The sequence below is a fragment of the Pedobacter sp. PLR genome (genome assembly GCF_026239675.1).
In the GTDB taxonomy this organism is placed as follows: Bacteria; Bacteroidota; Bacteroidia; order Sphingobacteriales; family Sphingobacteriaceae; genus Pedobacter.
Window position 1 is genome coordinate 115,343 of sequence record NZ_JAPIVQ010000011.1, and the last position, 57,671, is coordinate 173,013.

General features: G+C 41.6%; 48 protein-coding genes (2 of these 48 running past the window's edge). 33 read left to right on the top strand and 15 right to left on the bottom strand.

Annotation, left to right across the window (positions count from 1 at the left end; genetic code table 11):
• The 8 genes from OQX61_RS22815 to OQX61_RS22850 form a co-directional block, all read left to right on the top strand.
• Positions 1–425, top strand: partial view of an efflux RND transporter periplasmic adaptor subunit gene (locus tag OQX61_RS22815; protein ID WP_265844143.1) — the final stretch only. The gene continues 814 nt to the left of window position 1, outside the view; only the last 425 of its 1,239 coding nucleotides appear in the window; its start codon lies beyond the left edge, outside the window; it ends in the stop codon at positions 423–425.
• A gap of 2 nt (positions 426–427) precedes the next feature.
• Positions 428–1,654, top strand: coding sequence for an efflux RND transporter periplasmic adaptor subunit (locus tag OQX61_RS22820; protein ID WP_265844144.1), 1,227 nt, complete (start codon positions 428–430; stop codon positions 1,652–1,654).
• A gap of 21 nt (positions 1,655–1,675) precedes the next feature.
• Entirely contained in the window at positions 1,676–2,230 is a 555-nt protein-coding gene (locus OQX61_RS22825; protein ID WP_265844145.1) for a DUF3347 domain-containing protein, read from the top strand.
• A gap of 88 nt (positions 2,231–2,318) precedes the next feature.
• The gene (locus OQX61_RS22830) at positions 2,319–4,907 is read left to right on the top strand and encodes a phosphatidylglycerol lysyltransferase domain-containing protein (protein ID WP_265844146.1); all 2,589 of its coding nucleotides are present in this window, start codon (positions 2,319–2,321) and stop codon (positions 4,905–4,907) included.
• A 505-nt stretch (positions 4,908–5,412) separates the two neighbouring features.
• Complete coding sequence (locus OQX61_RS22835; RefSeq protein ID WP_265844147.1) at positions 5,413–5,700, top strand: hypothetical protein; 288 nt, start codon at positions 5,413–5,415, stop codon at positions 5,698–5,700.
• Positions 5,701–5,889: 189 nt separating this feature from the next.
• Positions 5,890–8,064, top strand: a complete 2,175-nt coding sequence (locus OQX61_RS22840; protein ID WP_265844149.1) for an alpha-galactosidase — start codon at positions 5,890–5,892, stop codon at positions 8,062–8,064.
• 118 nt (positions 8,065–8,182) lie between these two features.
• Entirely contained in the window at positions 8,183–11,326 is a 3,144-nt protein-coding gene (locus tag OQX61_RS22845) for a TonB-dependent receptor (protein ID WP_265844150.1), read from the top strand.
• An 11-nt stretch (positions 11,327–11,337) separates the two neighbouring features.
• Positions 11,338–13,041 (top strand): RagB/SusD family nutrient uptake outer membrane protein, encoded by a 1,704-nt coding sequence (locus OQX61_RS22850; protein ID WP_265844151.1) that lies wholly within the window; start codon positions 11,338–11,340, stop codon positions 13,039–13,041.
• Between the two features lie 77 nt (positions 13,042–13,118).
• Here the strand turns inward: OQX61_RS22850 and OQX61_RS22855 are convergent, their stop codons facing one another.
• Positions 13,119–13,619 carry a DinB family protein gene (locus OQX61_RS22855; RefSeq protein WP_265844152.1) on the bottom strand — a complete coding sequence of 167 codons (501 nt, stop codon included), beginning with the start codon at positions 13,617–13,619 and terminating at the stop codon, positions 13,119–13,121.
• A gap of 147 nt (positions 13,620–13,766) precedes the next feature.
• The gene (locus OQX61_RS22860; protein WP_265844153.1) at positions 13,767–14,447 is read right to left on the bottom strand and encodes a YdcF family protein; all 681 of its coding nucleotides are present in this window, start codon (positions 14,445–14,447) and stop codon (positions 13,767–13,769) included.
• Between the two features lie 268 nt (positions 14,448–14,715).
• Here OQX61_RS22860 and OQX61_RS22865 point away from each other — a divergent pair, with 268 nt between their 5' ends.
• Together OQX61_RS22865 and OQX61_RS22870 are read left to right on the top strand one after the other, a co-directional pair.
• Positions 14,716–17,247, top strand: a complete 2,532-nt coding sequence (locus OQX61_RS22865; RefSeq protein WP_265844154.1) for a BamA/TamA family outer membrane protein — start codon at positions 14,716–14,718, stop codon at positions 17,245–17,247.
• A gap of 79 nt (positions 17,248–17,326) precedes the next feature.
• Positions 17,327–17,518 carry a cold-shock protein gene (locus OQX61_RS22870; RefSeq protein ID WP_062549601.1) on the top strand — a complete coding sequence of 64 codons (192 nt, stop codon included), beginning with the start codon at positions 17,327–17,329 and terminating at the stop codon, positions 17,516–17,518.
• A 218-nt stretch (positions 17,519–17,736) separates the two neighbouring features.
• On the opposite strand, the gene OQX61_RS22875 is transcribed toward OQX61_RS22870, so the two are convergent.
• Entirely contained in the window at positions 17,737–19,338 is a 1,602-nt protein-coding gene (locus tag OQX61_RS22875) for a L,D-transpeptidase family protein (RefSeq protein ID WP_265844155.1), read from the bottom strand.
• Position 19,339: 1 nt separating this feature from the next.
• Complete coding sequence (locus OQX61_RS22880; protein WP_265844156.1) at positions 19,340–19,723, bottom strand: hypothetical protein; 384 nt, start codon at positions 19,721–19,723, stop codon at positions 19,340–19,342.
• Positions 19,724–19,895: 172 nt separating this feature from the next.
• Between OQX61_RS22880 and epsC the strand changes: the two genes are divergently transcribed.
• The 4 genes from epsC to OQX61_RS22900 all read left to right on the top strand — a co-directional run bounded on the left by epsC (position 19,896) and on the right by OQX61_RS22900 (position 24,911).
• Positions 19,896–20,708 carry a serine O-acetyltransferase EpsC gene (gene epsC / locus OQX61_RS22885; RefSeq protein ID WP_265844157.1) on the top strand — a complete coding sequence of 271 codons (813 nt, stop codon included), beginning with the start codon at positions 19,896–19,898 and terminating at the stop codon, positions 20,706–20,708.
• A gap of 5 nt (positions 20,709–20,713) precedes the next feature.
• Positions 20,714–21,586, top strand: coding sequence for a cysteine synthase CysM (cysM, locus tag OQX61_RS22890; RefSeq protein WP_265844158.1), 873 nt, complete (start codon positions 20,714–20,716; stop codon positions 21,584–21,586).
• 100 nt (positions 21,587–21,686) lie between these two features.
• Positions 21,687–22,544 carry an endonuclease/exonuclease/phosphatase family protein gene (locus OQX61_RS22895; RefSeq protein ID WP_265844159.1) on the top strand — a complete coding sequence of 286 codons (858 nt, stop codon included), beginning with the start codon at positions 21,687–21,689 and terminating at the stop codon, positions 22,542–22,544.
• Positions 22,545–22,688: 144 nt separating this feature from the next.
• Complete coding sequence (locus OQX61_RS22900; protein ID WP_265844160.1) at positions 22,689–24,911, top strand: GH92 family glycosyl hydrolase; 2,223 nt, start codon at positions 22,689–22,691, stop codon at positions 24,909–24,911.
• A gap of 169 nt (positions 24,912–25,080) precedes the next feature.
• Here the strand turns inward: OQX61_RS22900 and OQX61_RS22905 are convergent, their stop codons facing one another.
• Positions 25,081–28,170 carry an AsmA family protein gene (locus tag OQX61_RS22905; RefSeq protein ID WP_265844161.1) on the bottom strand — a complete coding sequence of 1,030 codons (3,090 nt, stop codon included), beginning with the start codon at positions 28,168–28,170 and terminating at the stop codon, positions 25,081–25,083.
• Positions 28,171–28,374: 204 nt separating this feature from the next.
• Between OQX61_RS22905 and OQX61_RS22910 the strand changes: the two genes are divergently transcribed.
• The 5 genes from OQX61_RS22910 (at position 28,375) to OQX61_RS22930 (ending at position 31,651) form a co-directional block, all read left to right on the top strand.
• Positions 28,375–28,845 (top strand): tetratricopeptide repeat protein, encoded by a 471-nt coding sequence (locus OQX61_RS22910; RefSeq protein WP_265844162.1) that lies wholly within the window; start codon positions 28,375–28,377, stop codon positions 28,843–28,845.
• A 378-nt stretch (positions 28,846–29,223) separates the two neighbouring features.
• A complete protein-coding gene (locus OQX61_RS22915; protein ID WP_265844163.1) occupies positions 29,224–29,415 on the top strand; it encodes a hypothetical protein in 192 nt (63 codons plus the stop codon).
• Positions 29,416–29,527: 112 nt separating this feature from the next.
• Positions 29,528–30,157, top strand: coding sequence for a TetR/AcrR family transcriptional regulator (locus OQX61_RS22920; RefSeq protein ID WP_265844164.1), 630 nt, complete (start codon positions 29,528–29,530; stop codon positions 30,155–30,157).
• Positions 30,158–30,166: 9 nt separating this feature from the next.
• Complete coding sequence (locus OQX61_RS22925; RefSeq protein WP_265844165.1) at positions 30,167–30,391, top strand: hypothetical protein; 225 nt, start codon at positions 30,167–30,169, stop codon at positions 30,389–30,391.
• Positions 30,392–30,406: 15 nt separating this feature from the next.
• The gene (locus tag OQX61_RS22930) at positions 30,407–31,651 is read left to right on the top strand and encodes an MFS transporter (protein WP_265844166.1); all 1,245 of its coding nucleotides are present in this window, start codon (positions 30,407–30,409) and stop codon (positions 31,649–31,651) included.
• Positions 31,652–31,682: 31 nt separating this feature from the next.
• Here the strand turns inward: OQX61_RS22930 and OQX61_RS22935 are convergent, their stop codons facing one another.
• Positions 31,683–33,599, bottom strand: a complete 1,917-nt coding sequence (locus OQX61_RS22935) for an AAA family ATPase (RefSeq protein WP_265844167.1) — start codon at positions 33,597–33,599, stop codon at positions 31,683–31,685.
• Positions 33,600–33,682: 83 nt separating this feature from the next.
• The gene (locus OQX61_RS22940) at positions 33,683–34,408 is read right to left on the bottom strand and encodes an AcvB/VirJ family lysyl-phosphatidylglycerol hydrolase (protein WP_265844168.1); all 726 of its coding nucleotides are present in this window, start codon (positions 34,406–34,408) and stop codon (positions 33,683–33,685) included.
• Between the two features lie 289 nt (positions 34,409–34,697).
• Here OQX61_RS22940 and dnaA point away from each other — a divergent pair, with 289 nt between their 5' ends.
• Positions 34,698–36,131, top strand: a complete 1,434-nt coding sequence (dnaA, locus tag OQX61_RS22945; RefSeq protein ID WP_062549583.1) for a chromosomal replication initiator protein DnaA — start codon at positions 34,698–34,700, stop codon at positions 36,129–36,131.
• Between the two features lie 93 nt (positions 36,132–36,224).
• Positions 36,225–36,917: a uracil-DNA glycosylase family protein gene (locus tag OQX61_RS22950; protein ID WP_265844169.1), complete on the top strand. Its 693-nt coding sequence runs from the start codon at positions 36,225–36,227 to the stop codon at positions 36,915–36,917.
• On the opposite strand, the gene OQX61_RS22955 is transcribed toward OQX61_RS22950, so the two are convergent.
• Positions 36,904–37,626, bottom strand: coding sequence for a Crp/Fnr family transcriptional regulator (locus OQX61_RS22955; protein ID WP_265844170.1), 723 nt, complete (start codon positions 37,624–37,626; stop codon positions 36,904–36,906). The genes OQX61_RS22950 and OQX61_RS22955 overlap by 14 nt on opposite strands.
• A 206-nt stretch (positions 37,627–37,832) precedes the next feature.
• On the opposite strand from OQX61_RS22955, the gene OQX61_RS22960 reads away from it, so the two are divergent.
• From OQX61_RS22960 to OQX61_RS22985, 6 genes are all read left to right on the top strand, one after another.
• On the top strand, positions 37,833–38,213 hold the full coding sequence (locus tag OQX61_RS22960; RefSeq protein ID WP_265844171.1) for a DUF1508 domain-containing protein: 381 nt from the start codon (positions 37,833–37,835) through the stop codon (positions 38,211–38,213).
• 201 nt (positions 38,214–38,414) lie between these two features.
• The gene (locus OQX61_RS22965; RefSeq protein WP_265844172.1) at positions 38,415–38,849 is read left to right on the top strand and encodes a hypothetical protein; all 435 of its coding nucleotides are present in this window, start codon (positions 38,415–38,417) and stop codon (positions 38,847–38,849) included.
• Positions 38,850–39,009: 160 nt separating this feature from the next.
• Positions 39,010–41,955 carry a tetratricopeptide repeat protein gene (locus OQX61_RS22970; protein ID WP_265844173.1) on the top strand — a complete coding sequence of 982 codons (2,946 nt, stop codon included), beginning with the start codon at positions 39,010–39,012 and terminating at the stop codon, positions 41,953–41,955.
• A 72-nt stretch (positions 41,956–42,027) separates the two neighbouring features.
• The gene (locus OQX61_RS22975; protein WP_265844174.1) at positions 42,028–43,143 is read left to right on the top strand and encodes an alpha/beta hydrolase; all 1,116 of its coding nucleotides are present in this window, start codon (positions 42,028–42,030) and stop codon (positions 43,141–43,143) included.
• A 117-nt stretch (positions 43,144–43,260) separates the two neighbouring features.
• Positions 43,261–43,599, top strand: coding sequence for a hypothetical protein (locus tag OQX61_RS22980; RefSeq protein WP_265844176.1), 339 nt, complete (start codon positions 43,261–43,263; stop codon positions 43,597–43,599).
• A gap of 6 nt (positions 43,600–43,605) precedes the next feature.
• Positions 43,606–44,268: an ATP-binding cassette domain-containing protein gene (locus OQX61_RS22985; protein WP_265844177.1), complete on the top strand. Its 663-nt coding sequence runs from the start codon at positions 43,606–43,608 to the stop codon at positions 44,266–44,268.
• Between the two features lie 45 nt (positions 44,269–44,313).
• On the opposite strand, the gene OQX61_RS22990 is transcribed toward OQX61_RS22985, so the two are convergent.
• Positions 44,314–45,075, bottom strand: a complete 762-nt coding sequence (locus OQX61_RS22990; RefSeq protein WP_265844178.1) for a DUF72 domain-containing protein — start codon at positions 45,073–45,075, stop codon at positions 44,314–44,316.
• 146 nt (positions 45,076–45,221) lie between these two features.
• Between OQX61_RS22990 and OQX61_RS22995 the strand changes: the two genes are divergently transcribed.
• Entirely contained in the window at positions 45,222–46,139 is a 918-nt protein-coding gene (locus OQX61_RS22995) for a bestrophin family ion channel (RefSeq protein WP_265844179.1), read from the top strand.
• 19 nt (positions 46,140–46,158) lie between these two features.
• On the opposite strand, the gene OQX61_RS23000 is transcribed toward OQX61_RS22995, so the two are convergent.
• Positions 46,159–47,058: a cation diffusion facilitator family transporter gene (locus OQX61_RS23000; RefSeq protein ID WP_265844180.1), complete on the bottom strand. Its 900-nt coding sequence runs from the start codon at positions 47,056–47,058 to the stop codon at positions 46,159–46,161.
• A gap of 108 nt (positions 47,059–47,166) precedes the next feature.
• Here OQX61_RS23000 and OQX61_RS23005 point away from each other — a divergent pair, with 108 nt between their 5' ends.
• Positions 47,167–48,048 (top strand): hypothetical protein, encoded by an 882-nt coding sequence (locus OQX61_RS23005; RefSeq protein WP_265844181.1) that lies wholly within the window; start codon positions 47,167–47,169, stop codon positions 48,046–48,048.
• A 121-nt stretch (positions 48,049–48,169) separates the two neighbouring features.
• Here the strand turns inward: OQX61_RS23005 and OQX61_RS23010 are convergent, their stop codons facing one another.
• A complete protein-coding gene (locus OQX61_RS23010; protein WP_265844182.1) occupies positions 48,170–48,838 on the bottom strand; it encodes a GIY-YIG nuclease family protein in 669 nt (222 codons plus the stop codon).
• Between the two features lie 456 nt (positions 48,839–49,294).
• On the opposite strand from OQX61_RS23010, the gene OQX61_RS23015 reads away from it, so the two are divergent.
• A complete protein-coding gene (locus tag OQX61_RS23015) occupies positions 49,295–49,843 on the top strand; it encodes a TerD family protein (protein ID WP_265844183.1) in 549 nt (182 codons plus the stop codon).
• 55 nt (positions 49,844–49,898) lie between these two features.
• Here the strand turns inward: OQX61_RS23015 and OQX61_RS23020 are convergent, their stop codons facing one another.
• From OQX61_RS23020 to OQX61_RS23035, 4 genes are all read right to left on the bottom strand, one after another.
• Positions 49,899–50,288, bottom strand: coding sequence for a DUF1634 domain-containing protein (locus tag OQX61_RS23020; protein WP_265844184.1), 390 nt, complete (start codon positions 50,286–50,288; stop codon positions 49,899–49,901).
• A 4-nt stretch (positions 50,289–50,292) separates the two neighbouring features.
• Positions 50,293–51,126 carry a sulfite exporter TauE/SafE family protein gene (locus OQX61_RS23025; protein ID WP_265844185.1) on the bottom strand — a complete coding sequence of 278 codons (834 nt, stop codon included), beginning with the start codon at positions 51,124–51,126 and terminating at the stop codon, positions 50,293–50,295.
• Between the two features lies 1 nt (position 51,127).
• The gene (locus OQX61_RS23030) at positions 51,128–51,781 is read right to left on the bottom strand and encodes a FadR/GntR family transcriptional regulator (RefSeq protein ID WP_265844186.1); all 654 of its coding nucleotides are present in this window, start codon (positions 51,779–51,781) and stop codon (positions 51,128–51,130) included.
• Positions 51,782–51,967: 186 nt separating this feature from the next.
• Positions 51,968–52,828 (bottom strand): DUF6266 family protein, encoded by an 861-nt coding sequence (locus tag OQX61_RS23035; RefSeq protein ID WP_265844188.1) that lies wholly within the window; start codon positions 52,826–52,828, stop codon positions 51,968–51,970.
• Between the two features lie 477 nt (positions 52,829–53,305).
• On the opposite strand from OQX61_RS23035, the gene OQX61_RS23040 reads away from it, so the two are divergent.
• The 3 genes from OQX61_RS23040 to OQX61_RS23050 form a co-directional block, all read left to right on the top strand.
• The gene (locus OQX61_RS23040) at positions 53,306–54,463 is read left to right on the top strand and encodes an ATP-binding protein (RefSeq protein WP_265844189.1); all 1,158 of its coding nucleotides are present in this window, start codon (positions 53,306–53,308) and stop codon (positions 54,461–54,463) included.
• Position 54,464: 1 nt separating this feature from the next.
• Positions 54,465–55,073 (top strand): hypothetical protein, encoded by a 609-nt coding sequence (locus OQX61_RS23045; protein WP_265844190.1) that lies wholly within the window; start codon positions 54,465–54,467, stop codon positions 55,071–55,073.
• Positions 55,074–55,329: 256 nt separating this feature from the next.
• Positions 55,330–57,671, top strand: the 5' portion of a protein-coding gene (locus OQX61_RS23050) for a hypothetical protein (protein ID WP_265844191.1). The gene runs 421 nt beyond the window's last position; the window shows 2,342 of its 2,763 coding nt (coding positions 1–2,342); its start codon is at positions 55,330–55,332; the stop codon falls past the right edge of the window.

Genomic DNA, 57,671 nt, shown 5'->3' on the forward strand with positions numbered 1-57,671 from the left:
CAGCCCATCTATCGGTAGGCAGCAAGTTTGTTTTTTATAAGACTGCTGATAAATCAGAAAGCCAGACGGCCAGGATTGGGCTGATACAGCCGACTTTCAAGAACGGCGAGAATTTCACCATTGCGAGAGCTTATCTGAACAACCCAAAGATTAAAGTTGGTCAGTTGGTGACGGCGAGAATTCCTTTGCAATTGCCGGCATCCTGGTGGTTGCCAGAAGAGGCAGTCATTTCCGTAGGAAATAAGAAAGTCGTCTTTAAAAAAGAAGGAAATGTATTTGTCCCTAAAGTGGTAGATGCAGGAATCAGCATTGCTGGAAAAGTCCAGATTAAATCGGATATCAGCAGCTGGAACATCAGCAAGAACGCCGCTTACCTGGTAGACAGCGAGAGTTTTATTAAAATGACAGAAAACAAGGAGCTTTAAATATGGAACGTAAATTATTTTTAAAACAGATGGCCATGATTGCCCTGGTTCCAACGGTATTTATAGCCGCTTGTAAAAGCGAGCTGAAGGAAGATAAGGCGGGGGTTGCTGTGAAAAAACAGACTTATACCTGTCCGATGCACCCTCAGGTGGTCAAAGAAGAAATGGGTACTTGTCCGATCTGTGGGATGGATTTAGTGCCTTTTGAAAAGAACAGCAATGAGAAGGCTTTGAAAGTGGATGAGAAAAGGCAGATTCTGGCAAACATTACTACGGTAATGATTGGCGCAAACTCCATTTCCGGAAGCAAACAACTGAATGGCAGGTTAACGGTTGATCCGCAACAAAGCAGCTATATTTCCAGCCGTATTGCGGGTAGAATTGAGCAGTTGTATGTGAGGGAAACGGGTGTTAGCGTGAAAAAAGGACAGCCTTTATATCAGTTGTATTCAGAGCAGCTTGCGGCTTTGCAACAGGAATATCTGATGGCAGTAGCGCAACAAAAGCAGTTCCCGGGAGATAAGATTGAACAGCAGCTGGTGGAATCTGGCAAGCAGAAACTCTTGCTTTATGGACAATCTGAAGGGCAGGTGAAAGCTTTGCTGGCCAGCCAGAAGAAGAATCCATATGTGACTTTCTTTGCACCGGAAGGCGGCGTAGTCGCCGAGCTTTCTGTGACACCAGGTCAGTATGTATCGGAAGGTGGTCCAATTATGAGGCTGGAAGGTTACGGCGAGCTATGGGTGGAAGCCGATGTCTATCCGAATGAAGCGGGGAGTGTTAAAGAAGGACAAAAGGTGAAAGTTGTGATCCCCGGCTGGGAAGATCAGCCGCAACAAATGACCATCAGTTTTATCACGCCTTCCTTACTTACAGGGACGCAGTTAACGCAAATCAGGGGAAGTATTCCTAACCCGAATCAGCAATGGCAACCCGGCGCTCAGGCCAATGTGTTTCTCCCTTCCGGGAATCAGAAAAGCAGCGTCCTGACTTTGCCTGTGGATGCCGTGATCAGAGATGGTAAAGGGATGCATGTCTGGGTGAAAAAAGGTAAGGATAACTTTGAGCCAAAACGGGTAACCACAGGTCAGGAGAACGACAATCAGGTGGAGATTACCGCAGGATTAGCTGCCGGCGAAGAGGTCGTAGTGACCGGTGCTTATCTGTTATACAGTGAATATATTTTGAAAAAAGGAAAAAACCCGATAGACGGTTTGAAATTAAAATAAGAACAATTAAATAAAAACAACATGAAAACAATCACAAGTTTAGCCATCACATTTGCTACAGTCACATTATTTGCGGCCTGTGGAAATTCTCAGAAACCTGCAGAAGAATCTCATGAAGGTCATGATCATGCTAAAGAAGAAAAAACAGCAGCAGTTGCTGAAACTGGTCAGGTGAGTTTAAAAGACGATAAATTAAATGCGGTATATCCTCATTATATTCATTTGACAACCGCCTTAACCAATGGTGATGTTGCAGAAGCAAAAGTTGCTGCTCAGGCGATTGAGCTGGGTGCAAAAGCATTGTCAAACCCTGCGGCAGTATTGGCATTAGCGACTAAAATCAGCAATGCCACAGATATTGAAGTACAAAGAGTTGCTTATGCAGCATTGAGTGATGATTTTATCCAAAGAGCAAAAGCTTCCGGAGTTACTGGTGGCGAGATCTATGTTGAATATTGCCCAATGGCGATGAATGATAAAGGCGCTTCCTGGTTGAGCAATCAAAAAGACATTAAAAATCCATATTACGGAGAATCAATGCTGACTTGCGGAGAAATTAAAGAAACGATAAAATAAGTTCTTTTAGTATGAAGATTTCTTCATCATGTTTTTTTAGATAAGCCGTATCTTTAGTTAAGACCGATACGGCTTATCTACGAAAACAATGAAGCGACTCAAATTCTTTGTGCCCTTTTTACGGGAGAACGGTAAAATTATATCCAGTTATGTATTTAGTCTGTTTTTTATCGGACTGGCAATCTGGTTTATAAAGCAGCAGCGAGGTGAAATACGAGAGGTAAAGCAGTTGCTGATTACCGCCAAATGGGTATGGATTGCTTTAGGAATTGCCTTGAGTGTCGCCTATGTTTTTATCCATGGCATGATGTACCGTTCTTCCTTCGCTGCAGTTTCCAGTAAGATTTCTATTGCCGATGGTACTTTACTTTATCTGAAACGTAATTTTATCAGTGTCTTTTTACCTGCCGGCGGCGTTTCTTCTCTTGCTTTTTTTAGCAGTCCGATTGAGCAGAAAGGAGTCAGCAAGTCTCAGATTAATTTTGCCTCTTCTATCTATGGGTTTGTAGGGATTTTATCCGTGCTGGTGATTGCCATTCCGGTGTTTATTTATGCCGTTCTGGAAGGAAGCATTGGTTCCGGGGAGTGGTTTGGCTTAATTGCCGCTATACTATTGATCACAGGGATTTACTATTTATATCGCTCTGTGATCAAAAGAGGGCGCTTATACCGGTTTATGATTAAATATATTCCTGTAATAGAAGTGTACGCCGCAGAATTCAGGAACAACCAGATTGAACGCAGGCATTTCATTGCTACTTTTTTATACAGCAGCTTGATTGAACTGGTGGGCATCGTCCATATTTATATCGCCATGCTGGCTTTAGACCTTCCTGCTTCCTGGGGCGCGGCGGTGATCAGCTATATTGTTGCCGTGGTTTTTCTGATCATTTCCCCCTTTCTAAGGGGCCTGGGTGCTGTAGAGGCTTCCATGACTTTTATCCTGATCCGCTTAGGTTATTCTGCAGCACAAGCCGTATCTGTTACTTTTCTTTACCGGTTTATGGAGTTCTGGATTCCGATGTTTATTGGTGCCATGAGTTTCCTTTTCCGGATCAATAAGCTGTTGATGCGTGTCGTTCCTGCCTTGTTTTTACTCTTGCTGGGGGTGATCAATATTGTATCCGTACTGACCCCTGCCATTCATTCCAGACTCAGGTTTGTCAAGGATTTTATCCCCATAGAAGCCATTACTGCTTCCAACTATTTTGTATTGGTAGCCGGCTTATTTTTACTGGTTACTGCGGCTTTCATGCTGAAAGGTTTGAGAATGGCCTGGTATTTTGCAATGGCCCTGTGTTTACTTTCCCTCGTGGGGAATTTAACGAAGGCGATTGATTATGAGGAAGCAGGTTTTTCCGTATTGGTCATGGTGATTTTAATGGCTTCCAGAAAAGAATACTATGTAAGAAACAATGCCAAACTCAGGTCTTTTGGTATTCAGACCACCTTGCTCAGTATTTTGGGTATTCTGATTTATGGCACTATCGGCTTTTATTTTCTCGATAAAAAGCATTTTAACCTGGATTTTAGCTGGTGGCAGTCGATCCGGTATACCCTGGAGAATTTTATCCTGATTGGCAATGATGACCTGCAACCTATGGATCATTTTGCCAGGGGCTTCTTATATTCCATCAATATCAGTGGCTTTTTATCTATTGGATTCCTGATTTATACCCTCATCAGGCCGTATATATTTAATGATGAAACGGAGGAAGCGGAATTTGTAAAGGCCAGTCAGCTATTGGAAAAGTATGGCAATTCCGGAATTGATTATTTTAAAACGTATCAAGACAAGTTGATTTATTTTTCAGATTCAATAGCAGGATTTGTCGCTTACCGGATGGCCGGGAATTTTGCCGTCGTATTGGAATGTCCGGTTACTTCTCCTGAAAACAGGAAGGCTTTTATCCGGGATTTCGATAAGTATTGCTTTGAAAACGGGATGAAAAGTCTGTACTACAGGGTACCGGAAGAAAGCCTGGAAGATTTCTTATCCCAGGGGAAAAAGCGGTTATTTTTAGGTCAGGAGGGGATATTAGACCTTGCCGGATTTTCTTTGGAAGGAGGGAGTAAAAAATCCATTCGTAATGCCCTGAAAAAAGTGGCCGATCAGGGCTACCAGACAAAGGTCTATACGCCACCAGTTAAAGATGGCTTATTGCAAAAGATAAAGTCGGTTTCTGATAGCTGGCTGGAGGATATGGACCGCGAAGAGCTGGTATTTTCGCAAGGGATGTTCAGCTGGGAAGAGTTAAAGGGACATACCATCATTACGGTAGAAAATGCAGAAGAGAAGATTGTCGCCTTTATCAATATCATCCCCGACTATGCCCCTGGCGAAGGTACTTACGACCTGATCCGAAAGACCGCTGACGCCCCTAATGGCATCATAGACTTCATCATGGTGACACTTTTTGAGCACCTGAAAACCGCAGGCTATACGAAAGTAAATCTGGGCTTTGCGCCGATGTCTGGCCTGGTTGATCCCCATAATTTTCCGGAGCGTTCCATGAAATTTGCCTATGAGAAGATCAGGTCATTTTCTCATTATAAAGGGCTGCGTGCAGCAAAGGAAAAGTTTGCCCCGGAATGGCAAAACAGGTACCTGATTTATGACCATGATTACGATTTATTGCAAGTGCCTGCCGTATTGGCCAAAGTCATTAAACCCTGAGCTGATGAAAGCTGTAATGCTTTTGATAAAGATTATGAGAACCTTGCTAAAGTATTTATACAACAAATTCTGAATTGACATCTTGACCCTGTTTATCAGTGTGTTATAATATTTTATTAATTATTTTCTGCCTTTCCATCTTGTAAACGCAGATTTTATGATAATAGTTGATTTTTTTTATTCTGGCTCTTGTTTTTTTTAAGCTAACTACTTAGTTTTGAGTTGTGGAACGTTTTATTTCAGTAAGTTTCTTATTGATTGAGACTATCCAGCCGATCGCCAGGTCGGTTAACCTAAAACGAAATGACTTCCCGGTTTTTTGATTTTTATCCCATCGGATGATGTGGTAAAGAGAATGTATTGGGCTTATTGACTCGTAATAAGTTTATAATCAGGAAAATCAACGTTATGCGTAAAAAAAAATGTTTTATGAATGGACCGGATGCTCAAGGGAGCACGTCCACAAGTTTACTTAGAAATGATCTGTGTACTTTAAAACGCTGTTATGGACAAGTATAAGATTAACGAATGCATGGAAAAGCTGACTTATAATCAGCATAAACTGATCAAAAAATTGATGCCAAAAATCATTAATGCTTCTATCAACACCTTTCACAATTACAGGAAGCTCCAGGTTGGAGATGACAAGGATATCCCTTGCGAAACGGTCCGTATTTTAGAAAGATTGTTTGGATTGGAAACCGGTGGATTGGCCAATTATGAAGTCCGTGCAAAAAGCTGTAAAGAGCTGTTCGAAGAATATCATGTCGCGCTGCCTCAACTGACCGCTTAAAAGCCATGATTTAAGAATGCACCTGGAAGGGGGATCAAATCCTTCCAGGGTTTTTAAACTATTATTCCTTAAAAGCAGGCATTCCCTGTTTAGAACCCTTTTTTTGCTAAAATGACTGAATAGCTGGCTAACAGAAGTAGCTGTAAAATGTCAGAAATTGCTCAAATTGCTGTGGTAATTTCAGAGCAAATGAACATTAATTTATACAAAATCTGCGCTATCCTGCTGATTTGGGGAAATGCGGTAACTTTCAGTTATGCACAAAAAGCGCTGCAGTTGAAGGTGGAAACGAAAAATTCGTTACTGGTTTTTACCGTTGGCAATAATGGAAAGCTTTACCAGAGTTATCTGGGACAACCGCTGATCCATCCGGATGATCAGGCTTTATTGCAGGCTGCTAAACATGAAGCTTATATTGGTGCCGGAATGGGCGACCTGTTTGAACCTGCCATCAGGATGGTGCATGCGGATGGTAACCCTTCTTTAGATCTGATTTACGCAGGCCATCAAACGGATAAGTCCGATGGAACGGTTACGCTAACCTCCATTACCCTTAAAGATCCGAAGTATCCGGTAACCGTAATCCTACATTTTGCAGCCTATTACAAGGAGAATGTGATCAAAACCTGGACGGAAATCAAACACCAGGAAAAGAAAGCAGTGATGTTAAGTAATTATGCCTCATCGATGCTTCATTTTGAGGCGTCAAAATATTGGCTAAGTCAGTTTGACGGCGATTATATGACGGAAATGAGGATGAAAGAGACACAGTTGACCTCCGGGATTAAAATCCTGGACAGTAAGCTGGGCACCCGTGCGCACATGTACCGCGCTCCGGCTTTCTTTTTATCCTTAAACAAACCGGCAGAGGAAAATACCGGAGAACTTCTGGCCGGGACATTGGCCTGGTCAGGGAATTTTCAATGTTCCTTCGAAATTGATCAGCAAAACTCATTAAGAATGATCAATGGGATGAATCCTTATGCTTCCGAATATAAGCTGATGCCCGGGAAGACCTTTGAAACCCCTGCATTTATATTTACTTATACGAATCAGGGTAAAGGACAGGCCAGCAGAAACCTACACCGCTGGGCAAGGAAATACAATATTCCTGATGGGGATCAACCCCGTTTAACCCTGCTAAACAACTGGGAAGCCACACACATGGATTTTAATCAGGAGGTCCTGGTCGATTTATTTGATGGTGCAAAAAAACTGGGAGTAGATTTATTCCTGCTTGATGATGGTTGGTTTGGCAATAAATATCCACGCGATGCAGATAAAACTGCTTTGGGCGATTGGCAGGTAGATCAAAAGAAACTACCGGGTGGTATTGGTCATCTGGTCAAAGAAGCGGGTAACAGAGGTCTGAAATTTGGCATCTGGCTGGAACCTGAGATGGTTAGTCCGAAGAGTGAGCTGTATGAACAACACCCGGAATGGGTACTTAAACTGCCAAACCGGGAAGAGTCGCTTTCCAGAAATCAGTTGGTACTGGACCTGGTGAACCCGAAAGTGCAGGACTTTGTTTTCAACACGGTGAATGACCTGATTACTCAAAATCCAGGAATCGCCTTTGTGAAATGGGATTGCAACCGGATGCTGACCAATACTTTTTCTCCGTTTTTAAAAGCCGATCAGGGTAATCTGTTTATTGATTATACCAGGAGCTTGTATGCCGTGATGGAAAGACTAAGGAAAAAGCATCCTCACCTGCCCATCATGCTTTGTGCCGGTGGTGGTGGTCGCGTAGATTATGGCGGATTGAAGTACTTTACGGAGTTCTGGCCCAGTGACAATACCGATGGTTTAGAGCGTGTATTTATCCAATGGGGATACCTTAATTTCTTCCCCTCGCTGACAGTTTCAAGCCATGTAACTTCTATGGGCAAGCAATCTTTGAAGTTCCGTACTGATGTTGCCATGATGGGGAAAATGGGCTATGATATTCGGGTGAACAGCATGACTCCCGCTGAAATTCAGTTCAGCAAAGCAGCGGTGGAAAATTATAACCGCATCAGCAAGGTGATCTGGTTCGGTGATTTGTATCGTTTGGTTTCTCCTTACGAAGAAAACAGGGCCGTGTTAATGTATGTGGATGATGCCAAAGACAAAGCCGTATTGTTCAATTACCTGCTGAACTTCAGAAGAAAGGAATTTATGGGCAAGGTCTTGTTATCCGGACTGGATCCCGAAAAAAAATACCAATTGAAAGAAATCAACCTTTTGCCGGATAGCCCTTCTACACATCCCGACAATGGAAAGACTTTTAGCGGGGATTACCTGATGAAAGTAGGGTTAAACCTTGCTCCCGGGAAAATCAGTCCCCTAAGTAGCTCAGTTTTTGAGCTTAACGTGCAATAGTTTAATGAACTTCATGATAATTAGAATGATAATCTGGCCAAATCCGGATATAAAAATCTGAATATTTCTTTATCAATTAGGGATAATCAAATATAAACCAGACAAATATCTTTTAATTATGATGAATCGAATAATTCCACTTCATGGATGCCTCATGGCATTCCTGTTGTGTAGTAGCATGGGGGTACTGGCTTTACCAAATGCTGCTGCCGCTACCAGCGGCCGTTTAATCCAGGCCAGTTTTGTAGTCAAAGGGAAGGTGCGTGATGCTGTCGGCAACTTGCCGGGTATTATGGTTAAGCTGAAAGGAACAAACACCGCCACCAGTACGGACGACAATGGAAATTATGCGATCACCATTCCTGATGGCGGCGGGACCTTAATATTCAGCTCCATTGGCTATGCTACGCAGGAGGTTGCGGTAAACAACCGGCATCTAATCCATGTGACCTTGATTGCAGAAGATAAAACTTTAACTGAAGTGGTGGTGGTGGGCTATGGTAAGCAAAGGAAATCAGACATTACCGGTTCCATTGTTTCGATCAATGAAAAGGCGTTAAAAGATGTACCGGTGGCGAACCTTTCCCAGGCCTTGCAGGGAAAAGGAGCAGGTATTGATGTGCAAAAATCCGGCGGCAACAGTAAACCAGGATCTGCTCCGGTCATCAGGATCAGGGGCGTAAGGTCTATCAGTGCAGATAACGGGCCATTATTTGTCGTAGACGGGATTCCTTATAACGGTAATATTAATGATCTGAATCCTGATGACGTCGTTTCTGTTGAGGTGCTTAAAGATGCTTCTTCCACGGCGATTTATGGTTCCAGAGGTGCCAATGGCGTTATTCTGGTGAGTACTAAAAGAGGTAAATCCGGTGAGCCGGTGGTCACCTATAGCGGTTATGCCGGCTTTACGAAACATCTGGGGCAGATCAATGTAATGGACGGACCGCAGTTTGCAGAATTGAAAAAATGGGCGGTAGTGAATGGGAATTTTGTAGGGGGTAAACCTAAATATTCAGGCATCAATGATCCGACATTACTAACGGATGGTATTTTTTCTGCGGAAGAACTGGAAGGGATTAAAACAGGCAGAAGTACCAACTGGCAGGATTTGATCTATAAAACAGGGCTCAACACAGATCATCAGGTAGGTGTTTCCGGAGGTTCGGAGAAAACACAATATGCGGTATCCACGGGGTACCATAATGAAACGGGTATTTATCCCGGACAATCTTTTGAGCGCTTTACGATGAAAGCGAGTTTCGATCAGCAGCTCGGGAAAGCGGTAAAAGTAGGACTGAGCACTTTAAATAACTATTCTGATACACAGGGTGAGGGTGCAAATCCAATGGGCCAGGTGTTAAGGGCAAGTCCTTTATCCAGTCCTTATACTGCGGATGGGGATCTGGTAGGCTTCGTTCCCGGAAGTGCAAATCAGGTATGGAATCCCCTGGGAGATTTTGTGAAGGGTGCAAAAGTTGAAGACAGGAAGCGGTTCGGGACCTTTACCACTTTATATACGGATGTAAAAATCTCTGAATCCTTAAAGTATAAATTCAATGCAGGTGCAGAGATCAAGTCGGATAATTATGGGAATTTTTACGCCAGCAGGACTTCGAACAACCTGGGTGGATTGTCTACTTCCAGCAACCGAAGCAGCTTTAGAAGCAATTATACCCTGGAAAATATCCTGACTTATGATAAAGTGATTGCTGAAAAACACCGGATCAATTTTACCGGATTGTTTAGCTTTCAGGAGTCTTATGCGCAGTCCAACAGGTTTAATAACAATGATATTGCCGCTGAACTGCAATATTTCAATCCCGCTTTCGGTTCCAACCTGACCGGTTCCGGTGAGTATGAAAAATGGGCCATTGTATCTTATATGGGGCGTTTAAATTACGCCTTTAAGAATAAATACCTGATGACCCTGACGATGCGTTCTGATGGCTCATCACGCCTGGCACCAGGCAGTAAATACCAGGTTTTTCCTTCTGCGGCACTCGCCTGGAATGTGATGGAAGAATCCTTCATGCAAAATGTGAAGGCGATCAACAATTTGAAATTAAGAGGGAGTTACGGGATGGTAGGAAACACCTCCATCGATGCTTATCAGACTTTAGGCAGTCTGGGCGCTTCCGTGTATAATTTTGGAGATCAAACCACTACCGGCGTATTTCTGGCGAATGTGGTGAATAAAAATCTAAAGTGGGAATCCACGACCACAGCAAATATAGGTGTAGACTTTGCCTTGTTTGACAACCGGTTATCGGGAACTGTTGAGGCTTATAAATCCTGGACTAAAGACCTGTTGTTGCCACAAAATTTACCGGCTACTTCGGGTATCCCGAATTCCATTCTTAGAAATGTCGGAAAAACAGAGAATAAAGGCCTGGAATTCCAGATCAGCACGGTGAATTTTAAAGGTGATGGAAAAAAGGAATTCTCCTGGAGTACTGATTTAAATGTCTTTATCAATAGAGGAAAGATTACGGCTTTACAGGATGGGGTGATCAATGACATCGCCAACAGCAGGTTTGTAGGAGAAGCTATTGGAACGATCTATGATTACCGCAGATTGGGAATCTGGCAGAATACGCCGGCCGATTCTGCATTGGCTAAGAGCCTTGGTTTATCCTTATCCGGAACAGGTTCAGTCATTGGAAATATCAAAGTAGACAATGCAAATCAGACACCTACCGCTGCAGGTGATCAAAGGATCAATGCAGACGATCGTGTCTTTATCGGTTCGAGCCAGCCGAAATGGTCCGGTGGGATTACCAATCGCTTTGCTTACAAAAACCTGGACTTTACCGTTGTGGCTTTTGGTCGCTTTGGAAGTACGATCGTAAGCAGGGTTCACAACAGCGGTTTTGCCAATACTTTTCAGGGGAATTACAACAACCTGAATGTCCATTACTGGACACCGGAAAATGGGGAGAACTACTGGCCTAAACCCAATGCTGCTGCGGGGAATACACCAAACAATTCTACACTGGGATACTTTGACGGTACGTTTGTGAAGATCCGGAGCTTGTCGCTCGGTTATTTATTACCAACGCCATTGCTTGCTAAGATCGGTGCAAAATCACTCCGTGTATTTGCGACTGCCAATGATGCTTTTATCCTGTTCTCCAAATACAGAAATAAATACAGCGGCATAGATCCGGAAGCGATTGGCGGCGACAACAATCGCGGAGATGTGAATGTAGATACTCCGGCTACCTACTCCATTATTTTTGGACTAAATCTGACCCTTTAATTTTAAAGACCATGAAAAAGATCACTATTTTTCTGCTGGGCTGTCTGCTTGTTGCAGGAGTTCCCGGATGTAAAAAAGCACTGACCGAAGAACCGCATTCTATTTTAACTCCCGAATTTTTCAGGACCACGCAAGGCTTTAAAAAAGGTCTCGACGCCGCTTATGCAGGCACAAGGATGTTATGGGGAACTCAAAACCTGTTCACGATGACGGTTGTCGGAACGGATGAGTTTTTTACCGGTAAGGATGGAAATAATGACATCAATAAATACAACAGCAATTACAATACTTCTAACGGGACGGTAGCTGCCATCTGGAAAGAGTGTTATACCAATATCAATACCTGCAACGGGATCATTGAAAATGCGCCTGTGGTGACAGGTATTGACGAGCTGACCAAAGGCCGGATGGTTGCTGAGGCGAAATTCCTGCGGGCTAATTTATACTTCCTGTTGCTGCAATTCTGGGGAGATGTGACCTTGAATAAGTCATTTCAGACGGAGGCTATCACCTCGGCTACGAGATCGCCCCTGGCGGAAGTTTATGATTTTATCATCGCAGACCTGAATGAGGCTATCGCGACACCAGGTTTGTATGCAGGTCCGAAGACCGCAGGTGTACGCCCCGGACAAGCCAATAAAGCAGCCAGTCAGCATGTGCTGGCAAAAGTGTATCTGGCAAGAGCAGGTTCTGCCGCTAAGAAATCAACGGATTATACCAATGCTTATACCACCGCAATGGAGGTGATTAATACTAGTGGACTTTCTTTACTTCCGGATTTTGCCCAGGTGTATGCCGAAGGAAATGAAGGCAGTAACGAGGTGTTATGGACGGTTCAGCATACGCCTAATCTGGCCTATAACGGGCCTAATAACAGTGGTGGGGCTGATAATGTGTTGAACCATATGTGGGTTCCTCAGTATGAGTTGCAGCCGGGCATGCAGCGCGATGTGTTTTATGGCAGACCTTATATCCGTTGCGTACCTACGCCATGGTTAACGGGAACGGCCTTTGCAGAGCGGGTAAATGATACGCGTTATCAGAAAACCTTCCAGACCGTTTGGTATAGTAACAATGCCGCCTCTATTCCGCTGTGGACCGCACCGCTTCCTCCGGGAGCGCCGGCAAATGCAGTGGTTGGTCAGCCTAAATATAAAGTTGGAGATACCGCGATTTATATGCCGGGGGTAGAGGTCAGCAACGCAAAGATTGCAGCTTCAAGATACCTGCTGATTCCGCCCCGTAATTATACGATCAGCTTATCACCCTATATGCAGAAATACAATGACACCAAACGTGCGGATTTGAATTACCCTTCGATCCGTCCGGTGATCGTGTATCGTTTGGCAGAAACTTATCTGATTGCCGCGGAAGCCGCATTTATGGGTGGTTCTAGTCCTGCTGATGCGTTGAAGAACCTGAATGTAGTCCGCAGGAGAGCAGCTTTTCCAAATGCAAATACGCAGTCAATGGAGGTAAACAGCATTCCTGGTCTTGATTTTATTCTGGATGAACGTTCCAGAGAATTGTGTGGCGAACAGCTGCGATGGCTGGATCTGGTGCGGACTAATAAACTGGAATCAAGGTTGAAGTTGTACAATGAGGAGGCTAAAGGAAACGTTAAACCTTTCCATAATTTGCGCCCTATCCCTCAATCGCAGATTGACGCCACGACTACCGGGCCGCGGTATCCTCAAAACCCGGGTTGGTTCTAGTTTACAATTGCTTTATAAAACCAGCAGCTTTTACCGTTTTGGGTAAAAGCTGCTGGTTTCTTTATGTTTTTGAAGGATTAATCTAAGGCCGGCATTCCCATGCTTTCCCATTCTTCTTTAGAAGGGCCGTAAATTCCAGGCACTGTTAAGCCAAGCATTCTCATGATGACCGTCATCTGGCTTCTATGGTGGCTTTCATGTGCGATTAAAATAGAAAGCACTTTACCTTTTTTCCATTGGTAACCGTACATATTCACCAGGTCGTCCAGATTTGAATCTGTCCATTTTAACCTGACGGTACGCATCAATAAGGTGTTGTAATCGACATAAGTTTCGATCAGTTCCGGCAGTGTAGCAGGGATCGGAAGCTCGTGTAAAAGATCAGTTTCAAACAGGCCCGCATTTTTACCCATCTCCGTAAGGGTCTGGGTGATGTGCCATGCCAGGCGTTCCAGGGAACGTACATTTTCGTGAATTTTTACTGATTTGGTTTCCTCGCTGAGGTTGGAAAATAGTTTGACGGTATTTGACTCTTCTTCTTTACGCGCTGTCAGGAAATCTTCAATACTACGGTACATAATTCTCGGTTTTTTGTCTTGCGAAGGTGCGAAGATTTCCTCGGTTGCTCAAATAAGAATTCAATTCTTCTCATAATGTTGAAATTATTTTCAATGAATTGCGATGGACAGGAACCGTAATCCGGATCATTTGTGCTGGATTTTACCCTATTTATTTAAGAGCAATCGTTCCACCTGATCCAGATGAGCTTGTATGGTTGCAAGGGGGAAATCACCTCTGTTGCCATAGGTGATGAGCCTGAGGTATTCTCCGAGAATCAGGCTTTGTCCGTATTTCGTTTTAGACCAGTTCCCGCTGTTTACCGGATAGTCTTTGTGATCTGAGGGTAGTGGTAATGGAATGCAATAAATCTTTGTGTTTGGGAAAAAACTTTTTAAAGATAAGGCGGCTCTTTTACTGGCATAAGCATGGCAAATGAAAGTGATGGTTTTTATATTTTCAATATCAATTAGTTTTTCCGCTTCCTGAATGTTTTCGAACATATCCTTAGAGCTGGTCTCCAATATGATGTTGCGTTGCTTATGTTTTTCCGGCAGATGTCCATAAATGGCTTCAGATTCCGGTCTGTTTTGATGATAGGAGTTTCCGAAATTTGCAATACCGCCGGTAATTATAACCTGGTCCACAAGGTTCCTGTCGATCAGCTTAGCGATGAGCGCTGCAATTTCTTTATGTTTTACATTCGATCCAAAAACAAATAACAGGTCTGAAGATGTTAATTCTTCCTCCTGAAAACATAAGTCTGTCAGTACATTAACGAGCCCCTGATCCATCGTTGGGCAGGAAGGGTAGGGTAGAAGATCTGTTTGTGGTTGTTTTTGTTCCATGTGCCTATGCTTCCGAAAACAATTCAATCGGTAATTTGGTTTTGTATTATATTCAATATCGGTAACTTCAATGAACAGCGCTTTATTTTTTTTGTTCATTATTATTTATTTCTTATCACAGGTCAAGAGCCGACTGGTATTTTAAGGGATATCTTTATTTGTCTTAATTAGGTTAACAAAAGGGAGGAAATAAATATGATGAAATGGATGATAGCGATTTGGATTTCAAGACATTTTAAAAAAGTATAGTAGTATATAAAGCGGTTGTATGGTAAAACATTTACTTTTTTCTGCGCTGATGTTTGCAGGTCTTTGCAGCAATGCACAGGATTCTATTTCCATCAGTATTTATCCTAAATATGATCAGGTAGGGAAGTTTCACCGCTTTCTCTTTGGAGAGAATTACCGGAAGGAATATGCAGCCCTCACTAAGGTACCGGTGATCCGTTTGTCTCAGATCAAAGGCGGGCTGACCCCGATTAAAAGAGGCGGGGGAAATCAAACCCATTCCCTGAGGATGGAAGACAAACAAGGAAAGGAATGGGTCCTGCGCTCCGTAGAAAAATACCCGGAAGTACTGCTGCCTTTAGAGTTACAGGCCACTTTTGCGAAGGATATTGTGAAAGACAACATGTCTGCACAACATCCTTTTTCTGCATTGGTGGTGCCGGTTTTCGCAAATGCCGCAGGGATTCCACATAGCAGTCCGATGATTGGCTGGGTGCTTCCTGATGAAGCTCTCGGAGAGTTTGCCCCGGTTTTCGAAAATAGTCTTTGTCTGCTGGAAGAAAGAGAACCTGAAGGGGATACCGACAACACGGAGAAAATGTTGCGAAAGCTAAATGATAACCATGACAATGCTGTAGATGCGCCCTTGCTGCTCAAAGCGAAAGCTTTAGATTATTTGCTGGGAGATTGGGACCGGCATGAAGACCAATGGCGCTGGATTCCAGAAAAGACCGCCCAGGGGATTCGTTATGTGGTGGTCCCGCGCGACCGTGATATGGTTTATTACCTTTCAGAGGGCTTGATTCCAAGATTTGCTCAGGTTTCCTGGCTGCTACCCATGATTCAGGGTTACGAACGGAATGTTCAAAATATCAACTGGTTTTTCTGGGAAGGAAGGAGCATGTATGGCCGGATACTCGGAACAATGGGGGAAGAAGAATGGAACCGTATCGTTCAGGAATTTGCACTGTCCATGACAGATGAGGTTTTTGAGCATGCGCTAAAGCGTTTGCCGGAACCGGGTTATTCCTTGCGTCATGATCAGTTAATGGCCCAGCTGAAAGTAAGAAGATCGGCCTTGCCGGAAATCATGAAAGGCTATTACCGTTTTATGAACCGGATTGTTGATGTTCAGGGTAGCAATAAGAACGAATTGCTGGAGATCAGCGATCACGGTACTTCTGGCTTAACCGTAAACTTAAAAAAGCTGGATAAGAATGGCCAGGCCGGGGAACAGATTTTTAACCGCAATTACGATCCTTCGGTAACTAAGGAGATCCGGTTGTATGTTAGAGACGGTACTGACCGGGTTGTACTCAATAATAAGAACGCCAATATCCGCCTTCGCATCGTCAACGGGGAAGGAGATAAACATTATAAGGTGCTGGAAGCCAAACGTAGGGTTCCTTTGTATGGAATGGAAAAGGGGATTACTTATTCGGGAGCGGATTCCCGGTTAATCAAACATCTGGATAACGACACCAATAATACCCATTATGTGCCCACAGATTTGTATTCCCGGAATATGACTTTGCTCAATGCCGGTTTTAATGATGATGACGGCCTTTCTATGGGCTTATCCTATAAAATAATGAGCCCTGGTTTTCGGAAACTGCCATTCGGAAATATACATTCCTTCTCCTTCCTGCATTCTTTTAAGACCAATGCCTTTAGTTTTAACTATTCGAGCGAATGGTTCCAGGCTTTAGGGAAAGCAGATATCGTATTACAGGCGACTGCTTTTGCGCCTGAGAATTCGCAGAATTTCTTCGGTCTGGGGAATGAAACCCCCTATCATAAAATCGGCGACTATATAGTATACTATAGGGCAAGGTTTAGTTTATATGATTTTGATCCTGCTTTAAGGTGGCGCAGCGACAAGAATACCTGGAGCATCGGGCCTACTTTTCAGTATTATCGTTTTAACAGGGAAGACAATGACGACCGGTTCATTGCTAACAGCGATTTGCTGCATTCGCCGGATAGCGCAACGGTTAGTCAGGATAAATGGTACGCAGGTTTTAAGGTTGGTTTTACCCGCAATACCAGGAATAATGAGGTGTTACCTTCCTCCGGAAGTTACCTGGATGCGAAGCTGCGGTTTTACGGAGGCTTAAATCAGGCTGCGGAATCGTCAGTTCAGCTGTTGGCCAGCTATACTTTTTACCAAAGGATAGGAAATTCTAAGCGTTTTGTGCTGGCAAATAGAACCGGCGGAGGCCTGACTTTTGGAAATCAGGCTTTTTATCAGTCTAATTATATCGGCGGACAAGGAAATTTATTAGGTTTCCGTTCTTTTCGCTTTGGCGGGCAGCATAGCTTGTATAATAATCTGGAACTTCGCACAAAACTCGCCAATGTTGGCGGCTACATTTTACCGGGACAATTCGGAATAACGGCCTTCTTTGATACGGGAAGGGTGTGGACGAAGGATGATCAGTCCGATGTATGGCATTATAGCTATGGAGGCGGATTGTATTATGCACCAGCCATTTTAACGGTAATACAGGCGCAATTGGCCCACTCCAAAGAGGGGTATTACCCTTATATCACCATGAAATTCAGGTATTAATAAAATTATATTTGATGAAATGACTGTATTGCAATTATTTATACTTACATTTGTCCTATTAATTATAATAAAAAATACAATGCAAGAAGGAGTAGTAAAATTTTTTAATGAAACTAAAGGTTTCGGATTCATCGTTCCAAACTCGGGCGAAAGTGAAATCTTTGTTCATTCAACTGGCTTATTAGCCGACATCCGTGAGAACGATAAAGTTTCTTATGATGTTGAAGAAGGTCGTAAAGGTCTTAATGCAGTAAATGTTAAGGTGATTTAAATTTCCTCAATATAAATTGTGAAAACTGCCCCTCAAGGGCAGTTTTTTTTTGTGCCCTGTTTTTTTGAATTCGGTTGCGGGGTAATGTGCAGTTAATGGTTTCCTGATTCTTTTAGGAAGCAATGGGGCTGGCTATTAAGTTAGGTCCTGGTTTCAGCAAGGGCTGTTAGAAAACTACAATCTTCCTGATCCGGTGATTTTCTTCGCTGTCGGATACCTTACTTAGCAGCAAGGAACAACTGTTCCGCCATTTTCTGATCATGGCCATAGATGTCATCTCTGAAATTCAAACGACCATCCAGATCCACCCAGGCGGTGAAATAAGTAATGAAGACAGGAACAGGTTTCTTTAAGGCAACCCAGATCTCTCTACTGCTCTTCATAGCTTTTGCAATCCTTTCCGGTGTCCATTTTGGCTGATCAGCCAATAGATAATCTGCTAATTTAACCGGTTGTGCCAGTCGGATGCAACCATGACTAAAAGCGCGTTTCTCTTCTTCGAACAATGATTTTGCTGGAGTATCATGGAAATAAATGTCGTAGCTGTTGGGGAAAAGGAACTTTACCCGACCCAGGGAATTGTTATCACCTGGCATCTGACGAACCACCGGAAGGCCATCTCTGGTTCCGGTTTGCTCCATATTTTTGCTCGCCAGGTAATTGGGGTTGCGGTTCATCTCCGGAAGGATTTCTTTACGCACAATGCTTGCAGGGATGTTCCAGTAAGGACTAAACACGATGTTTCTTAGTTTATCACTGAAAATAACGGTTTTATTAGCGGCCTTACCCACCACAATACCCATGCTCAATACCTGCTCATGATCTTCAAAAACATGGAGCTGGTATTCCGGAATGTTGACCAGCAGCATTTTTCCCGGAGGCATAACCGGCATCCAGCGCATGCGCTCCATATTAATCAGCAATTGTTCAATGCGTTGCTGAATCGGAACATTGAGTTCTTTTAGTAAAGCCGCATCAATAGTTCCGGTACTCCGGAGTCCGTAAAGAGGTTGTGTGTTTTTGACCGCTGTCTTCAGTTGCTGGTCGAATTCCGGTAGACTATCCTTTATCGAGGTGTCTCCGAGTGCCCGTAAACGTTGCTTGACCAGGCTTACCGTTAGCCCGCTATCGCCCAACTGATATTTTTTCTTTATACCGATTGGAATTGTGCTCCAATTCCCTTCTTTCTGAAGCGTATAATAATGTTGAAGTTCTTTTTTTAGCTGTTTGTATTGCTGATTTACCGGCTCCCATTCGTCCGGTTTAAGGTTCTTGTTGGCCATTAAGGAATCCAGCAAGACCACCGCACTCAGTTTTTTTCTCGGAATATGCCACTGAATCACCTCCGGGTTGATTTTCCCTTCATAGGCAGTAGCTACATAGTTAAAGAAATGACTGGTCAATTGTAATTCCAGATGGGCAAGACTGCTATCTGCCTTTTTGAAGGTCGTATCTTCCTTCATCAACAGCTCCATCTTTTTTTCCAGATTCACATTGACCAGCGAGCTGTCGCGGAAATTGTCCACGTAATCCTTGTTCAACTGATAAAATACGCGGGCCTGTTCTGTCAGTCCTTTTTCACCCAACCAGGCAAACTGAAAATTCCGGCTATTGTAAAAGTTCCTTAAGTACTGGGCAGCACTATCACTGAGCTTTTGTACTTCAATATAATGCTCCATTTGCAGGCTGTCTACTGCCAGCCTGGTGACGGAGTTTCGCGGTGTAATACTAATGTCTCTTTCTATCTTAACTACTTTATTCCTGTTGCAAGCTATAAAAACAACAGGAAGAAGGAGGAATATCAAGAACCATTTTCTCATACTACAGTAGTTTTTCTAATTGCTTTTCTGTTTGTTTATCGAGTGTCAGCAAAAACTCTTCAATCCTGATTTTCAATAATCGGGTCATGGTAGAGTTTGGCATTCTTGTGAGCACCATTTTTGCTTTATCACTGCTGTTTAATAAAGTCCCTTCTTCCTCATTAAAGGAGAAAGTTCCCTGTTTGAAAACACGTTCCTGCGCTAAAGGTTCGTCTTTCATGGAAATAAATTGCAATGGATAAATTCTATGGGTCTTTTTTTCGTATAAAATCCAGAAAAACACTTTGGATGGGTCACTTTCTGAATCAAAATTGCGTCGTTTAATCTCGACTAGAGAATTGAAAGGGGTATTGAAGAAATATAGTATTTCAAATGCTTCGGACATATTTCAGGGAAATAGCTTAATGTAAATAGTTTCTACGCGAATATAGCTTTAAATATTGTTAACCCTTAAGTCATATATGCATGTTCTGCCTTAAAATCAGTTATCTCCTCTTTTTATTTGTAATAATTTTCATTCCTTTACGAATTCAAACAAAACAGTAATAAAATCTAAGATGAGCGAAGAATTTTATCTTCATATTTTCAATAAACAAAATCATGTAGAAGCCGTGCCTTCGAATGAGATCATTGCCAAATGGGCGACCAATCTAATGAATATGGTGTATCCGGAGCGTTCTACATTTCCGAAATATACCCTGCAGGAAATTCAGCACCAGTTTGCTGCCCTGGAATTAGAGCTGACTGCCCTGTTAAATGCCACAAAAGCCTGTCATAACTGTAATAATGAGCTGATTTCTAAAAGCTTTTTTAAAGGACTGCCAGAGTTATACCGAAAGATGAATACCGATATTTCGGCTATTTTAACCGGCGACCCTGCGGCGAAAAGTGAGTTTGAGATTATTCGCAGCTATCCTGGTTTTATGGCGATTTCTATGTATCGCATTGCACATGCCTTATTGATTTCGGATGTGCCTTTGATTCCAAGAATTCTGACAGAATACGCCCATTCGCAAACAGGAATTGACATCCATCCGGCTGCTAAAATCGGAGAATACTTATATATTGACCACGGAACTGGTATCGTAATCGGTGAAACCACTGTGATTGGCAACCATGTGAAGTTATACCAGGGTGTTACTCTGGGTGCATTGAGTGTAGAAAAGTATATGGCCAACATTAAGCGTCACCCGACAATTGAAGATCATGTGATCATTTATTCCGGGGCAACGATTTTAGGTGGAGAAACCGTGATCGGCGAAAACTCCATCATCGGCGGGAACGTCTGGCTAACCAAATCGGTGCCTTCACATTCTACCGTTTACCACCAATCGTCCATTAAAGTTATTGATACCAAACAAAAAGACTAAATATCATGGGAAATATCATAGAATTTGTAGGAAATACGCCCTTAGTAGAGATTCAGAAATTACATTCCAATCCGAATGTGAAGATTTTCGCAAAGTTAGAGGGTAATAATCCTGGCGGAAGCGTAAAAGACAGGGCAGCCCTGAATATGATTCGCTCTGCAATAGAACGCGGAGACATCAAAAAAGGAACAAAACTGATCGAAGCAACCAGCGGTAATACCGGAATCGCATTGGCCATGATCGCCAGCATTTATGAGATAGAAATTGAATTGGTGATGCCGCTTAATTCTACCAGAGAGCGTACGTTGACCATGGAGGCTTATGGGGCAAAGGTAACTTTGCTGGAGTCTATAGAGACTTGCAGGGATTATGCGGAAGAAAAAGGGGCACAGGATGGGTATTTCCTGTTGAACCAGTTTGCCAATCCAGACAATTATCTGGCGCATTATAAAACTACAGGTCCGGAAATATGGAGAGATACCAACCAGCAGATCACGCATTTTGTGAGCTCAATGGGGACTACAGGGAGTATCATGGGGAATTCTATGTTCTTAAAAGAGCAGAACCCGGAGATACAAATTGTGGGTTGTCAGCCAACAGAAGAGTCTTCTATCCCGGGGATCAGAAGATGGCCTGCAGCGTATTTGCCAGCTATATTTGACGCTTCCAGAGTAGATCGCGTGATGGATGTTTCTCAGGATGAAGCGACAGAAATGACCAGAAAACTGGCTAAAGTAGAAGGGATCTTTGCCGGAATGAGTAGCGGTGGTGCCCTGGCCTGTTCCCTAAGACTGGCAGAAGAACTGAGCTCCGGAGTGATCGTGTTTATTGCCTGCGACAGAGGCGACCGGTATTTAAGTTCTCCGCTTTTTGGATAGTTATATCCAATAGGAAAGCGGGTAGTTTATCCACGGAAACCAGATTTTTTACAAAAGGAAGAGGTTCATTCTCTAAATATTCTCTTATTTTAGGCGGGATATGAAGCGAATTACCCTTTTCCTTTTTTTTATACTGGCTACCCAGCTATTACAGGCGCAAACTGCGCTAAAAATCATTTCTTATAACGTTTACAATTATTTCGAAGCTGAGGCAGAGCGCAAAGCGAGATTTGTGGAATGGGCAGAATCGCAGCAAGCCGATGTAATTGCTTATCAGGAGCTGGTAAATATCACTGCTGCGGAATTACAGGCATTGGGCGAATCTATTGACCATCCTTATACCGCCCTGGCTAAAGAAAAAGGATATGCGGTAGGTATTTCTTCGAAATATCCGATTACTGATATAAAAAGAGTAATTGAAGGCATGCATCATGGCTTTATGGCCGCAAAAATCAAAGACTTTAATTTCGTAGTGGTTCATTTATCGCCTTTCAGTCATGAGAAAAGAAGGGCAGAAGTGGCCACAATTACCGATAGCCTGGAACAATGGTCTATTTCTAAAAAGGTCCTGATCCTGGGAGATATGAATAGTCTTGCGGCAACGGATAGCACGACTTATAACCGACATGATCGTTTAACGCCGATGCTGAGCAGCGACAGTACGAGTAATCTGACTAATGCCAGCAATGGACAACTGGATTATGAAGTCCCTGCTTACCTGATTCAGAGAGGTTTTTTAGACACCTGGTCTATGAAAGTTAAAGGTTTCAATTTTAGTTATCCTACCCTGGTTTTTGGTCCGGTTCCGGATGCTTCAAAAGAAAGAATCGATTATATCTTTGTTTCTCCCGACTTGCAGAAAAGCGCAACGAAGCCAATTATTGTAAAAGATGCGGTGACGGATCAGCTGTCTGATCATTATCCTTTGAGTATTTTACTTAAGGTTCCTGAGCACTAAACTCCGGGCCTTGTTTTATTGCTAAATAGATATAGCTTTGCGTTATAGCAGGGTTTATTTTGTCGATCTGGCCTCAGATAGGTTTGCCGGATCACAAATATTTGTAACTTCGGGACTATATCACTTACTATATACTAAGAAATAATGAAGCGTAAATACCTTTTGTTTCTGGGCATCCTGCTTTCTGTAGGGCAGGTTTTTGCTCAAAACGGACTTACCAAATACGTAGATCCACATATTGGCTCTGCGGCACATGGCCACGTGTTTGTTGGCGCTAACGTCCCTTTCGGGGCAGTTCAGTTGGGACCGACCAATGTTTTTGGCGGTTGGGACTGGTGTAGCGGTTACAATTATGCCAGCAATACCATTATTGGATTCTCTCATACGCATTTGAGTGGAACCGGAATCGGGGACCTGAATGATATTCTGGTGATGCCGGCAACAGGACCATCACAACAAAACTATGTCTCTACTTTCTCTCATGACCATGAGGTTTCGAAAGCAGGATATTACAGCGTAATGCTGGATAAATACAAGATTAAAGCAGAATTGACCAGCTCTGAAAGAGTAGGTTTTCACCAATATACCTTCGACAAGGTTCAGGATCAACCGCATGTCATGTTAGACCTTAAAGCGGGTTTAGGATGGGATACTCCGGTAGAAACTTATGTGAAACAGTTAGATGCAACCACCCTGGTAGGTTACCGTCTTTCTAAAGGATGGGCCAATGACCAGCGCTTGTACTTTGCTGTAAAAATCTCTCAGCCACTGACCAGTTTAGCGCTGTCTGACAGCAGCAGCATGATGAAAAATGATAAAGAATTGAAAGGTAAAGGCGTAAAAGCGGTTTTACATTTCGATGCGATCAATCAGGCGGTCTTAAAGCTTAAAGTCGGACTTTCTCCGGTGAGTTATGAAAATGCCTTAGCGAATATCGCTGCCGAAATTCCAGGTTGGGATTTCAATCAGGTGCATAAACAAGCCGATAATAAATGGGAAAAGGAATTGTCGAAAGTGAAAATCACTGCCGATGAAGAGACCAAAAAGACCTTTTATACGGCTTTGTATCATACCATGATCGCACCATCAGTATTTGATGATGTGAATGGTGATTATAGAGGTACTGACAAAAAGGTTTACCATAAGCCTGGATTTACCAACTATACTACTTTTTCTTTGTGGGATACTTACCGTGCTTACCATCCTTTATTCACCATTTTACACCAGGATAAGGTGTCGGATGTGATCAACTCTTTCTTAGCGATTTATCAGCAACAGGGTAAACTTCCGGTATGGCACCTGATGGGAAATGAAACAAATACGATGATTGGTTACCACGCGGTTCCGATTATTGTGGATGCTTACCTGAAAGGTTTCAAAGGCTTTGATGTGGATCTGGCTTATGAAGCAATTAAACATTCTGCGATGCAGAAAGTAGAAGGTATTGATTATGCGGCTAAGCTGGAATACATTCCTTCTGAGCGTGTCATTGAGTCCGTTGCCAAAGGCCTGGAATATGCCATCGACGATTGGAGCATCGCCCAAATGGCGAAAAAAATGGGCAAAGAAGCGGATTATAAATACTTCTCTAAGCGTGCGAAATTGTACAGCAAGTATTTTGACACCAATACCAACTTTATGCGTGGTAAACTGGAAAACGGTCAATGGCGTACACCTTTTAACCCGGTTTCTTCGAAACACCGTGAAGATGATTATACCGAAGGAAATGCCTGGCAATATACCTGGTTAGTCCCACAGGATCCTGAAGGATTGATCGCTTTATTTGGTGGCGAGCGCCCTTTTACCAAAAAACTAGATACTTTGTTTAGCATGAGTTCTGAAATGGGAGAAGGCGGTTCACCGGATATCACAGGATTGATCGGGCAATATGCGCAAGGAAATGAGCCTAACCACCATATTCCTTATTTATACGCATTTGCAGGTCAGCCATGGAAAACAGCAGATCTGGTACGCAAGATTACCGATTCCTTATATACCAATAAGCCGGATGGGCTTTGTGGCAATGAGGATTTAGGACAGATGTCTGCCTGGTATGTGTTCTCTGCAATGGGCTTTTACCCGGTTAACCCGGCTAACGGAACGTATGTATTTGGTTCTCCTTTAGTAAATGAGGCCGTAATTGCCTTGCCAGGGAATAAGAAGTTTCAATTGAAAGCGATCAATAACAGCAAAACGAATAAGTATATCCAAAAAGCGATGTTGAATGGTAAGCCTTACAAAAAATCTTACCTGTCGCACAAGGATCTGGTTGCTGGAGCAACGCTGACTTTATACATGGGCAGCAAACCTTCCAAGACCTGGGGAGTGAATCCTGCAGACCGTCCGAAATCGGTTACGCTGAAATAAAAGGAATTGATGTATTAATGAATCAGGCCTGAAGATGAGTTAATCGGCATGATTTAAAAGTTTGTTCCTACAAGGGATACTCCCAAAAATGAAAAGCCCCTGGAAAGTTTAAATACTTTCCAGGGGCTTTTTTTATAAGTATGAAATCATTCCGGGTGACAAGGCGTTGTTATGCGCCTTCGTCTTCCGTTTCTTCCAGTTTCGCGTCTTTGTTTCTTTTGAGCGCAACTTTAGGTTTATCCTGAGTTCCGGTAATGCTCAATGGAATTCCGATCAATCCGAAAGGAGGGAGGCCCAGTCTACCGCTTAAGTTTAACCTGCCATCAAAGCTCACCTGACCTTCAAAACGTGGTCTGAATCCTGCAACACGCATTTTGAATCTTTCAATCGTAATGATGTTGTTGTTGATGGTGGTTTTGATATTAACCTCAGAAAGGTCAGGGTTACTTAAACTATCACGTCTCGTTGCTTTTCCTACTGCATTCATCAGTTTAAAACCGCTCATGCTGATTTTCTTAAGAGAAAGCACACCTCCACCTTTCAGCGAAGGGAAAACAGGGAACATATCCTGGTTCAGTTTACCGGAAAGCTGATAATCCAAACCGATTACCCCTTTCATTTTTCCGGCAGAAGTAGCCAGTTCACGGAACAATTTGATCTCTTTATAGGCCTTGGCAATGTCAAATTCTTTAGCGCTCAGATGATAGTCGAAGGTTGCCGATTTAGGACTTAAGCTCTTATACGTAGCATCCATCAGTACCGGTGCATCGATCATGTTAAAACTAGCCTGCTTTAAGGACATGACCCCGTTGTTGAGCGCCAGCGTACCTTTTGCATCTTTAATTTTCAGGTCATTATAATATACCGTACCCGCATTTGCGTTAACTTCTACATTCAGGTTGTCCGGAATGATGATCACCCCATTACTGGCGATCGGTTTGCCCGTTGCTTCCACAGGAACGCCATTATAAGCCATAAACTCATCGGCATACAAGGCTTTAGTCTGCATCGTAAAGTTTCCGGTTAGTTTTGCTTTATCAGACAAGGCATAGTTGATCACATTGCCCAGGTGACCTTTCAAACTGATGTTAGATTTACCATAACTGGCCTGGAAGTTTTCAAACTTCATCTTATCCTGTGCAAAAGAGAATACACCGTTCTTAATCAGGAATGTTTTCGGGAACATATCCGACTCCAGGTTTAGCGATTTTACCACCACACGACCACGGTTATTCAATTTATGATAACGGCCATTCATCGCATCACTCTGTAATCCTTTAAAAGAAACATTCGTGAAAATAGAACCTTTTACCTGATATCCTTTTACGGCAAATAACTGGTACATTTTGCCGATGTCAATCGTTCCTTTGGAACTGATATTATAGGCAACATTCTCGAAATTCTTCACATCAGCTTTCAGCATAAAAGGCTGTCCGGCCATTTGAAAAGAGATCGGTTTGATATTTAACTGCGTGCCTTTTAATTTTCCATCTCTATTCACCAAATCTGCATCAATCACGATCTGCTCTAAAGCCTGGTCGAAATGAGCAGTTTTAATCCTGCCGTTTGCCAGTTGAATTGATGCCGTAGTTACAGGGAACAACTTTTTAAGCTTATTGTAACCACCTTTACTTTGCAGGTCCACATGAAGCTCACCATTCAATTCCAGATCCTTTAAAGGATAGAAATTCTTGATTTCCGCAAAGTTGACCATAGATTTAAGCTGCACATCAACCGGCATGTTTTCTGCGGTCTGCAGTTTTGCTGAACCACGGATATAACTGCTTAAAGCCTGAATATTGATATTGCTGATGTCCAGTTTGGTGTTCTTGTAATCCCCATCCGGGTTACTTCCGTTGATGCTGAAGTTGATCTTGTCAATTGCGGCTGGCAGGGAAGCAAACTTGAAATAACCATTGCTCACTTTAGAAGTCAGCTGGAACTTAGGGATGGTCGCGATCACGGTATCTACCTTTCTAATGCCGCTTCTAACCACTTTTTTAGTGTATCTACCATCGGCATGTAAGTCGAAATCGTAATGACCTCTGATCAGATCTACGCTGAAAATCTTACCCCATTTCTCCAGATCTATCGAGGCATGTGTCTTGATATAGATTTCCGGAGTCACCAAACCATTTAATTTCACTACAGAGCTCACATAATCTTTGCCCATATTGAAATACAAGCTGTCCATGTTGACAGTCAGGCTATCCATATTCAAGCTGGGTAAGCGCGTTTGTAGATTCAGGTATAATTTACTGATGGATTCCGGTGCCTTAGGATTTGAAATCTGTCCGTCGCGGATTTTCATGTTGAAAGTCGCGGTCGGCATGGTGTTACTTTTGACCAGGTATTTACCGATTAAAGAAGCTTCGATTTCCGCGTAGCCCTTGATGTTGGTTTTTTCCACGCGGCTGGCAATTGCAGCTGGCAGAGCCGAAAAGATATTATGAAGGTCAGTTTCTTTAGCCTTGGTTTTAAAGTTGATGTCGTAACCATCTTTAATGAAAGAGAAACGGCCGACAAAATGAATAGGTAAAGAGTTGATTTGTAAATCATTTTCATCAAACATCAAATCCAGGGAATTGGTGTTGATTTTAGTCAGCAGTTTAGCATTGATCTTTTTACCCAACAGGTAAGGAGAACCGGCATAAACCACATCCAGACTGTCTATATTCGCCTGACTTTTCAAATCAAAGATCGCTTTGCTAAAATCGCCCTGTCCGGAATAATTCAGACCTTTCGCACTGATCAGCATCGGTACAGACTGGTCGTTATAGCTCAGGTTACTCTTTTTAATGAAGATCCCTTCGATTTTAATGGCAGTATTGCTGCTTTCTGTTACTTGTTGCGTGGTATCCGGCTTGCTTTCATACACGTTGTAATTGGCATTCCCTTTTTCATCTACTTTCACATTGATATTGGCCTCATTGATGAAAACCTGATCAATTTTAATCTCATTAGAGAAAACAGTACTTAAATCTACCCTGAAAGCAAGTTCTTTGGTATACAGTAAAGTGTCCTGCTGAAAAGGAGCAGAGCCTTTTAGTGTAAAATTATGAAGACTTAAGGTTAAGGAAGGAAAATGTCTGAAGAAAGAAAGACTGCTGTCTTCAAACCGGACTTCTCCTTTGATATTTCCGTTTACCCATTTTTCCACGGCTCTGGAAATGGTTTTGGGCATCAGATAGGGGGTAATAAATAAGAGCAATACGATAGCGGAGAGCGTTATCCCCGCAATTTTAAGAACTTTTTTCAAACTTGTGTGTATGTTAATGTATTCAGCGGGCAAAGGTAATTCTTTATAGCTTAAAAACATACCGGTAAATCCGGTGTGTTTAGGGATATTCCCGGGGAATTAAGGAGAAGAAAATACGGAGGAGAATGGTATTACCCGAAAAAAAGCCGAATATTGTATTTGTAACGGGCATTCTGTGATGCCTGAAAATTTAAAGATAAGATTATGAGTCAAGAAGAAGTAACGGGTGCAGCCCCTGAGCTTTCTAATGAGGTAGCGGATGAAATCCTGAAACTTTCAGAAAGTGGAAATGAATATATTGATGAGGATGATTTTGATAGTGCCATCGCAGCATGGGAAGAAGCTTTAGCTTTAATTCCTGAGCCTCAAACTCAATATATACAAAGTGTTTGGTTAAATGCTTCTATTGGAGATGCTTACTTTCTTCAGGATGATTTCAAAACCGCACTTAGCTTTTTTGAAACTGCAAAAAGCAATACCAAAGAAGATGTAGATTCTAATCCTTTCATCATGTTGCGTTTAGGAGAGTGTTACCTGGAGCAAGGCGATAAAGAAAAAGCTAAAGATTGTCTTTTGAAAGCTTATTTATTAGAACCAGATGGTATCTTTTATGGTGAAGAAGAAAAGTATTTTGACTTCTTAAAAGCCAATGTAGATTTAAAAGCACAAGGCTAAAATTTAGCAAAGCAAAAGTATTTTCAAATGAATCAAACATCCCGCTGTATAAGGTATTATGCGTAGGGAGGTTTGATTCATTTTTGGTTGATACCTACTACTACTGCAACAGCAACAGCAAAACTGCAATAGCGACTACTGCTTCGCTTTCTTTCTTTCTTTCTTTCACTTTCAACGGATGAGTTCTTTAGCAGACAGGATAAAGAAAACATAATGATGCTAAGTTCCTCAGGATAAGTTTTCAAAGCCTTAAAAGCGCCCTGAACAATCAACTAAAGAGTTTCCCGAAAGCGTAACAGTAATTTGATACTTAAACCAGTAGCCGTGGCCTGGATTTTGTGTCTCCTTAGTCAAATCTCACCTTAAAACAAAAACGTTATGAATCAAAAAGAAGTAAATGACGAGTATGTAAATGCAGTAAATAAGATTGAAACTATTTTAAAGTTCGACAAGACCGTTTATCCTAATGCTACGGCCTTTATCCATCAGTTGTTAAAGTTATCAAATGACAATCATTTTCAAGTACTAACCAAGGATGGCTCCAGCCTGGCTGATGCCATCGGGGGATAAGAAATAGATTAAAAAGATACAATTTAACGTATCAAATGAACCAACCCGTTGCTGTAAAGCACCGGGTTTTTTTATGACCAATAATATTTATCTGATCTTTTATCATAACTAAATGAATATTCATTTATATTTGCAGCTCAATCAAAAGAGGATGAGAATCAGGGATGTAAATAAAATTGAGTTGGTTAAAGAGAAGGCCGTAGAACTATTGGTGGAGGTCGGTTTTGAAGGCTTTACAATGGCTAAACTGGCAAAATTATGCAGTATTTCTGTGGCCACTTTATACATCTATTATAAGGATAAGGATGATCTGATCCTGCAAATAGGTCTCGAAGAAACCAAAAAACTAAGCGCAATGATGCTGGAAGGCTTTGACCCGGATTTTTCTTTTGCCGATGGATTGAGACACCAATGGAAGAACCGCGCCAGGAGTATGCTGGAAAATCCATTGTCTTGTAAAGTGATTGAACAGCTGAAAACCTCCACCTATCAGGAAAAAATCTTCGAATCCATGTCAGAGACCTTTAAACAAACCCTCGGTGTCTTTATGGACAAGGCGGTAGCAAATGGGGAGATCGAAGAGATGCCTATGGAAACCTATTGGTCGGTCGCTTTTGGCCCGCTGTATGCCCTGGTTCGTTTTCATACTGAGGGACACAGTATTGGCGGAAGGCCCTTCATCCTGACCGATGACATCCTTTGGAGCACCTTTAATTTAGTATTAAAAGCATTTAAAAAATAACCCAACAACATGGAAATTAATGGATCAAGTGTGTTGCTATTTAAAACAAATATCCGCACAGAAAGTGACAAACAACTGATGACTCAGCTGATGCAGCAGCATGAAATTAACCACTGGACCGTAGATCAGGATGATGTGGATTGCGTGCTCAGGATCGTTTCAAATGAGCTACAGCTAAACGATATCATTGCCCTGGTGAACCAGCATGGTTACCAGTGTGAAGAGTTAACTTAAACCTCCAACTTATAAATGGATCAAAATATACCCAGCCAGATTGCCCCACCGTTTTCTGGTTATCAAAAACTTGTCATAGCCTTACTGGCTTTATTACAATTTACGATCGTACTGGACTTCATGGTGCTTGCCCCATTGGGCGATTTCCTGATGAAATCTTTGTCGATTACACCAAAAGGTTTCGGCCTGGTGGTTTCTTCCTATGCGTTTAGCGCCGGTGCTTCCGGGATTCTTGCTGCCGGTTTTGCCGATAAATTCGACCGTAAAAAGCTTTTATTGTTTTTTTATACCGGTTTTATCGTAGGTACGTTGTGCTGTGCCATGTCTACCACTTACGAAATGCTGCTGGGTGCCAGGATTGTAACCGGCCTCTTTGGCGGTGTAATCGGTGCAATTTCCATGACTATCGTAACCGATCTTTTTGCGGTTCACCAGCGGGGCAGAGTGATGGGCTTTGTGCAAATGGCCTTTGCCGCCAGTCAGATTTTAGGAATTCCTATCGGCCTTTATCTGGCCAACATCTGGGGATGGCATGCTGCGTTTTACATGATTGTCATCGTGGCTATCGGTATCGCGCTTACGGTGGTCTTTAAAGTGAAACCTATCGATAAACACCTGGCCATACAATCGGATAAAAACGCCTTTTTGCACCTGTGGCATGCCGTATCTAATCCTTCTTATCAAACCGGATTTCTGGCCACTGCCTTTTTAAGTGTTGGTGGTTTTATGCTGATGCCCTTTGGAAGTGCTTACCTGATCAACAACATCAATATTAGTCAGGCAGAACTGCCGATGGTGTTTATGTTTACCGGAATGGGTTCCATCATCATGATGCCCCTGATTGGTAAGCTGAGTGATAAAATGGATAAGTTTATGATATTTTGCGGAGGGTCTTTACTCGCCATCGTCATGATCCTGATTTATACCAACCTGACGCCGATTCCATTATGGCAGGTCGTCGTCTTAAATATGGTCCTTTTTATGGGGATTATGAGCCGGATGATTCCTGCTACCACTTTAACGATGAGTATTCCGGATCAGAAGGATAGGGGAGCGTTCATGAGCGTTAATGCCTCCTTGCAACAAGTTGCAGGTGGTATTGCAGCCCTTTGCGCCGGATTAATTGTGACACAGGAAACAAAGAGTAGTCCGCTGCAACATTACGATACCTTAGGCATCGTCGTTTCCGTGCTGATCTTACTTTGCGGTTTCTTCGTGTACAGGGTTAATGTCATGGTGAAAAAGAAAGGACAAGCTTAGAAAGCAGAATAATCAGAAAACAGAATAAGCATTAGAACAACTGCATGGTGGTGGCATTTTGTGCTGCCCCCGGCGTGTTCATTTTCTTTTTCAATAAATCCTGAATCTTCTTCATCAGCTCATGTTGATTTTCCCAATTGGCGGGTTTTGCGGCAATCTCTGTAGCTGCCCGTATTTTGAAAATCTTATGGTCTGCAACTAAACGATGCTGGGTAAACAAGGCCACCAGTTTCTGGTCGGATTTGTTTTTCGGCTTCGTACGGATATGTTTATTCAAAAGGTTGATCACCTGCAAAGTCAGTTCCTTCGCAAAGTAATTATAGGCGGCATCCATTCTGGTATGAATGCCCATAGGGTCTGAAAGACCACTCTCTTTTTGCAACTGCCTTAGCTGAGATTGAAAACGAATAGAAACATTCTGAAGCGCTTCAATTGACCTGCTCAAATTACCGATCATGGAACGGAATTCCGGATCAGTCGACTTCATGATTTCATGGTCTGCACTTAACTTGTCAAATGATTCTGTCAGCTCATTAAAAGAAAAAGCACTGCTGAACAAATGAATGATATATCTTTCCTGAGCAGCAGCAAGGAAATCCGTTAAGGAATCCACATTGCCGATTTTCATATAGTTCAAGACCTCAATATTGGAGCGGAGACTTTCTTTATTGATCTTCGAACGGAGAATCAAACCGTTTAAAGTCCTTACCCTACTTAAAGCCACATACACCTGACCGGAGACAAAAGAGTTTCCGGCATCGATAATGGCACTATCAAAGGTTAACCCCTGACTTTTATGAATGGTCACCGCCCAGGCTAATTTGATCGGGAATTGAAAAAACTCACCTACCTGTTGCTGAACAATGGCATTATTCTCATTCGCTTTGTATTCAAATGATTGCCATGATGATCTTTCCAGCAATAAATCTTCTTCCTCATCCGGAAAAGAGATGTAGATTTCTTCTCCTTTGATTGATTTTACTTTTCCAATTTTACCGTTGTAGAACTTCCTGTCGTCGCCGGTATCATTTTTAATGAACATCACCTGCGCACCTATTTTGAGGCGTAAAGATTGCTCCACCGGTAATACCTGCGCACTGAAAGTACCTTCTACCTGACCTTCGAAAACAAAATCTTCGCCTTCCAGCTCATCTGCTTTCTCATTGTTGATGGTATTGGCTTCTGCATTATGAGAAGTAATGATAATGTGGTTAGAGCCTGCTGCCTGTTTAAAGGACGGATCAAAGCGCTGGTTTAACACCGCCAGCCGCTCATCGCCGATCTGATTGTTCCTGATGTCATTCAGAATGTCTACAAATTCCGGCTCCGTTTGTCGGAATACCTGTTTAAGCTCTACCTGTAATAAAGGATTTTGCTTCACCACTGTGGCTTCAAAGAAATAAGGGGAAGGGTAGATCTTACTCAGCAGCTCCCAGTCTTCTCTTTTGGTTACCGGCGGCAATTGAAAAAGATCTCCGATCAGCAAGAGCTGTACACCACCGAAGGGCGCATCATTTTTCCTGACCATCCTAAGTATCGCATCCACCGCATCGATCACGTCACAGCGCACCATAGATACCTCATCAATGATCATCAGCTCCAGCTCCATCAATAATGTTTTCCTTTCTTTCGAATAGTTGAGTTCCGTAAGGAGGCTTTTGATAGAAACCACACCAGCTCTTAAACTGGCTAGGTTCACATCGCCCGGAAAGAAAGAGCCCGGAGGCAGTTGAAACAGGGAATTGATGGTTACGCCTTTGGCATTCATGGCCGCAACACCTGTGGGTGCAACGATCACCGTCTTTTTCGCAGTCGTCTCTTTTATTTTTCTTAATAAAGTCGTTTTCCCGGTTCCGGCTTTCCCGGTCAGGAAGATGCTTTGATTGGTATATTCGATAAAGGAGATGACATTGTCAAAAATTTCATTGGCGGAATCCACAGTACTCATGGGGACAAATTTAGCCTAAATTTCGTAAATCATACCGATTAAAGGCAATCATTCCGTGTTTTTGAAGTCATGATATCTTGATGTCAATGTATCAACTCCAGGAGGCCGGAGACAATCGTTTGACTGGCAGCTGATTCATAGCTATGGCTGCCGGGTACCAGGATCAGTTTGAAATTCTTAAGGGAAATGTCTTTTAATGCTTTCGGATTTTCATCCGATCCATAATAACAGCGGATAGGGATGAGGATCTTTTGCAGTTCCGGAATCACCTTGTAAGGTTTGTCATCACCACCAATATTGAGGAGGTCTACCGTACGGACTTTAAAGTCGCTGGTCGCAAAAGGAGAGCAAAGCTGAATACCGGCGATTCTTCTTTTGGCGCGGAGGGGAAGACGGTTGTAGGCGAAGGGGATAATGTCTGCACCGAAGGAATATCCACAGAGGTAAATTTCAGTCGCATGGTACTTCATCCTATAGGTTTTCAACAGCAACAACAAATGTTTAGAAAGCTCTTCCGGACTCCGTTGTTCCCAAAAGTAGCTCCTGGTGTTGAAACCAACGGTTTGAAAGCCCTGACCGGCAAACTGTCTGGCCAGGTCATCCTCAAAGTCCAGCCAGCCGCCATCACCTGAAAACAGGAAGACCAGTCGTTTAGATTCCGGTACACTACTCTTATAAAGTACCACAGGCAGGCCATAATCATGCTTTTCGATCCCTGAATGCTGAATTTTCCTGTCGCGCAAAAACAATCCACAGCCAGAAAACAGGAGCAGAATGGCAAGAAGAAGACCTGTTTTCAAATGATTCATTGTTCCTTTTGTTCTTTATGATTTAGCTCAGGAATTCTCATTTTAATAATGTAATTTAGAGCAAAATTCCTCCAAACGCTCAAATGTGGAAATCTTTATTTGTGGATATCTCGTAGTTATCCACAACCAGTTTAAGTTATCCCCTCTGTATTAAATTACTAATGAGCGAGTTAGGAAAAAGGTGAAATTTTCCACCTCAATGTTAGTAAAATTTATGATCTTCGCACTCCCAAAACAGCGGATCCATTCGAAGTTTTGAAGTATAAAACCGTAAAATTAAAGAGAACCTATGCAAAACACTTGTACCCAAGTATGGAATAACTGTCTCCAAATCATAAAGGATAATATCCCGGCCCAGAGCTTCAAGACCTGGTTCGAACCGATATCAGCCCTTAAGCTAGAAGGCAGCGTTTTAACTGTACAAGTACCTAGTTTGTTCTTCTACGAGTGGCTGGAAGAGCATTACGTGGCATTATTACGTAAAACGGTTAAACAACAACTTGGCGCGGAAGGACGTTTAGAGTATAATATAGTGGTAGATAAATCTACAAATGGAGCACTACCTTATACGACAAACATGCCTTCAAACGGAAGCATGTCTTCTACCAACAGGAAACAATCTATGCCGGTTCCTGTAAATGTGAACAGAGACATTAAGAATCCATTTGTGATTCCCGGATTGAAAAAGATGAATGTAGATCCGCAACTGAATTCAAACTATACGTTTGATACTTTTGTAGAAGGTGACTGTAACCGCCTTGCCCGTTCGGCAGGACATGCGGTAGCGGCAAAACCTGGTGCAACATCATTCAACCCATTAATGATCTATGGTGCTTCAGGTCTGGGAAAAACCCACCTGGCTCAGGCGATTGGAAATGAAATCAGACAAAACCTTCCTGATAAGTTGGTCATCTACTTATCATGTGAAAAGTTCTGTCAGCAGTTTGTGGAATCATTGAAAAACAATACGATCAATGACTTCGTGAATTTTTACCAGGCAATGGACGTGATCATCATGGATGATATTCACAACTTTGCCGGAAAAGAGAAAACTCAGGATATCTTCTTCCATATCTTCAACCATTTACACCAATCAGGCAAGCAAATCATTATCACTTCTGATAAGTCGCCGAAAGACCTTACCGGTTTAGAGGAGCGCTTATTGAGTCGTTTCAAATGGGGCCTTTCAGCAGATCTTCAGATCCCTGAACTGGAAACCAGAATTGCGATCTTAAGAAAGAAAATGTATGCTGACGGAATTGATCTTCCTGATGAAGTGGTAGAATACGTAGCACATAACATCGACAACAACGTTCGTGAACTGGAAGGCGCAATGGTTTCGCTATTGGCACAATCTACGATGAACAAGAAAGAAATTGATTTGCAACTGGCTAAATCAATGTTGAAGAACTTTATCAAAAATACCACGAAAGAAGTTTCCATGGATTACATCCAGAAACTGGTTTGTGACTACTTTGAAGTTCCGGTACATTTATTAAAAGCGCCTACCCGTAAAAGGGAAATCGTTCAGGCCCGTCAGATCTCTATGTATTTATCAAAAGGGATGACAAAGTCTTCTTTGAAAACTATCGGAGCTTTCTTTGGTGGCAGAGATCACTCAACAGTGATTTATGCTTGTCAGACAGTAGAAGATTTAATTCAAACTGACAAAACTTTTAGAGCTTATGTGAATGATATAGAGAAAAAACTGAAAATGAGCTAATCATTTCATACCATATATTAAAAGCCGGGAATAGAAATCGCCACAGATTTTCATTCCCGGCTTTTTTGTTCGTAGAATATTTTACCTTTAAGGATGAGCACTTTTGCAGAAAGAATCATCTCGTTTAATCAAAATCTGACGTATAAAGGGGTGTTGCCGGAAGGTATCCGGATCATGAATCCATTTCAGGAAAGCCCGCTTGCGCTGGCCGCTTCTACTGAATTTTACCGGAAATATTATAACGATAGCAAGCCGCGGCATCTGATCTTTGGCATCAACCCCGGGCGTTTCGGCTCCGGACAAACCGGAATTTCTTTTACGGATCCGAAAAGACTACAAGCAAATTGCCATATTGAGTATGCCGGTCCGGTTACTCATGAGCCATCTTCAGCTTATATTTATGAAATGATTGCCGCATTTGGCGGAGAAGAAAAATTCTATCAGCAGTTCTACATTCATTCCATCTGCCCTCTGGGATTTACCAAAATGGGGGAGAACGGGAAGGAAACCAATTACAACTATTACGATAGTCCGGCTTTATTGAAGTCTGTTTCCTCTTTTATTATAGAGAACATCAGGAAACAAATTGACATGGGCTTTGAAACTGAGGTCTGCTTTTGCTTCGGAACGGGTAAAAATGAGACTTTCTTTAGAAAACTAAATGAGGCACACCAGTTCTTCAAAAAGATCGTTGCCCTGGAACATCCAAGGTATATCATGCAGTACAAGTCAAAAGAGAAGTCAGCATATATTGATAAATACCTGCGTGCTTTTAGCGAATTTTAAGGGTTTTATTGCTGTAGCTAGAGATCTCTGCCAGCATTTTGATGTTGGTAATCGTGATTTTTCGGCCTTCGGAAAACAGGACACCCAGATTTTTGAACTCTTTCAGGATTCTCACTAAATTCTCTTTGGCAATACCTGCCATGTTGGATAAGTCGCTGCGGGAAATGTTGATCGTTTCCTCATTTGAATCCTCATTCTTGTATTTTTCTCTCAATACAATCAGGGTAATCGCGACTCTTTCCCTTGCCGTTCTTTGCGTGAACACAGAGATGTTGTTGGTCAGCACCGCATATTCATGACTCATATTCTTCAGCAAACGCTGAGATAAAATTACCGAACTGTGCAGCACTTCCAGGAAATCTTCTTTAGGAATAAAGGCAATTATACAGTCTTCAATAGCAGATGCAGAGTCCGGATAACGCTCCTCAGAGAGGATGGCATGATAACCGATCAGCTCGCCGGTACCTGCTACATACATGATCTGTTCCCGGCCATCGCGATCAACTTTATACTTCTTGACAATTCCTTTCTGGATGAAAAATATCCCTGAAGGAACTGCTCCTTCTTTGAAAATCACATCTCCTTTGTTATAACTTTCTACCGTCATATTGGCATAAAGGCGGTCGTGGTCTTCTTCAGGAATGCTCTTCAGGATAGATTGGGACTTGAAATTCCATTGATCAATTGGGAAAATACCGGCTAGGCTCATAATGCTCGTTCTCTAATCTTTGAAGTTGAATCCTTTTTGATACCACAAAGTTACTTTTATTTTTTCTGCAATCGGGCTATATTAAAGGTCATGTTGACGTAATAACTTTTACATAAATTGATATTTATCAGTTTTTCGATTGACAAGGATGTGTGTTTTTTCTGGTTCATGAGCTTAAATTTGTAGTCGTAAACTTAACATGAGTGATGGCGAAATTTCAGATTATAAAAGACCTTGACAACAAGTTCCATTTTAACCTAAAGCTAAAATCAGGCGATATCGTATTGCGTAGTACAGATAAAACTGTCGCAAAGATTTCCTGCGAAAAGCAAGTAGAATTGGTAAGAGCCAATTCACAATTTGCACAGCGTTTCAGTAGACAAACGGACGACCAGGGTTCTTTTTTTATATTAAAGGACGCAGATAATCAGGTGCTTGGCCGTAGTGGTTATTATACGTACTGGTTGGATATGGAGCGTAGTATTGCAGCAGTACGCAGCTATACCCATGATGCAGAACTGGAAGATCTGAGCGCAGTAGCGCAAGGTGCAACCAAAGGAGCAGCATTAGATTTAGTGGCTGAATAGTCCGGTCTAAAGCACGTAAAATTCCCTATTAAGCAACACTTCGGCGGCGAGCAGGAGGGTTGCTTTTTTTTTGACCATGCCTTGGGCTTCCCGGTTTCGGGGGCTGTCAGGTATTGCTAATGCAGCTTGTAAATATATTTTTCCAAACACTCAGGTTTTATAAATCTTAATATAGATGTTAGTCTAACTAATAAAGAAAATATGAAAGAGTTAAGGGAAAAGATGTTCGTGTTGGAAGAAAATTCATCAAGGTTGGATGGAAACATGTCTAAGATGGAAGGGAGGATGGACAGGATGGAGGAGATCATGTCTAAGTTGGTAGCGCAAATAACCAGGATAGAAGAAAACATGTCGCGTCTCATAAACTACAGTTTAAGCACTCGTGCAATGCTGGAGGGAGTTGCGGTGAAGGCTGATGAAAATTTCAGGAAAATAGATGAAAACTTTACCAGAGTTGATGAAAGATTAAATAAGATTGAAAGTAGACTTAATCTTTTAACTAATGATACTTCAAATAATTTCAATGAAGTTGGAGATCAATTGAGCAGTATTAAGGTAGAGATCACCAAAATAGGTGCGGCTACCCGGTACGAACAGCATCATGAAGATCAAAAGAAATTTAATCTCAACAATTGATTTTGATACACTAATATACTTTAAGCTCCTTAAGGGGCTTTTTTTTATAGAATTGTTGGTTTTCAGAAGAACTCCCCGGGGACTAGTCCCTTTTAGACCATTACGCAACAATTAGCTCACAGTTTAGACAGATGAGAATTTTTATAGTAATATTGATACTATGAAAACGCTGAACCTCTTTTTCACCTCCCTGATCTGCCTCCAGGCAGCAGCACTCTCTGCACAAACCATTCATCCGGATAGTGCCGGACTGGCGCTTAAACAACTGTCCAAAGAAAAACAGGAGCTTGTAAAGCAGTTTTCTGTTTCCGGAAACAAGGTAGAAAGCATAGAGAAAATGTTAAGCCTTGGCTTATGGAAAGAAGCCGCAGAGGCGATAGCTGCTAATAAAAAACCTTCTACAGCCTATAAATTGCTTTCTGCGGATTACCTGATCCTGAATAATGACTTTAAGCAGGCAGAAGTTCTGGTAGATGAACTGAGAAAGAAGGAGCCAAATCAGGAGAAAGCATTGTTGTTGAAAGCTTTTCTGGAAATCCAGGCCTGGAGATTACCGGAAGCAGCGGCACTTTGCGAGCAGGCTTTAAAAGCCCGGGATTCCAAAAAAGGACCATCTTCAGAAAAACTCTGGCTGATGCTGGGTAGAACAAGGTTACTTCAAAAAAACTATACTGAAGCCCTTTCCATCGCTAAGAAAGTCATTCAACAGAATCCCAATAGTGCAGGAGCCTACTTGTTGGAAGCAGATGTTTACTTCTGGAACCAACAACCAGACCTTGCCGAAGCACCATTAAAGAAATCACTCCGTTTAGATCCTTATAATACAGATGCACGGTTTAGCTATGGCTACGCGATCTGGCGAAGGGTGGATGCCAGGCAACTCAACGCAATGGCGGCACAGTGGGAACTGGCCCTGGCCATCAATCCACTTCATTTTCAAACCAACTGGCACTGGGGGAACGGCCATACCAACCTGACTTATGCAGATTATGCAGAGAAAGATGATGACATCATTAGAAAAGCTTTGAAAAAAGCCGATGATGAGGTCAGCAAAAACCAGATAGCCAATGCAATTGAAACCACCAGGACGATAGAAAAGGAATATCCGGGTTCCGTGCTTCCCGGCATGCACCGTGCTGCTATCTACTATATCGCTTTTGATATGGATCGTAAAACGAGGTTAGATTCCGCAGAAAATATCTTTAGAACAGTCCTGCTGCGTAAAAAGCATTATGGTCCGGCGCATAATGGCCTGTCTGCGGTGATCAAGTCTAAAAGAATCCCTTATCTGGCGGTGTATGACTCGATTTCCAACACTTTGAACACCACAAAGATCAACGATATGGTTAATTTTCAGAAGGTATTTCCTGATGTCAATTATTACCCTGGCGAAACGGTGAAAGCAATGGCCTGGAACCAGTTGTTTACCGCAGTCGTCTATTTTCCTTTCCTATCTAAACAAGGGGAGTCCTTCCGGATTCCACCACTACATAAAGATTTGGCGGTAACGATGAACGCCCCTTATTTCCGTTACATGACTACTTTCGACAACAGGCAATGGATGGATATCCGCGGGGTAGGTAGTGGTGCTGCGGCAATTGAATACGTAGAGCGAGGTGCCTTTCTGGAAAGAAATGTGATCCTTCATGAGTATGTCCACCTGTTCCATGGCCGGGTGCTCACCGATGCCGAAAGCCGCAAAATCAGGGCCTTGTATTATCAGGCGATGAAAGAGAAAAGAACACTGGATTATTATTCCCAGAACAATGAAAGCGAATATTTAGCACAGACTTATCCTGCCTATTTTGAGCCGGTAAAGGTGCATCCACTGGATTTTAAATCCATGAATACAACCTCCGATTTGAAAACTAAAGACCCTGATATGTATCAGTTTCTGGATCAGCTGGTTAAAAAAGAACGCGCTTACCTGGCCGGAGATCATAAAGCAATGGCGAGCAACTGGTCGGAAGTTTACCTGAATATGAGTAAAGAGATGAGCAGAAGCAATTTGCGACTGACGACAAATTATCTGGATACCGCCCTGGTGTATGATCCTTTATATCTGCCGGCCTATCTTTATTATGCGCAATTGAAAACAGAAAAGAGAGACTTTAAAGGAGCAGAGGAATGGATTAAAAAGGCGGAAGTGGTAAACCCGGAATATGCGCCGATATATACCGCTTATGCCAATTTATATGCCGCGAGGTTCGCTGAAAACGATATTGATCAAAAAACAGGTGTGCAGCAGCAGGCATTTTACCTGAATAAAGCCTTCCGTCTGGAAGATGATTATCAGGAATTGGCGTCTATCAATTTATCATTGGCAGAGATGTATAAGAAAAATGGCATGATTGCAGAATCCATGGCTACTGCTACCGAATATGGGAAGACGGGAGCAACCGTCTCTACCTACCTTAGAGACCGCAGGGATGATGCTATAGCTTATGCCGCGGTGCTAAAATCCGGACTAGGCTATGCAGCAGAGCCGGTAGCCACCCTCAAAGGATTGGTGGAACAGAAGCCTCAGAATTTTGAGTACAGAAACAAATATGCGGATGCATTGGCAATGAATCAACAATATGAAGCCGCCATTCTTACCTTAAAAGAAGCACAAGCTATTTTGGCAGCTTCCGGCAATGCAAGGACGGATTACAACCTGAGGATAGCGGACTTTTATGCAGCTAATGGGGATAAAGAGAAAGCCGAAGAATACCTGCAGCCATTTATAAAAGGAACTCAGGTGGTCAGAAATACAGATTTACTCAGGTATAGTCAGTTACTGATCAAAATGGGCCATGGTGAAAAAGCGGAAACGGTGTTTAAAACCGCATTCTCTAAAGGGAATCCATTTTACATGGCCGACTATCATTACACTCAAGGCAAGCTGCTAGCGGCTACAGGCAAGGATAAAACAACAGTTATCGCATTATATGAAAAAGCGATTGCGGAAAATCCATACCTGTTTCCGGCGTATTCCGAATTGATCAATAGTTATCAGATTGCCGGACAAAATGAAAAGGTTAAGGCAGTCAAAGCTAGACTTGCGGCCTTGAAAATTGTACCTGGTCCGGGCTTTAAACAGATGCTGAGCGATGTTGCACCCTAGTTTAATTGTAGTTTTCTGTCCAATAACCATCTCTGGAAAAAATAGCTGTATTAACACATTTCAACCCATTTTATGAGCCGTATACTTCTTTTTTCACTTGCCGTTTTGGTCAGTTCCTTTTCTTTAAAAGCCCAGAATACCACTACATCCAGTGCTGCTGACACTGTTGAAGTTACTACTACTACTACTACTACTACTAAACCAGACCTTGCAGCAGCCCGAAAGCTTTACCAGCAAGCTCAAAAAGAGTTTGCCTTGTTTGAAACACAACATGGTGGTTTTGTGCAGACTAAAAACGTGAATTTACATTACCTCAGTTGGGGTAAACCTTCCGGCATTCCATTAATCTGGTCTCACGGGAGTTTAACCAATGGCTATGAACTGTTAAAAGTAGCAGATGATTTGGTAAAGGCAGGTTATTACCTGATTGCCATCGACTATTATGGTCATGGGCAAACCGCTATTCCTGCACATCCCGTTTCTTTATATCATGTTGCTGATGACATTGCAGAACTGATGGATCAGCTTAAAATCAAAAAGGCAGTCATCGGCGGATGGTCCAGAGGTGGAGGAGTAAGCACTGCTTTTTATGATGCCTATCCAGAGCGCGTACTAGGGCTGATTTTAGAAGATGGCGGCTCCGTAGCTCAAAATACACATTACCATAAAATGGAAGCTTCCCAATTGGAGAAAACCATCAAAACGATTATGGAGCATACCTACAAGGATACCTTGTATACCAGTGCTTTCGACGCCTACTACGATATTTATGATCCGGAAGAAGGTGGGACGCAGTTTTCTGCACTGGCCTGGATCAGGAAAGCTGGCAAAGAACAATGGGGGATCTATCCCGGCGTAATGGAATTGTTTCAAATGAATAGCGCTCAGCAATGGTCTGATCTTATCCTGAGACCAACAAAAGTCACTCTTTTCGGAACATCCATGTCCTTACTGGCACCTGAAATCATCTATAGAAATCTGAATGTTCCGATGTTGATTTTAGACCCTGCAAGCAAAGAAGATTTCATGCCTTTTGAAAAGGAAAATGCAGCATTACAAGCACAGCATCCAAAATTTATTGAACATAAAATCTATGAAAATACAGGTCATAACATTCATTATGAGCAACCAAAGCGATTCGTTCAGGATCTAAGTGGTTTTCTGAAAAGGGTTAAGGCTTCTCCATAATTTGAGCAAGGTTAAGGCTGCTCAATAATCTGAGCAGGGTTAAGGCAATAATCTGAAAAGGGTTAAAGCTTCTCCTAAAATAATTGTAATTTGGGGTTCATTCTTTTCATAAGCTGTATGATTTACAAGTCTTTCCGTCTCATGATGACTTTTTATGGTAGTTTCTTTGCCGCCACATTGGTGATTTCCATCGCCTGTGCCGCATTGTTCGCTTATCTGGGACTGCCAGCGCTGACCGTTATCATCTGGTTTAAAATTGCAACCCTCGGAATCGTCGCCTATTATATCAGCATATACAAGCATAAAGAGTTCTTATATTATCAGAATCTGGGCATTTCGAAAAGCTTTTTATGGTCCGGAACGATGGTGCTGGAGTTTCTGATGTTCTCCTTTCTGCTCCTAATCTCCGGAAGGTTCCAGGGGGTAAGTACAGATTTTTTCAACTTTTTCATGTAAACGCGTATGGCTCATCAATTAGAAGTAGATAGTGTACATTTACAATTTGGGGAAAGAGAGATCCTGACGAACGTATACCTGAAATGTGAAACCGGTAGAATTACCGGTTTATTAGGTAGAAACGGAACTGGAAAATCGAGCCTGATGAACATCATATTCGGAAGTCTTGTTCCTGGCGACAAATCGGTTCGTTTCGACGGAAAATCTGTGCCCAAAGCTTACCAGCATCATGAACTCTTATCTTACCTTCCTCAATATAATTTCATTCCTGCGCATTTAACTTTAACCAGGGTGTTCTCCGATTTTAGTCTGGATTTTGCACCCTTTGAAAAGTGCTTTCCGGAATTCAAGCAGCAACATAGCAGTAAAATCAGACAACTTTCCGGCGGACAAAGGCGTTTGGTAGAGACTTATATCCTGATCAAATCTAAATCTGAGTTTGTCATGCTGGACGAGCCCTTTTGTCATTTGAGTCCATTAATGATTATTGCGGTAAAAGAGCTGATTAAAGAAGAACAGCCCAATAAAGGATTTCTAATTACGGATCACATGTACCATGAGGTAGTAGAACTTGCCAACGACTTGTATGTTTTAGCAGAAGAACAGGTGTATTTAGTGGACGGAATTGAAGATCTGGAACGCTTAGGCTATGCCCGGTTAAATCACTAAGTTAATACCAAATGATGCAATGCCGAATGGTTAAAGCGATACATATCAGGGCACGATGGCCATTTGATATACTTCACTGTTTAGGGTTTGCAGGTTGAGTATGGCATCCCCGGCGGTATTGTTAAAATAAGCATACACCGTTTTCTCTTCTTTTGTCCATTCACGGATATAATCCGCATATTCCGTTAAGAAACTATCTTGATAACTCCCTTTATAATCCCCTTTTGGACCATGGAAACGGAGGTAAATGAAATCTGTGTTCTGTTCAATCATCGGAGTTGCAGAACCGGCTTTATCGTGAAAAACCAGACCGGCATCAAATTCATTCATTAAATTGTAAGTCGTTTCCCGATACCAGGAAGGATCACGGAATTCTATCGCCAGGTTCCAGCTACAGGTAGGATCGGCTTCCCGGATCCTATGCATTAACCATAACAATTGTGGGGCATACTTATGCCCGATAGATGGAGGAAGCTGGACCAGTAAGCAGCCTTTTTTATCGCCCACATGATTAATGGTATCTATAAATTGTTTCAGCTGCGCTCTATCAAATGAAAGCTCTTTTTGATGTGTGATTCCCTCCCACAGTTTAAATGTGAACTTGAAATCATGACCCACACTTTCTGACCATTTTCCCAGGGTAGCAGGGGTCGGAACTTTGTAAAATGAACTATTGATCTCAATGCTGTCAAACAAGGAGCTGTAATAACTTAACTTGCTTTTGTCGCGGAATTCAATAGGGTAATATTGCTTATTAGGGACAGGAAGTACCAAACCGCTTGTTCCCGAATAATAGACCTTTTCCATACCCTATATAACAAAGTTACATTCGCTTGGTTTCATTACCCGATTTTATTTTCCTCCACAACAAATCCTGATTTCTTAATTAACAAAACCAATTTTCCTGTCCAACAAATGCGGTGAATTATAAATAAAACCGGACTTTTGACATTATGATCATAAGAAAGAATGAACATTGGTTTAAAATGCTTTTTATATGGAAAGGATCTGTTTTGCCGCAGTTACTTCCCAGATTATTGCTCCTGTTTCTATTTTCTGTTTGTGTTGTCTATTTAAAGGGGAAACTTTTCGACTTTAAGATTCCTTTAAGTCCGGCACCATTTACCTTGTTCGGGATTGCCTTAGCCTTGTTTTTAGGTTTTCGAAATAATGCCAGTTATGATCGTTTCTGGGAAGCGAGGAAGGTTTGGGGTGCTTTATTGAACGATACCCGGTCATTAGCCAGACAAGCCCTGACCATGACTGGTTATCCTCCGGAAAGCAAGGAAGTGGATACCTTTATTCATTACCTGATTGCTTTTACCTATGCCTTAAAGCATCAGCTTCGGGGCACAGATGCTAGCGAAGATCTGAATAAAAGACTAAGTCCGGAATTGAGTAAACAACTCCAACCTGCAATTTATAAACCGATTCTGCTGATGAAGGAAATGGGATTATGGGTACAAAAGGCCAAAGCAGCTGGTAAAATAGATACGATCATACAATCCTCATTTGATCAGAATCTGGATAAGTTATCAGACATTGTTGGGGCTTGTGAAAGGATCGCCTCTACACCAATTCCTTATACTTACCGCATTTTATTACACCGTACCGTTTATATCTATTGCTTTTTGCTGCCATTTGGTTTTGTGGACAGCCTCAGCTGGTTAACGCCCTTTATTGTGATCTTTATCGCCTACACCTTTGTCGCATTGGAAGCAATTGCTGATGAAATAGAAGAGCCTTTTGGGACAGAACCGAACGATCTGGCTTTAAACGCAATGACAACCATGATTGAAACTACGCTGCTGGAAATGGGAGGGAAGCCACTTCCTGTACCGACTCAAAATTCAGAAGGTATCCTGGATTAGCAGGCTATCTGGTATCGGCTTAGCCTTCTGCAGGCTGAATGATAATGAATTTGATAAACTTAAATTCCTTTCTGATCGCCTCCCGAATGCGGGTAATCGCATCGGTAATGTCTTCGGTATCGATATCCGGTTGAAATACCAGGATGATCACCAGTAAAACTTCTTCAGGAGATTGGTAGGTAGAAATTATATTAGAAATCCTGATCACCGACTCATCTTTTTCTACCAGTAATCTGATCTTTTCTTTGGTCTCAGGGGCAATGCCTTCACCCATGAGCAAACTCCGGCTTTCTCTGGCCAAAATAGCGGACACAAAAACCAGCAGCAGGCCGACCAATACAGAGGCAAGACCATCCATCCAGTCCAGATCGAGGTTATGGCCGATCAACATGAAAATGAAAACAATAAATAAACCCAATACTGCGGCGCCATCTTCAAAAAGTACGAGGAAGCTGGAAGGATCCTTACTTTTCACAATGGCCTTCCACCAGCTTTGTCCATTTCTTTGCTTGTCAAATTCTCTGACCGCAATGCGTAAAGACCAACCTTCGAATAACATACATAAAACCAGTACGGCATAATTGATCAGGGGATTCGTTATCGGTTCCGGTTCGATGATGTGTTGTACGCCCTGATAAATAGAGATTCCACCACCCAGTCCGAAGATTAAAATCGCCACAATAAAAGACCAGAAATAGAGCTCTTTACCATATCCAAAAGGTTTCAAAAGATCCGGTGCTTTTCTGCTTTTTTTTAGTCCGTATAACAGTAAAACCTGATTGATGCTGTCTACCATAGAGTGGATCCCTTCCGAGATCATGGAAGAGCTATTGGTAAAGCCACCGGCAATAAATTTAGTAATGGCGATGAGCAGGTTAGCTGCCAAAGCACTGTAAATGGATTTATTGTCTTTAATCATAGTGGCTGTTGTCTCTGAGTAACAAAAAAACTTTTTAATAGTTTACCTTTAAAGAGTTTTATCGGGTGCTTTCTGTAAGGATATTTAAGCACCAAAATTGTAATGGTTATGAAATGGAATAGATACCTGTTGTTGATTTTGATCGTTTTCCCTGTCCTGGGTTTTAGTCAGGATAGTTTCAAAGGAGGATCAAAAGAGAAGTTTGAAGAATCAAAGCAAAAGATAGTGGCGAGTCTCGATGCTGCTGAAAAAGAGAAGCTGGAGATCGCTTTAAGAGTGTTAGCGATGTCTGCGATCTATGATAGAGACCATGAAAGCGCTTTGAAAAAACAAAGCTTTGACGAGCTCGTGAGGAAGCGGTTGAATGGTAAGAATTTACAGGAAACCTATGAGTTAGCCAATCAGTATGTTAAAGCGGATCACCAGCGAAAAATCGACAAGCTGGAAAAGGAAATGTCTGTTCTGGATGCTAAAAAGAAAAAGTCGGAGGCCTTAAAGGCGAAGTTGAGTGTGTTAAAAGCCAAGCCTTTGCGTGTTGATTCTATAAACGGGGCTTTAGTCATATTCTGCGCTTTTACCAATGAAAGTGATCAGGTATTGAATACTTATGAAACTGTGATCGGTTATGGCTCTACAGCGGATATTAATGATGGATGGAGCGGGATCAAAGGACTGGTAGATGGTGCGGTGTTCGCGCCGAAAGAGACTAAAATCCTGAGTAGTAGTTTCTCTTTTGGAACGGTGAAAGAGAATGCTGATGTGATCAAATGGAAAGAGATGAAGTTCCCTGTAACCAACTTCGTCGACTATAACCTGGCCATGGACTGCTATACCAGCATGCTGGTTTTAAACGGGGTGAAGTACGAATTGAAGAATGAAGAACGCCTCAGTCAGCAGGAAGAAGAGGAATTGTCGAAATATAGAAGTACGCTGGATCAATTGAAAAGCAACATCCCTGTACTGGATGATTTAATCGTAAAGAAGCCCTAAGGCTGGTTTTTATCAATATAAAACCTCTTATCAAAAGAAAAGACCAGTATCAAATATCCTGAACGGATCTTTTGCTACTGGTCTTTCAATGACCCGAAGGTCAAATATGATGGATAAAGAGTTATGCTTCGATAACTGCTTTTCTAGCTGTCATTTTCAAATTCTTGAATTGGTATTCAGAAGTGATGTGTTTCTTTTCGTTAACCTGAGTAAATTCGAATTGGTTCTCTTCGACAACTGCAAGGTAAGCTTCTTTAGCTTTCAGGAATGAACATCTGTATAGTTCACCACCGTTTTGTAGTTTACCACTTTTTTCACTTTGGTAAGCTGCTTTGTATTCGGCAAGTTTATCAGTAACTAAACGTTCTACTCTTCCTAGAGTTGGAGTTTTTGCGCTGAAAAGAAGTTCCCAGTCGTCATAACCGCCATCTTTTGCAGTAGCTAAATTTAAGGTAAGTGTCTTACTTTTTCCTTCGTTTGTTGAACCGATTTTAATTAATCCTCCTCTTTTGGACCCTGAGAAGTAAATGTAACCTGGTTTAAGTTCCCTTAAAGCAGCAGCAATTTTAGTCGTATCGCATTGTGGACAAAAACCTCCAATAGTTCTTAACGTATGGGTGTCATTCTCCGTGCATGGCGCGGTGTTGCAAGCAATCACCTTGTCAGCTTCAGTCATACTTTTCTGCAAATTTTCTGATATCTCTTCTCCTTCGGCATCGAACAATAGTTCGGATGAGATCTTGTGCTTTTTTAAAAAAGTTTCCTGTTCCTTTGTTATTAGGTGCTTCATTGTCATTTCCAAAATTAGTCATATTTATTGGCTTTAAACTGATTTAGCGCAATCAGAATAAAATTGTCCAATTAATATTTAATTAATATTTTGATTATCTTTCCATAACACCTCAAATAATTAGAGGTTAACGCTATTAATCATAACGTAATGTATTCCGGAAGAAAAATTGACCACAAACAAAGGAGGGGCCAATTGTGACCTTGCATTTTTAACGGGGATCTTAACATAAGATTAGCAATATCCGTTCCACATTTTGAACTTTTGTGTCAAAATTTTGGAAAAGTGACATCTTCGGGAAAAGTATTTTGATATTGCTGGAGAAGCCCAACCAAATGAAGGATTTATGCTCCGTTTTCCTTTGTATTTTTTCTAAGACTAAGGAAAAGAATCCTCCATAAAACCGTAGATTGCGATAAACGTGTAGAATATTTTGTAAAAATAACCAGAAAGATTATGGCTATTAACCTAAGAAAAGGACAGCGGGAGAGTATCAATGCTCCCAAATTTACAGTAGGATTGGGATGGGATACGAACAGTGCGACCGGACATGAATTTGATTTAGACGCTTCGGTGTTTATGCTTGGCGAAAACAAACGCCTCGTAGCAGACGACTACTTTGTGTTTTATAATAACCTGAATTCTCCGGATGGATCAATTGAGCATACCGGTGATAACTTAACCGGAGAAGGCGATGGAGATGATGAAAGCATCAAAGTAGACCTTTCCAAAGTAGATCCGAAGGTTTCGGAACTTTGTATCGTAGTCACAATTCATGAAGCGGCTAACCGTAAGCAGAATTTTGGTCAGGTGAGAAACTCTTTTGTCCGCATTGTGGATCAAAACGGTGTGGAGCTGATGAAGTATGAGCTGGAAGAAGATTTCTCTATTGAAACCGCAGTGGAGTTCGGTAGAATTTACCGAAAAAACGGGGAATGGAAATTTGAAGCAGTAGGCGCCGGCATGAATGGCGGCTTGCAGGATTACCTGAATAAATACGAATAATATAAAATCTGGTTGTCTGTATTCTTTGTCAGCAGACAACCAGATTTTTTATCGCTTATACTTTGAGTCCGGCGAACATACTAAACAGGATAATCAGCAGTACAATCGAAGAAATTACCACATAAAGCTTGTCTTTTTCCAGTATAAAAGAGAATAAGGAGAAAACGATGCGGAGGATTGGTGTGGCAATCAAAATCACGACACCCAGTTGTATAATTTCTTTGGCACTTCCTTCTTTTAAGCCTTTAATGATTCCCGTCAGACTGGTATATCCGGCAGGTTCTCCATTAAAGACCCTATAATCAGGAACTCCGGATCCACTTTGAAACAAATACCAGATTCCACCTATAATGGCGACAATCCCGGAAGTCAGTACGCCAAATCTTAAAACCTGACCGATCAGCTGCTGCATATCATAGTCGGTCACTTTTTTGTTCTTTTCCATGTAATTAGAATTTATGGTGGATACCGTTGTAAATCATGTTGAGGGCGATCAGGGTGATGGCGATAGAAAAGATGACTTTCAGCGATTTCACATCGATGCGCATGAGTAGTTTGGAACCGGTAAAAGCACCGGCAAGTACACCGATAATCACCGGAAAAGCGATCCCAGGGTCAATGTAGCCTCTTTGCAGATACACTACTGCACTCGCTGCCGCAGTAACGCCCACCATAAAATTACTAGTGGTGGTGCTCACTCTAAAAGGAACGCGCATGGCACTATCCATGGCGAGGACTTTTAAAGCGCCGGAGCCTATGCCCAATAATCCGGAAAGTACGCCTGCAATGGTCATGATGGAAAATCCTCCGCCAATATTCTTTAAATTATATGGTACTGCACCATCTTTACCAGGATAGCTACTGTTTAATTTCAAGGCGTAAGAAAGCTTGCTGCCTTCCAGCAAAGCAGTCTCATTTTTTTTTCTTAAAGTCATCGCTGCGGAGAAGATGAGCATGACACCAAACAGAATTGCCACCAGATTAACAGGGGTGTAAATTGCGAGAATGGCACCTAAAACCGCACCGGCAGTAGTGGCGATTTCCAGAAACATCCCTAAGCGGACGTTGGTAATTCCTTCTTTTACATAAGCACTCGCAGAGCCGGAAGAAGTGGCAATGGAGGCGACCAATGCAGCGCCAATGGCATAACGGATGTCTACATGGAAGCCTAAAGTGAGGAGTGGGATGATGACTACGCCACCGCCAAGGCCTGTTAAGGAGCCTGCGAGCCCGGCAAGGTAAGCCCCCAATAACAGGATGAGGGTAAAGAGTAAAATATTCATATTAATAGTTGTTGTCTAAGATGTCGGTGGTGAGTTGTTCGGCCTTCACTGGATCTTGTCTTTTGATCGCTTCGAATAAAGCTTCATGTAAATGCTGACTGTTACTAAAGTGTTTGATGTCTGCCGCGTCTCTGAGTTCGAAGAAATTGCGCATTACTGAACTGAAGTTTTCATAGAGGTCGGAGAGAACCTGATTTCCGGAAGCCTTAGCAATGCTGATGTGGAAGGCAATATCTGCTTCTGCACATTTTTTCTGCTGCTGTTCTTCAATTGCTTTTTTCCTTTGCTGGAGGAAGTTTTCGATGGTTGTCAAATCGGTATCCGTGCGGTGTTGACTGGCGAGCCGTACGATTTCTTTTTCTAATAGCGAACGGACAGTGTTGATCTCTTCAAAATCTGCTCTTTTTAAGCGCTGGGAAAGGGTTTCATCTTTGATTTTAGAAACGACAAAGGTACCTGATCCTTGTTGCACTTTCAGGATGCCGGAGATGGATAGTGTTTTTATCGCTTCGCGGATGGTTGAGCGTCCAACACCGTAATATTCCATCAATTCGGGCTCCGCAGGGATCTTTTCGCCTTTTTTCAATTTGCCGGAGGCGATGTCTTTCCTGATCTCAATGATGACCTTATCGGACAGCTTTATCGTTTTCTTCATGTTTAAACGTCTGATGTTTCAAATGTAGGTCAGGCGTGTAAACATCAGATGTTTTAATTCTTAATGTGACAGAATATAGACGTAAATAGAAGGCATAGCCTGGGTGTATTTTAATGTTTTGGATCATTAAAAGAAACAAGCAGGTGGTTTTTTCTTAGGAAATTTGTTTGTAATTGCGTGTTGTGGTCAGGATGGATGAGGGGAAAAGGTGTAATTGTAAACAGGTGCTGAGGAATTGAACTGAGAGCTGGTCCAGCGGAAGGATTTCTGCTGCGCTGCAGATTTTTTAGGAGTTGCTGCCGCATTGGCTGCTGTTGCAGTTTCTTTTACTGCTGTTTTCGGCTTTTGATGAACAACAACGGGTTTTGTTAATTTTTCTAGCGCTGGTTTTTCCTGGTTTTCAGGTTCGTTATGGTTTAAGGAACCGGCATGAACGCTGTCTGAAATTTCTGTTGCATCTTCATCGATAAAGGAAATATAGGCCTCCATTCGGCTTTCTGCAAGGTTTGTGTCAATCGCTACAACCTCAGTGCCTACATGTCTTCTGGATCCGCTAAGCACATAAGTAGATACCCTTGCGTCAGGAAAATGGATCAATAGCATTGCGCGGTCGTTTCTGTTTCTCCAGGGGAGGTCTGCCGGAACTTCCCATTTGAACTCTATACCGTCGGCATGTTTGGAAATTGTGGTTGTATCTGCTTTTAAGAGGCTTCCCATGCTCACAAGGGCTTTATTGTAGTCCATGCTGATGTTTGGGGATTCCCCCTTTACGGCGTGCTTTTTATTGAAAGAAACAGCTTCATTGTAAAAGTTTTTATCTGTTCCGGCCGTGATTAGCCTGAAACCAGACCTGATGAAGGTCATGTTTGGCCTTAGAAAGGCGTTTACGACCGTCATCTGCTCACAATTGGCTTTTCTTGCGGTAGTTAGCGGTTTGGTACTATGCCCGACTGTTCGGATAATCGACTTGCCGTTTAACATATAACCTACCAGGTTGCCCACCCGACCATTAAATCCTCCGAATAATCCATTGTTTAAGCTGCCCATAATTGCGTTTTTGATTGATTTACAACAGTTTGTAAGGGTAAGGTACGGAATCCTTTCGGGATAAGTTCATGATGTGACTTAATTAAATAAATAGTTATAAGGACTTCAATTAAGGTTTATTAGGTCTATTTGACCTAGTAAGGACCTATTAACTACCTATGAATGATTAAGTAAAGACTTGAGAAATATATCCACATATTGGTGACAATGTGGAGTGGAAAGTGGTGCAGAGCATAACTATACAAGATTGTTTTTGCTACTAGGGAATTATATTAAGAATAACTCAGGTAAATACTATGTTATAAAGTGAGGAGTTTATATTTTTTTTGAGCTAAATTATACGTTTGAAGTGTTTGATTTAAGTTATTTTAAACACGTAAAAGCGCGTGAACAATGTATTGTTTCGTAATTTGTAGGGCAAGAGAATAATACTATATTTATCCCCTAACGTTTACTCAAAAATCAGCCTGGCTATAGATGAATCTAAATAATAATTTTGTAATACCAGATGGCTTGTTAGCTAATTCTGGTGTTAGTGAGGATATAACTATTTTAATTGGAGAAAACGGTAGCGGTAAAAGTACTCTGTTAAACGAAATTGCTAAGCATTTTATTGATAATCATAGAACTAAGGTAATCGCAATAGCTAATACAATACATGATAAATTTAATGTCAAAAGTAAAAGGTTTGATGTTTTAAAAGCTTCAACCGGTAAGACTATTGCCACGAAAACATTAAAAAATGCATTAAGATTGTTGGCTGGCGCTGACAATAAACGCTTTAATGATATTGCTGCAGCCCTCTTATATGTCAATTTGGATCCCGTGGTTGGAATTCGCGTTAAAGGAATTCATCGCAATTACAAAATGATTGTTGAAGAGTCAAATTTAACTAACAAGGCAAAAGATGATATAATACACTGCTTATCACAATTTTTAAAGGAATCTTCATATGAGCAAGATGTATTGCGCATAAATCTACATCATAATAGTTTTTATGATCTTATGGATTCTTTTTTGATAACGATTTTGTTGTATGAGAAAAATCTAAAAGAGTTGAAGCTGGCCAAAAGTATAGATGTATTTTTATGCCGAAAAAGGAAAATGTTACCTGTCAATAGTGCAAGTTCTGGGGAATTAACTATGATTACCTCATTACTCTATATTACTCAAATTATTTCACGAGATTCTGTTATACTTATCGATGAGCCTGAAAATAGCCTTCATCCTAAATGGCAAACTGAATATGTAAAGTTGCTTATCGATCATTTTCATCGTTACGAACCCAAAATAATTATTGCGACTCATTCACCATTAATTATAAACGCTGCAGAGATTACTTCTAATGGTGTAAGGGTGTACAAGGGTAAAGAGGGGCGGTTTGTTAATCAGAATACTGATAGTCAGAATGTTGAAGAGATTTATCAGGACTGTTTTGGAGTTACTACACCGGAGAATCGTTATTTATCTCAGAGTATTGTCAATAAAATGAACCAATTGGCAGCGGGAAATATCAGTTTTCAAACATTTCAAGATATTATTAATGAATTTAAAGAATCTTCATATAGCGATGATCAGAAAGAGGTATTAGAGGGTATAATTGAAATGGGGCAGAAAATTATAAATCGTCGATAATATGCCATTAACCGCAGATGATCTGATCACAATCCAGGCAGCAATTGCTGAAGGTGGAAAAATTTGGGAAAATGTATTATTAACAAATGTAAAAAGGAAAATTAAAACCCATTACCTTGGTGTAACAACCGAACAGTGTTGTTATTGTAAAAGGGATATGAGAGATGAGTTCATGATGGTTATTGATATTGAACATGTATTGCCTAAGTCTCAATTTCCCGATTATATGTTTGAGCTGTTCAATCTGAGCGTTTCATGCAAAAGATGTAACATGTTGATTAAGGGCGATAGTACGGAGTTTTTATTTGACCGTGCTACAGTCAGCCTGCAACCTCGGGATACTGAACAGTATCGTTTAATACATCCCAATCTTGATGATTATTTTGAAAATATTGAATATATAGTTCAAATAAAAAACAATAAGAAATCGATTAAATACCTTCAGCTTAAGCCAAAAGGTGTCTATACTTACTCTTTCTTTAGGTTGGATAAACTTGAGGTGAATACGCTAAATAATGCCCAAGGCATAGAAATTGCAAATACTGAATTGTCTTCAGATATACCGATGGATCTTATTATTGAAAGTACTGTATTATTAAATCAACTATAATTATTCAGAATAATAAACTTACCAATGGTATTGCACCGTATCCTAATCTTCATTGTGCATTTGATTGTTTTAATAAGTTATTAAAACTCGACTCAAAGTAGTGGTTTTTAGGTTGTTTTAAAATTATTATTCATTTTAGTTAATGTTGATTCTACTTTAGCTCCATCCATTATGATGAACACTTGAGATTTTGATATATATTTGATAACTCTCGTATCATACGGGTAAGCGTAAACTTACTAAATTAAACGATTTCATGACATACATTATTGTAGTTCTATTACTACTTCTCTTGGTTGCTATTTGCTATATCATTTTCCTCAAGGTCTTCAAGAAATATACTAGAGAGCGATTTGCTTTTACTGGAGCAACCATCATATCTGCACTTGTGATAACCATCTTTTTACAGATCTATTCTGCTGAAGGATATCTTGCAGCTGTAATTAATTTCAGTAACGCAACTTTCAAAACCAACATACAAACATATCAAACTGATATAAAGGACCATATGTTGACAATAATCTTAATGTGGTTTGTGGTGTATTATATACTCCAGGTCTATAAAAACTGGAACGGCCCGATCAGTGAATATACACATGAAAAAAATAGATTTAACCTGCCTTCTTCGCTGAGAGAAGAAGCGTTATTGCAACTGTTGGCAATTTTTAAGAAGAAAAAGCTTATTAGATATAAAGATAATTCTGGTATTCAAAATCATTCCATATTTACGGGTGCAGATCAGGAAAAATTGCCTTGGCATGTGAACGTACATGAGTTACTCACTTTTTCATCGGATCAATATAAGCTTGATCTAAAGAATGATTATTATGAGCGGGAAAAGTGTTACATTGGGTACTACGGAAAGAGCCAGCGTCAAGTTATTGCTATTTTGTGTACTACAGATTTCCCTAAGGATCATGTGATAAGGGATTTTTTGGCTTTTGCAAAGAAGTCGAATAACAATATTTTCGAGTATATGATTGCGGTGAAAACTGGTTCCGGACCGATGAAGAAAATCAAGGTCAATGAAACGGAGATCACAATAAGAAATGAAGAAGAGATGCTTGATAATCTTATCGATTTCACCTCCTATTTTGAGGTAAGTAAGTCAAGGTTTTCCGTGAGTAAAGTTACTGAAGGGGGATTACATACTCTACAGGATATTTATGTTCCAATCAAGGGGACTGATATTAGTGGGAAGTTAATCGGGAAGCTTGAAGATTATATTCTTAATTGGGTAGCCCTGGATGGAGACAATAAGCATCTAGCTATTTTAGGGGAGTATGGTTGCGGAAAAAGTGTATTGTCCTTGAAAATTACCAATGAACTTATCGATGGGGTTAAGGTTAAAGGACGGATACCTATCCTATTTGAGCTTCGTGGTAAGAGTCCAAGAACGTTGAATATTGGTGAAATTTTGTCTACGTGGGCTCAGGAATATCATATCAATCCAGCTTCTTTGATGAAGTTACAAAAGGCTGGAAAGTTGGTGATTATTTTTGAGGGGTTTGATGAAATGGATATGGTGGGTGATAAGGATATGCGTTTGGAACACTTTCAGCGGCTTTGGGAGTTTGCTACAACTAATGCAAAGATTATTATTACCGGCCGCCCGAATTTTTTTTTAGATGACCAAGAACTGAAAACTAACCTCGGGATAGAAAAACCCTATGAAGGATCCCCATACTGCGAAGCACTGTACTTGGAAAAATTCAATATTGCTGAAATAAAATTGGCTTTGAGGAATGTCGATGCGAATACCCGAATGCAAGTCCTAGAGCTTGTAAATAACATGGAGAATACTAATTTCTGTGATTTGGTCTCGCGGCCGGCGATACTGTATCTAGTGGCGGTCATTTGGAAGGACAGACAGCTTTCTGCTATAAAGGATAAAATCAATTCTGCCCGAATTATCAAAGAGTTTATAATATACAGTTATTCCAGACAGACTGGTAAGAAGATTTCTTTTCCTCTTTCTGAAAAGGAACGAGAATATTTTATGATCGGTATCGCGGTTGCTATGTTATCAAAAACGGAGTATACAAATCAAATTAACAAAATCGACCTTCAGCATATTATTCTTCAGCTATATAAGCACATACCGGATGAAATAAGTCTAATCACAACTGGTATTGAACCCAAACGCAAGCCGTTGAGGCAACGCTTGATGGATAGTAAGGCGGAAGAGACGATCATGACTGATGTCCGTTCTTGTGGAATCCTTGTCAATGACATTACTCGGAGGGACTATTTTAAGTTTGCTCATAAGTCTTTTTTGGAGTATCAGGTAAGCAGCTATTTTGTAGAAGGGCTTTTACAAGATAAGAGAACAGATAATATAGTCATGAATGCGATCTCAAAGGCTCTGGATACCTCAATCAATAACTTCAAGCATTCTTCAGAGACGATGGCGTTTGCCGCTGAAATAATTATAATGAAACTGAACATTAAGAGTACAGATGATCCGGAAAAATCGGCGCGAAGATTATTTAAAATATTGTGTCCTATCAAGCCTTTGGCCTACTTTCCTGGACTTGCGCCATTTGCCGACCTTGTATTTGGCCATGTCTTCTTCTTGGCTCTGGTGACTCTTTCTTG

Excerpts from the sequence above, each read along its gene's own strand:
- OQX61_RS22870 (WP_062549601.1), top strand. The coding sequence starts at position 17,327 with ATGCAAGAAGGAGTAGTAAAATTTTTTAATGAAACTAAAGGTTTCGGA.
- OQX61_RS22920 (WP_265844164.1), top strand. The coding sequence starts at position 29,528 with ATGAATATTCATTTATATTTGCAGCTCAATCAAAAGAGGATGAGAATC.
- OQX61_RS23045 (WP_265844190.1), top strand. The coding sequence starts at position 54,465 with ATGCCATTAACCGCAGATGATCTGATCACAATCCAGGCAGCAATTGCT.
- OQX61_RS22930 (WP_265844166.1), top strand. The coding sequence starts at position 30,407 with ATGGATCAAAATATACCCAGCCAGATTGCCCCACCGTTTTCTGGTTAT.
- OQX61_RS23005 (WP_265844181.1), top strand. The coding sequence starts at position 47,167 with ATGAAATGGAATAGATACCTGTTGTTGATTTTGATCGTTTTCCCTGTC.
- OQX61_RS22880 (WP_265844156.1), bottom strand. The coding sequence starts at position 19,723 with ATGTCCGAAGCATTTGAAATACTATATTTCTTCAATACCCCTTTCAAT.
- OQX61_RS23020 (WP_265844184.1), bottom strand. The coding sequence starts at position 50,288 with ATGGAAAAGAACAAAAAAGTGACCGACTATGATATGCAGCAGCTGATC.
- OQX61_RS22935 (WP_265844167.1), bottom strand. The coding sequence starts at position 33,599 with ATGAGTACTGTGGATTCCGCCAATGAAATTTTTGACAATGTCATCTCC.
- OQX61_RS22925 (WP_265844165.1), top strand. The coding sequence starts at position 30,167 with ATGGAAATTAATGGATCAAGTGTGTTGCTATTTAAAACAAATATCCGC.
- OQX61_RS23015 (WP_265844183.1), top strand. The coding sequence starts at position 49,295 with ATGGCTATTAACCTAAGAAAAGGACAGCGGGAGAGTATCAATGCTCCC.
- OQX61_RS22875 (WP_265844155.1), bottom strand. The coding sequence starts at position 19,338 with ATGAGAAAATGGTTCTTGATATTCCTCCTTCTTCCTGTTGTTTTTATA.
- OQX61_RS22985 (WP_265844177.1), top strand. The coding sequence starts at position 43,606 with ATGGCTCATCAATTAGAAGTAGATAGTGTACATTTACAATTTGGGGAA.
- OQX61_RS22835 (WP_265844147.1), top strand. The coding sequence starts at position 5,413 with ATGGACAAGTATAAGATTAACGAATGCATGGAAAAGCTGACTTATAAT.
- OQX61_RS23040 (WP_265844189.1), top strand. The coding sequence starts at position 53,306 with ATGAATCTAAATAATAATTTTGTAATACCAGATGGCTTGTTAGCTAAT.
- OQX61_RS22845 (WP_265844150.1), top strand. The coding sequence starts at position 8,183 with ATGATGAATCGAATAATTCCACTTCATGGATGCCTCATGGCATTCCTG.
- OQX61_RS22910 (WP_265844162.1), top strand. The coding sequence starts at position 28,375 with ATGAGTCAAGAAGAAGTAACGGGTGCAGCCCCTGAGCTTTCTAATGAG.
- OQX61_RS22820 (WP_265844144.1), top strand. The coding sequence starts at position 428 with ATGGAACGTAAATTATTTTTAAAACAGATGGCCATGATTGCCCTGGTT.
- OQX61_RS22950 (WP_265844169.1), top strand. The coding sequence starts at position 36,225 with ATGAGCACTTTTGCAGAAAGAATCATCTCGTTTAATCAAAATCTGACG.
- OQX61_RS22975 (WP_265844174.1), top strand. The coding sequence starts at position 42,028 with ATGAGCCGTATACTTCTTTTTTCACTTGCCGTTTTGGTCAGTTCCTTT.
- OQX61_RS22895 (WP_265844159.1), top strand. The coding sequence starts at position 21,687 with ATGAAGCGAATTACCCTTTTCCTTTTTTTTATACTGGCTACCCAGCTA.
- OQX61_RS22840 (WP_265844149.1), top strand. The coding sequence starts at position 5,890 with ATGAACATTAATTTATACAAAATCTGCGCTATCCTGCTGATTTGGGGA.
- OQX61_RS22860 (WP_265844153.1), bottom strand. The coding sequence starts at position 14,447 with ATGGAACAAAAACAACCACAAACAGATCTTCTACCCTACCCTTCCTGC.
- OQX61_RS23010 (WP_265844182.1), bottom strand. The coding sequence starts at position 48,838 with ATGAAGCACCTAATAACAAAGGAACAGGAAACTTTTTTAAAAAAGCAC.
- OQX61_RS22940 (WP_265844168.1), bottom strand. The coding sequence starts at position 34,408 with ATGAATCATTTGAAAACAGGTCTTCTTCTTGCCATTCTGCTCCTGTTT.
- OQX61_RS23000 (WP_265844180.1), bottom strand. The coding sequence starts at position 47,058 with ATGATTAAAGACAATAAATCCATTTACAGTGCTTTGGCAGCTAACCTG.
- OQX61_RS22990 (WP_265844178.1), bottom strand. The coding sequence starts at position 45,075 with ATGGAAAAGGTCTATTATTCGGGAACAAGCGGTTTGGTACTTCCTGTC.
- OQX61_RS22980 (WP_265844176.1), top strand. The coding sequence starts at position 43,261 with ATGATTTACAAGTCTTTCCGTCTCATGATGACTTTTTATGGTAGTTTC.
- OQX61_RS22960 (WP_265844171.1), top strand. The coding sequence starts at position 37,833 with ATGGCGAAATTTCAGATTATAAAAGACCTTGACAACAAGTTCCATTTT.
- OQX61_RS22970 (WP_265844173.1), top strand. The coding sequence starts at position 39,010 with ATGAAAACGCTGAACCTCTTTTTCACCTCCCTGATCTGCCTCCAGGCA.
- OQX61_RS23035 (WP_265844188.1), bottom strand. The coding sequence starts at position 52,828 with ATGGGCAGCTTAAACAATGGATTATTCGGAGGATTTAATGGTCGGGTG.
- OQX61_RS22900 (WP_265844160.1), top strand. The coding sequence starts at position 22,689 with ATGAAGCGTAAATACCTTTTGTTTCTGGGCATCCTGCTTTCTGTAGGG.
- OQX61_RS23030 (WP_265844186.1), bottom strand. The coding sequence starts at position 51,781 with ATGAAGAAAACGATAAAGCTGTCCGATAAGGTCATCATTGAGATCAGG.
- OQX61_RS22825 (WP_265844145.1), top strand. The coding sequence starts at position 1,676 with ATGAAAACAATCACAAGTTTAGCCATCACATTTGCTACAGTCACATTA.
- OQX61_RS22850 (WP_265844151.1), top strand. The coding sequence starts at position 11,338 with ATGAAAAAGATCACTATTTTTCTGCTGGGCTGTCTGCTTGTTGCAGGA.
- OQX61_RS22965 (WP_265844172.1), top strand. The coding sequence starts at position 38,415 with ATGAAAGAGTTAAGGGAAAAGATGTTCGTGTTGGAAGAAAATTCATCA.
- OQX61_RS22855 (WP_265844152.1), bottom strand. The coding sequence starts at position 13,619 with ATGTACCGTAGTATTGAAGATTTCCTGACAGCGCGTAAAGAAGAAGAG.
- OQX61_RS22955 (WP_265844170.1), bottom strand. The coding sequence starts at position 37,626 with ATGAGCCTAGCCGGTATTTTCCCAATTGATCAATGGAATTTCAAGTCC.
- cysM (WP_265844158.1), top strand. The coding sequence starts at position 20,714 with ATGGGAAATATCATAGAATTTGTAGGAAATACGCCCTTAGTAGAGATT.
- OQX61_RS22865 (WP_265844154.1), top strand. The coding sequence starts at position 14,716 with ATGGTAAAACATTTACTTTTTTCTGCGCTGATGTTTGCAGGTCTTTGC.
- OQX61_RS22915 (WP_265844163.1), top strand. The coding sequence starts at position 29,224 with ATGAATCAAAAAGAAGTAAATGACGAGTATGTAAATGCAGTAAATAAG.
- OQX61_RS22995 (WP_265844179.1), top strand. The coding sequence starts at position 45,222 with ATGATCATAAGAAAGAATGAACATTGGTTTAAAATGCTTTTTATATGG.
- OQX61_RS22830 (WP_265844146.1), top strand. The coding sequence starts at position 2,319 with ATGAAGCGACTCAAATTCTTTGTGCCCTTTTTACGGGAGAACGGTAAA.
- epsC (WP_265844157.1), top strand. The coding sequence starts at position 19,896 with ATGAGCGAAGAATTTTATCTTCATATTTTCAATAAACAAAATCATGTA.
- OQX61_RS23025 (WP_265844185.1), bottom strand. The coding sequence starts at position 51,126 with ATGAATATTTTACTCTTTACCCTCATCCTGTTATTGGGGGCTTACCTT.
- dnaA (WP_062549583.1), top strand. The coding sequence starts at position 34,698 with ATGCAAAACACTTGTACCCAAGTATGGAATAACTGTCTCCAAATCATA.